The following is a 57,223-nucleotide window of genomic DNA, read 5'->3' as shown; positions in this document are numbered from 1 at the left end:
CGTGCTCCAGAGAACATATGAGCATAGGGGTAAGTTGGTTGGCCTTCTCATAAGTACTGAATGCGTTCAGTAGATCGATATTCGACGAGAAGTTAACGGCGTAAAGATTTTTTTGGCCGGGTCCATAAGAAGATAAAGTCAGGTTGGCGGGCGGAACATCAGCCGTCTTGGTGCAGGCAGTGCACAGCAGCGCTGCAAGAAATATGAAGTTGTGCTTTTTAGTCATTGGCCAAAAATACCGTTTATGGATTCAAAAACCAGGTCGCACGCCGATTTTTTCCCCTGAACGGGTTCGATGAACATCCTGTCTGCAGAGGCGTGATGAATATCAGCGGTTTTATTCAGCGTTGTTCCGCCGGATATAATCCAGCGCTCTCCAAATTCTGCAACGCCGTCGGAGGAGTCGGGAACACTGGCGTTTGCTAAAATATTGATCCAGGTTTCAGCAATGGGCTGGGGCTCGGATTTATAAATATCAGAGCCTAGCCACACCCAAAAACCTTCTCCTACGGGGTCGAGTGTTACCAAAAACTTTATTTTGTAACCGGCCTCCGACAATATGCGCGACACGTGCGCTCCGTTCCATCCTCCAAGACTGTGGCCAATGATGTAAATAGGGCAAGATTTGTCAGGGATTTTTTTAGTAAAATACGTTTGAATGTCCCCGGCGCCTTTTGCATCTTTGTAACTTCTGAGCCAGCTGGTGTACTTTGATGACAGCTTGCTGTTGGCGCTTATTCTCTGGTCCAGAATGTTTCTGGCGCCATCGATATTGTGGAACGCACCCTGAAAGTAATATTTTTCCTGATCTGCAGCTCCGCCGATAAAGAAAACAATCGCTTTCTTTGTCGCAATCGGAACAGTTTTTACCGTGCTGTCATTTGCGGCTGTCAAAGTGTGTGTTTTTGCCAGCGTTGCTGTTTTGCCGTTCGGAAGAATGACTTGTTCTGCCTCCATATCTCAGTCCTCCACAAAAAGCTTTATTTGTTCAGCGCAATGGGCGCTTATCATATGCGTAAAACCCATGGAGTCGCTTGCGCCATGTTCGAACCTGCCGTCCGCGCGCTGGATGGTGTAGCCATGATTAATCATCGGTTCACCGGTAGACTCGTTGATCAGTCTGATCTTGTCATTGAAGGGCACAGGCATTGTCGCTTGAGTGACACCCGTTTTTTTGCGGTATTGGCCGCGACGTAGTTTTGGTCGATCAGGAAGATTGTAATTAAGTATGAGTATCTTTTGGAATCTCACAGCGCTAGAGCCCAAGACAAATAGCCCCAGCCGCCACCAGCCCGCAAACGGCCCAGCGCTTCGTACTCATCTCTTCGCCCAGAAACATCTTCCCGATCAGCGCCGCGAACACCACGCTGGTCTCGCGCAAGGCCGACACGCCGCCCATGGCGCCTGACTGCATGGCCCAGATGACGATGCCGTAGGCGGCGATGGACACCAGTCCACCGAGCGCCGAAGAGCTGACAGCGGCGGGGTGCTTTTTCAAGGACGCGGCCAGTTCGTTGAGCCCACGGCTCGCTACAAACAGCAACGGCATGGCCCAGAACGACATGAACATCCAGGCGGTGTAGGCCAGCGCCTGCCCCTGCGATTGCCGCACGCCGATGCCGTCGATCACGGTGTAGAGCGCGATCAGCACGCCGGTGGCAAGTGCAGCCAGAACGCCGGAGCGGGAGACATGGCGGTCCAGGAAGGCGAGCGTGAGAATGCCGCCCGATATCATGACGATCCCCAAGACATGCACAGCGCTGAGGGTTTCGTTGGCGAACAACGCAGCGCCGAGGGTGACGAGCAGCGGCGAAGAACCTCGTGCTATCGGGTAGGCCACCGCCAGATCGCTGTTGCGATACGAGCGCACCAGGCTGATGTTGTAGACGATGTGCACCAGCCCGGAGGCCAGCAGATAGGGCCATGCCCCGGCGGCTGGCAAGGGCAGCATCACGACCGCCACGGTCGCCACCGACGCGATCATGATGCCCATCCAGGCCATGGACAGATGGCGGTCGCGGTTGCCGTGCAGCATGGCGTTCCAGCCTGCATGAAGCACGGCAGCGAGTAGAACCAGACCGCCTGCGTAACTGAGCATGGTGTTTTCCGAGTGGGCAGTGCGAAGGAGGCGCCAGAAGCAAAGGCAGTGTTTATCTGCTTGGCAAAATATCTATCTTGGTACCGCCTGACAAACCAGATAAATTGGCTGATCACGTTAGCGTAGCTATTGCGAATGAAACGAGAATTACCCCCGCTCAATGCCTTGCGCGCTTTCGAGGCGGCTGGCCGTCTGGGCAGCTTCAAGGAGGCTGCGGCCGAACTGCATGTCACGTCCGGGGCGATCAGTCAGAGCGTTCGTCTGCTTGAGGACTGGCTGGGCTCGATATTGTTCGAGCGACACAATCGTCGGGTCGTTCTAACCACGGCCGCTAGAGCGTATCTGGCTGAAATCGGGCCGTTGCTTGAACAGATTGCACTGGCGACTGCGCGGTTCGGCTTGCCTGATCCGGCCCCGCGCACGCTGTTGGTGAACGCGCTCGCGACCTTCACGTTGCGCTGGCTGGTGCCGCGGCTTGATGCGTTTCGCGCCACTCATCCCGGCATCGATGTGCAGGTGCACACCTCGAACAAGGCCGTGGAAAGCCTGAAGGAGCCCTACGACATCATCATTCGCGGTGGGCCGGACACGCTTTATGGCTATCGGACCCGCGTATTCCTGCGTGAAGACAGAATCCCTGTGTGTAGCCCGGCGCTTCTGAAGCAACTGCCGTTGAATACCCCAGAGGACCTGAAACACCACACGCTGTTACACACCTCAAGTCTGCCGAGGTTGTGGCCGGACTGGCTGGCGAGCGCCAATATTCCTGCGTTGCAGCCAGCCGCAGGCGTGGTGTTCGATCACTTCTATCTGACCTTGCAGGCTGCCATCGACGGATTGGGCATCGCGATGGGGCCTGCGGCGTTGGTTGCCAGTGACCTGCAGGCTGGAAGGCTGGTGACGCCCTTTGCCGGGCCGCGCCTCAAGTCGCGCAGTTACTGCGCCTATGTGCCTGACGAAAAACTGGACGATGAAACGGTGCAGTTGTTCTGTGCGTGGCTGGAGGGGCAGGGTGACGGTTGAGGAGGGTGCCATGTCAGCAGGTCTCGCCCCGGACGTTGCAGGGCAGTATCTCCAGCGCACGCCACTCTTTGATCATCTGGCGACGATTGCGCGTGTAGCGTTCGGTCAGGACCTGCGCTTCTGCAATGTCGTCCATGTCGATAATCCGGTATTTGCTGTCACCTTCGCACCACGTCGCCAGATGACGCCTGGACTCGATGAAGCCGAGCATGATCGGCCAGATGGTCTGCGGATCCTTGGGCGCATGTTCGATTGAAAGCGTGATGCTCAGCTTGCACTGATCACGCAACGCACGGCGGATCTCGCTCAGGTCGATGGTGGATGAAGCGCTGAACGGCCTGCTGATGTAGAACGTCTCGTCCTCCAGCGTCGGCCGCATCTCCACCGGCAGAACGGCACTTATCTTGGCCAGGGCGTTTTTCACGGCGAAGGCGAATTTGTCGTCGGTCTGGCGGCTGACCCACTGCGCGCCAATCATCAAGGCTTGAATTTCCTCCTCCGTGAACGACAGCGGAGGAAGCAGAAAACCGGGCTTGAGGATATAGCCCAGGCCCGGTTCTCCCTCGATGTCGGCTCCCATGCCTTGCAGGGTTGCGACATCACGGCGGATGGTGCGCAGCGAAACGCCCAGTTCCTGCGCCAGGGACGCGCCCGAGACGGTCCTGCGATGCCGGCGAAGCGCTTGCATCAATTCAAACAAACGATGACTTCTGGCCATGCCTACTCCATCGCGATAACGCCTTTGCCGCCGAGTTTGCGTCCTTGCTCAATGTCGGTGATCAGGTTGATCGCGCTGCTCAAGGGAACGACTTCACCCACCGGGATTTTGAATCTGCCCCGGCTGGCGGCTTCGGCCAGCTTATCCAGAATCTCGACGCGTGGCGAACCTATGATGGGCTTGAGCCTGCGGTCGAAGAGGGCACGTATGAATTTGCCGGGGCCGGGGTTCAGGTCAAGGAATACGCCGCCGGGCCGTAACATCGCAAGGCCTTGCGATACGCTCAGGGTGGCCGCGGTATCCAGCACCACATCAAATCGGGTGCTGATGGCTGAAACGGGTGTAGTCCGATAATCGTAAACCGTATCCACGCCCAGCGCCTTGGCCTTCTGGATATCCCTGGCGCTGCAACTGCCCGAGACCGTCGCACCAAAATAACGGGCGATCTGCACAGCCGCTTCGCCGACTGCGCCCGAGCAGCCGTTGATGAATACGTGCTGGCTGGCCTGCAGCTTTGCTTTGTCGACCAGGCTGTTCCAGGCGGTGATACCGGGCGTGCCAATGCAGGCGGCATCCTTGAACGAGAGCGACTCGGGCTTTTTGGCCAGAAAGGCTTCCTTGGTCACAACAGCCTGACCAAACGCGCCGCTTTCCTTGAAACGGGCCAGTCCCAGTACCGCGTCGCCCACCTTGAGCCGAGTGACTTCCGCGCCAACCTTGATGATCGTGCCCGAAAAATCCATGCCCATCGCCCGAGGAAAGGTCTTGCCGGTGACAATCTTCATGACCCCGCTGCGCAATTTCCAGTCAATCGGGTTGATGGCGGCGTACCTGACCTGCACCGCCACTTCGTCCTTTTCGGGGCTGGACAACTCGAAATCTTCGAGCCGCATCAACTCCGGACCGCCGTACTTGCTGTACTGAATGCGTTTCATGAGATGTCTTCCCTGTTGAGTGTGGGGATGACACTACACAGCGACAGGGACAGTTTTTGTCACCATGATGGGCGGGCTGTTGATGCGTTGATGATCGTTCCCATCGCTCGTGCGTGCTAACACCAAGGACACTTCGCGTCCGCGTTCGCATCACGGCTGCATGCTCACGCGGAGCACTCGTCGTTATACACAAGTCCGCCTCAACACTGATCGTGCCCATCGCTGCGCGTGGGCATGCCTCCCGTGACGCTCCGCGTCACAAATGGCACAGATTGCGGATTCGGTGAGCCGAGCGCATGACGTGGATACCGCTGGAGTTTGGGCGCGCATCTGCGCCACATTCAAGAGCGGAGCGTCCTGGGAGGCATTCCCACGCGAGCGTGGGGACGATCATCGTCGCATTCCTCCAGAAGGATTTGTGTATCGCCGCTCACTGCAAAGGCTGCTCATACCTCTGCTGAATACGCTCCAGTTCACCGGACTGACGCAGGGTTTCCAGAGCGCTGGCCCATGAGGCAACCAGTTCGTCTTCACAGTCACGGCTGAAGGCGATGTACAGCGAGGAGCGATACAGCTCGAGGGGTACCTGTCGCAGCGTGCCCGAGGCGATGTTCAACTGACGGCTCTGGTACGCCACGCCCGCAGCGGTGTCGCCGATGATGATGCCAGTGCGACCGTTCAGCAGCATGCGGTAGAGCTGTACGCTTTCGGTGGCGCTTTTATCGAGGTTTTTGAAACCCAGTGACTGCAGCATGTCGGGCAGCAGACCTGCGTGCCGGGTGGTGATCTGCGGCGCATGCAGCAGTTGTTCGAGCGAGGTGACCGGCGTTGCCGTTGCCAGTTGATAAGGGTGTATCGACTCTTCCAGGATGGGGCCGACCCACTTGTACAAATGCTCGCGCTCTGGAGTACGAAACATGGAGTACATGATGGTCCTGGGCCGCATCTTCAATATGTGACTTGCCCTCATGCTGGGCGCCAGCACGATAGTGAACTCGTGCCCGGTGACCTTCATGATTGCGCGGACTATCTCGGTAGTCATGCCGGTAAGCTGACCGTTCTCTGAATAATTGTAGGGTGCCCATTCTTCAGTCACGACCTGATAGTGATCGGCCCTGGCAGGCGCGCTGAGCAACAGACACAACAGTACTGAAATCAGTGTCGAATAATTCACATGGCCTGCCTGGTGGGCTGTTCGATCACTCAGGTCGGATCGACAGTCAAGACAAGCATAGACTCAAGCGAATGCCTTGGCAGCCCGGGTGGCAGGGAAAAGTATGCATTTGGATTCAGTGCCCACTGAGTTGCGGTTTATTGCGGTGGCTATCGAACCGCAACATCTGCCCCCGGCGCTTGCCAGCCACCCCCGAGTGCCTTGAAGGCAGCCACGGCGGCACGGGCGGTTTCGGTCTGGGCCAGGGCTCTGGCGTCCGATGTCTGAAGCATCGTTTCGTCAGCGCGCAGCACGTCGATCAGGCTGGCCGCCCCGTTCTGATAGCCCGCAAAGGACGACTGTCTTGCTGCAGTCAGTGCCTTTTCACCCCGGCTGAGAATGGTCGTCTGACTGGTGCGATTGATCAGCGACGAAAACGCATTCTCGACATCTTCGGTGGCTCGCAAAACGGACTGTCGATAAGCGGCCAGGGCTTCTGCTTCTGCGCCCTTGGCCTGATTGATCTGCGCGTTGACGCGGCCGAAATCGAACAGCCTCCAGCGCAGTCCCAGTACGCCTGCCGACTGGCTGGCACCGCTGCTGAACAGGTTGCCGCTCGACACCGCTGTCGCACTGCCCAGCAGGGCGCTCAGCGAAAGCTTGGGGTAGTACTCGCTGACTGCCACGCCGATCCGGGCGCTGGAAGCGGCAAGGCGGCGTTCAGCGACCATAAGGTCAGGTCTGCGGCGCAAAAGATCGGCAGGTGTGCCGGTTGCGATGAGTGGTGGGGCGCCCGGTATCGCTTTCGCTGCCGCCAGTTTCGTGCGGTGGGTGCCAGGAGGTACGCCCAGCATGACGTCGAGGGCATTCATGGCGGCATCCAGTCCTGACTGCAGAACAGGCACGGTCGCCTGAACCTGCGCGAGTTCGCCTTCGGTCTGGCGCAGTTCGTACTCGGGTGACAGACCTCTGTCGTAAAGCATCTGCACTTTCTCCAGCAGATCCTGCCGGGTCTTGACCTGCCGTTGCGCGATGTCCAGTCGCGTTTGCAACCCGCGAATCATGATGTAGGTATCAGCCGTCTGCGCCGCAACCGCCAATCGTGTTGCTGCAACGCCCGCCTCGGATGCCTGATAGTCAGCCAGTGCGGCTTCGCGGCCGCGCCTCAGTCCGCCAAATACGTCCAATTCCCAAGCGGCGTTGAGGTTGGCTTCGTATGCATTGCCGTAGCGATCAAAACCCGGGGTTGAGTCCAGTACCTGTCCGAGCGGCGTTTCCACTGACTGATAGGCGCGCGAAGCCTGACCGCTGACGTTACCCGATGGCAGCAGCGCAGCAGTGGCGGCGCTGAGCCCGGCGCGCGCTTGAGTCAGCTGCGCGCTGGCCTGAGCCAGTGTGAGGTTCTGCGCCAGCGCACTGGAAACGAACTCGTTCAACAGTGGGTCGGCAAAACTCTGCCACCAGACCGCATTATCGAGCTTGAGCGCTGTAGAATCCGGCCTTGCGTCAGGTCGAGCCAGATAATGAGCCGACACAGGAGCGTCCGGACGCTGGTAATCCGGACCTACGGCGCAGCCCGCCATCAGGCTGGCACTCATCAGTAGTGCGTACGTGGAGAGCGGGCGCATTGAGATTTCCTTGGGATGAACAATTGTGACCATATTACAATTTGGTCACTTGTTGTCAATCAGGGCTTGCGGAGCTAAGCTGGAAACATGACTAAGCATATCGATACGACCCCATCACGCGGACCGTCCGACCACAGCGTTCGCGATCAGGTCGTGGAAGCGGCCACTGAACACTTCGGCCACTACGGTTTCGAGAAAACCACAGTGTCCGATCTTGCCAAGGCCATCGGTTTTTCCAAGGCCTACATCTACAAGTTCTTCGACTCCAAGCAGGCTATCGGCGAGGTGATCTGTTCCAATCGCCTGGCCATGATCATGACCATCGTCGATGCGGCAATCGCAGATGCGCCAACCGCCTCGGAGAAGCTGCGACGCCTGTTCCGCGCGGTGGTCGAGGCCGGTAGCGATCTGTTCTTTCACGACCGCAAGCTGCACGACATTGCCGCCGTCGCCACCCGTGACAAGTGGCCGTCCGCGCTAGCGCACGATGCCCGTTTGCGCGAACTGATCCAGCAGATCGTTCTCGAAGGGCGTGAGTCCGGCGAGTTCGAGCGCAAGACGCCACTCGACGAAACCGTTCAGGCCATTCATCTGGTGATGCGTCCCTACATCAGCCCGGTCCAGTTGCAGTACAACCTGGATATCGTGCCCACAGCCCCCGTGCATCTGTCCGCGCTGATACTGAGAAGCCTCGCCCCATAAGTTTGTGACTATTGACTAAATTGGTCACTATCTAGAGAATCGGATTCCTGCTCACTTCAAAAGTTAGGGATCCCATGCTCCGGTTCATACCTGCAACCCTCGCCGTTTGCGTTCTGCCTTTGGTTCTTGCCGCGTGTGGCGATTCGTCGAGCGTGCGCGATCCTCGTACTCAACCGCCGTTGGTGAGAAGCGCCGCAGTTGCGAGCGCCAGTGACGGCGCTCGTTCCTTCACAGGCGTGGTGGTCGCTCGCGTGCAGAGTGACCTCGGGTTCCGAGTCTCCGGGAAAATTCTGGAACGTCTGGTGGACACGGGGCAGACCGTCAAGCGCGGCCAGCCGCTCATGCGTCTGGACCCGGTCGATCTTGGTCTTCAGGCGCAAGCCCAGCAGCAGGCTGTGGCAGCTGCCGTGGCGCGGGCAAAACAAACGGCAGACGACGAAGCCCGCAACCGGGATCTGGTCGCTGCCGGCGCCATTTCCGCATCCGCCTACGACCGGATCAAATCGCTGGCTGATACGGCCAAGGCCGATCTCAGTGCTGCGCAGGCGCAGGCTGCTGTCGCGCGTAATGCCACCGGCTATGCGGTGTTGCTGGCCGATGCCGACGGCGTCGTGGTCGACACCCTCGCAGAGCCCGGACAGGTCGTCAGCGCAGGGCAACCGGTGGTCAGGCTCGCCAAGTCGGGTCAGCGTGAGGCCATTGTCCATTTGCCGGAAACGTTGCGGCCTGCAGTCGGTTCTGCAGCGCAGGCGCGGATGTACGGAAACAACGCCGAGGTGGTCCCCGCGAAACTACGGCTGCTGTCCGACTCGGCCGATCCACTGACCCGAACCTTTGAAGCCCGTTACGTACTCGACGGTGCCAACGCCGTCGCTCCGTTGGGTTCGACTGTCACGCTCGACATCGATGATGGCAAGACCTCCATGCAAGCGCTCGCGGTGCCCATTGGCGCCCTTCATGACGCAGGCCAAGGGGCGGGCGTGTGGGTGATTGCCGGAACACCGACAAAAGTGTCATGGCGCGGCGTGCAGTTGCTGGGCCTGAGCGACGATTCAGCCCGAGTGACAGGTGGCTTGAAGCCCGGCGAACAGATCGTGGCGCTCGGTGCCCATCTGCTTCACGAGGGCGAAGAGGTGCTGGTGCTGCAACCGAGTACTGTCGTTGCCGGAGCGAAGCCATGAGCTCGGGCCGTTTCAACCTCTCGGCGCTGGCCGTTCGCGAACGGTCCATCACGTTGTTTCTGATCTTCCTGATCGGCGTCGCTGGTACGCTCTCATTCTTCAAACTGGGGCGCGCCGAAGACCCGCCGTTCACGGTCAAGCAACTGACGATCATTTCGGCATGGCCCGGCGCAACCGCACAGGAAATGCAGGATCAGGTCGCTGAGCCGCTTGAGAAGCGCATGCAGGAACTGAAATGGTACGACCGCAGCGAGACCTACACTCGCGCCGGTCTGGCGTTCACCATGGTCTCGCTGCAGGACAAGACTCCGCCGTCCCAGGTGCAGGAAGAGTTCTATCAGGCGCGAAAGAAAGTTGGCGATGCAGCGAAGACTCTGCCGGCAGGCGTGATCGGTCCGATGGTCAACGACGAGTTCTCGGACGTGACCTTTGCGCTCTTTGCCTTGAAGGCCAAGGGCGAACCGCAACGTCTGCTGGTGCGCGATGCCGAAGCCCTGCGTCAGCGGCTGCTGCACGTGCCTGGCGTGAAGAAGATCAACATCGTCGGAGAGCAGGCCGAACGCATTTTCGTGTCGTTTTCCCACGAGCTGCTGGCGACGCTGGGTGTTTCGCCGCAGGACATCTTTGCTGCGCTCAATACCCAGAACGTGTTGACGCCTGCGGGCTCCATCGAGACCGATGGGCCTCAGGTGTTTCTGCGTCTGGATGGCGCGTTCGACAAGCTAGAGAAAATACGCAATACACCGATTGCCGTGCAGGGCAGAACCCTCAAGCTGACGGACGTCGCGACCGTCGAGCGCGGTTATGAAGATCCTGCCACGTTTATGGTACGTAGCCAGGGCGAGCCCGCCTTGCTGCTGGGCGTCGTGATGCGCGATGGCTGGAACGGGCTTGACCTCGGCAAGGCGCTGGATGCCGAAACTGCGAGTATCAACGCGGCCATGCCGTTGGGCATGACGCTTTCCAAAGTCACCGACCAGTCCGTGAACATCGCTTCATCGGTCGATGAGTTCATGATCAAGTTCTTCGTCGCGCTGCTGGTGGTGATGCTGGTCTGTTTCCTCAGCATGGGCTGGCGAGTGGGCGTGGTGGTGGCGGCTGCCGTGCCGCTGACCCTGGCGATTGTGTTCGTGGTCATGGAAGCGACGGGCAAGAACTTCGACCGCATCACCCTGGGCTCGCTGATTCTGGCGCTGGGCCTGTTGGTGGATGACGCGATCATCGCCATCGAAATGATGGTGGTGAAAATGGAGGAGGGCTACGACCGCATCAAGGCCTCGGCCTACGCCTGGAGTCACACCGCAGCGCCCATGCTCGCCGGTACGCTGGTCACGGCGGTCGGTTTCATGCCCAACGGTTTTGCCCAGTCCACGGCGGGCGAATACACCAGCAACATGTTCTGGATCGTCGGCATCGCGCTGATTGCGTCCTGGGTCGTCGCCGTCGTGTTTACGCCTTACCTGGGCGTGAAGTTGCTGCCTGACATCAAGCCGGTCGAAGGCGGTCACGCCGCGATTTACGACACGCCACACTACAATCGTTTCCGCCGGATTCTGGCCCGGGTCATCGCTCGCAAATGGCTGGTCGCAATCGTGGTGATCGTGACCTTTGTCGTCGCGGTGCTGGGCATGGGACTGGTCAAGAAACAATTCTTCCCGACCTCGGATCGCCCGGAAGTGCTGATCGAAGTGCAAATGCCGTACGGCACCTCCATCGAGCAGACTAGCGCCACCACGGCCAAGGTCGAGGCGTGGCTGCAGAAGCAGGACGCGGCGAAGATCGTGACGGCCTATATCGGCCAGGGCTCGCCGCGTTTTTATCTGGCGATGGCACCTGAATTGCCCGATCCCTCGTTTGCCAAGATCGTCGTGCTGACGGACAGCCAGGAATCGCGTGAAGCACTCAAGCACAGCATCCGCGAAGCAGTCGCGCAGGGGCTGGCACCCGAAGCGCGGGTGCGGGTGACGCAACTGGTGTTCGGGCCGTATTCGCCGTTTCCGGTCGCGTACCGGGTTGCCGGTCCCGATCCTGACAAACTGCGCGAGATTGCGCAGCAGGTACAGACTGTCATGCAGAACAGCCCGATGATGCGCACCGTCAACACGGACTGGGGCTCGCGCGTACCGACGCTGCATTTCTCGCTGAATCAGGATCGCCTGCAGGCCGTCGGGCTGACGTCCAGCGCGGTCGCCCAACAATTGCAATTCCTGCTGTCCGGTGTGCCGATCACCTCGGTGCGCGAAGACATTCGCTCGGTCGAGGTCATGGGCAGGGCTGCCGGGGATATCCGTCTGGACCCGGCAAAAATCGCAGGCTTCACCCTCGTGGGTTCCGGTGGCCAGCGCATTCCGCTCTCGCAGATCGGCGAAGTCGGCGTGCGCATGGAAGACCCGATTCTGCGTCGTCGTGACCGTGTGCCCACCATCACCGTGCGCGGCGACATTGCCGAGCATCTGCAACCGCCGGACGTGTCATCGAAGATCATCAAGGAACTGCAGCCGATCATCGACAACCTGCCGGCCGGTTACCACATTGATCAGGCCGGTTCGATCGAGGAGTCGGCCAAGGCGACCGTGGCGTTGCTGCCGCTGTTCCCGATCATGATTGCGGTCACCTTGCTGATCATCATCCTGCAGGTGCGTTCGATGTCGGCGATGGTCATGGTGTTCATGACCGCGCCACTGGGGCTCATTGGTGTAGTACCGACCTTGCTGCTGTTCAATCAACCATTCGGCATCAACGCGCTGGTGGGGCTGATCGCGCTGTCCGGCATTCTGATGCGCAACACGCTGATTCTGATCGGGCAGATCGATCAGAACGAAAAGGATGGGCTTGATCCTTTCCATGCCGTGGTGGAAGCCACCGTGCAGCGAGCGCGTCCGGTGCTGCTCACGGCACTGGCTGCCATCCTGGCGTTTATCCCGCTAACGCATTCGGTGTTCTGGGGCACGCTGGCGTACACGCTGATCGGCGGCACGCTGGGCGGTACGGTCATGACCCTGGTGTTCCTGCCTGCCATGTATTCCATCTGGTACAAAATCCGCCCCGATCAAAAGCCGCAGGCTTCGCAACCCGTATCCACTGACGCATCCATGACGAGGACCTGAGCATGAACAATCACCAAGGACAAAAGCGCATTGTCGTCACCGGCTGCGGAGTGGTCGGGCCGTTGGGCTGCGGTGTCGAAGAGGTCTGGCGCAGGTTGCTGGAAGGGCAATCGGGCATTCGGCCGCTTGCCGAAATGATCAGTGACGGCACAGGTGTTTCGGTCGCAGGCCAGGTGCCGACGCTCGAGCAGGATCCGGTGGCAGGCTACGACCCGGATCGCGTGATCGCGCCGAAAGAACGCAAGAAAATGGACCGCTTCATCGAATTCGCGCTGGTGGCTGCGCACGAGGCGTTGGGGCAGGCAGGTTGGCATCCCGAAACCGAGGCAGAGCAGCAACGCACGGCCACCATCATCGCCTCCGGCGTCGGCGGGTTCGGGGTGATTGCCGATGCCGTACGCACGACAGACACGCGTGGACCACGTCGCTTGTCGCCGTTCACTGCGCCGTCGTTTCTGGCCAACATGGCAGCGGGGCATGTCTCGATCCGCTACGGTTTCAAGGGGCCGCTGGGCGCGCCGGTGACGGCCTGCGCAGCCGGTGTGCAGGCGATTGGCGACGCAGCGCGGCTGATCAGAAGCGGCGAGGCGGATATTGCGATTTGCGGCGGGACCGAAGCGGCAATCGATCGCGTCACGCTGGGTTGTTTTGCCGCTGCGCGGGCACTGTCCACCGGGGTTGCCGACCGGCCTCAGGAGGTCTCGCGCCCGTTCGACCGGGACCGCGACGGGTTCGTCATGGCTGAAGGCGCAGGGCTGCTGGTCATCGAGTCGCTGGAGCACGCGTTGGCACGAGGCGCGACGCCGATTGCAGAACTGGTGGGATACGGCACCAGCGCCGACGCCCACCACCTGACCGCAGGCCCCGAAGACGGCAATGGCGCGCGCCGGGCCATGGAGCAGGCGCTGCGTCAGGGCAGCGTGGATCCTTCAGAGGTGCAGCATATCAACGCCCACGCCACCTCGACACAGGTCGGCGACAAAGGTGAGCTTGCTGCGATTCAGGCGGTGTTCGGTGCAGGCGCCAAGGTCGCGATCACCTCGACCAAGTCCGCCACCGGGCATCTGCTCGGTGCCGCAGGCGGGATCGAGGCGGTATTCACTGTTCTGGCGCTGCGCGACCAGATCGTGCCGCCGACACTGAACCTCATCCACCCGGATGAAGCGGCCGATGGCCTGGATCTGGTGGCGCTGACTGCCCGCAAGATGTTGATCACCCATGCGCTGTCGAACGGGTTTGGTTTTGGTGGCGTGAATGCCAGCGCGTTGTTTCGGCGGTGGTCGTAGCTGCTGTATGGAACGTCGTGTTGATCCACAGCGAAACCTGACGGTGAGAAATGCCTTTGTGTCTGACACGGCTCGGTCTGGCAACAAACATCGGACTGTGCGAGGAGGGGCTTGCTCGCGATGAGCGGTAACGCGGCTTTCCTGATACACCGAGTCGACTGCATCGCCAGCAAGCCGCCTCTTATCAAAAAACCTGTAACTCATTGAAGAAAAACGATTTGTGGGAGCGGACTTGTCCGCGAATGCTGTAATTCAGCCGATGAATATTCATCGGATGTACAGGCCTTTTCGCGGACAAGTCCGCTCCCACCTAGTTTGCTGCGCGACAGCGCTACGTCGAAGAGGTCGTGGCGCCTCCCACACAGATCGCATTATTCAGCGTAGCAAGTCAGTTTTAACCAAGAGAGCCATCAATGAACAACGTGACGGATAACGATGTGAACGTGGCACCCACAGGCAAGGTGATTGCACTGCTGGCGGGCCTCTCGGCCCTCAGCATCCTGTCCACCAATATCATCCTGCCTGCCTTTCCCGAGATGGCAGCCCAACTGGGCGTGTCGTCACGCGAACTGGGGCTGACGTTTTCCAGCTTCTTCATCACCTTCGCTCTGGCCCAACTGGTCGTCGGCCCGTTGGCGGATCGCTACGGACGAAAGAAGCTGGTGCTGGGCGGTCTGTCGGTCTTCGTGATCGGCACGGCAGTGTGCGGCTTCGCCCAGTCGTTCGAGATACTGATCGTCGGACGCGTGATCCAGGCACTGGGGATATGCGCAGCCGCAGTACTGGCCCGAGCTATTGCGCGGGACCTGTTTCAAGGCGAAGCACTGGCGCGAGCGATGTCGCTGATCATGGTTGCGACCGCCGCAGCGCCTGGCTTCTCGCCATTGCTGGGTAGCGTGCTGACGACCGCGCTGGGATGGCGCGCGATCTTTGTCATCGTCGCAATTGCCGCGCTGTCGGTCGCGCTGATTTACAGCCGTACGCTGGGCGAAACGCTGCCAGCCTCCAGCCGCGTTTCGCGCTCGGTGCCTGAAGTGTTCGTCGCCTACGGCCAGCTGATGCGGGACCGTCGATTCATCTTGCCTGGTCTGTCGGTGAGCCTGTTGATGAGCGGGCTGTTTGCCTCTTTCGGCGCTGCACCAGCGATTTTGATGATCGGGATAGGGCTGACGTCTCTGGAGGCAGGGTTCTACTTCGCTGCCACCGTCTTCGTGGTCTTCACCGCAGGCATCGCAGCTCCCAGGCTGGCCCACCGATTCGGCATTCGGAACGTCACCGCGACAGGCTTCGCCATTGCACTGTTCGGCGGACTGTTGCTGTTGCTGGGGCCGGTGAACCCGAGCCTGGGCACCTACACCTTGTCGATGGTTATCTTTCTGTGGGGCATGGGCCTTGCCAATCCGCTGGGCACTGCCATCACCATGGGACCTTACGGCGCACAGGCAGGGCTCGCCTCAGCGCTGCTGGGCTTTCTGACCATGGGCTGCGCGGCGGTTACCACGTGGCTGGGATCGGCACTGACCTATCCGGCCGTGACCACACTGGGCGGGATTCAGGTGGTGGTGTGTGGTGTGGCGTTGGGGGTGTTTGTGGTGAGCGGCGCAAATACAAAGCAGACAACTTGAACGGCGGCTAATCGTAATAGTTGAAGACGCATGCAGTGGCTCTAGGTCATGGCCTTCCGTCAAGCCTGCCTAAAGTTTCCAGCGTTGAGTCGATAGCATGATGATGTGTCATTCATTCGACGGAAGACAGGAATCTAGCATGCGCTTAAGAAATCTCAACGTAGCTCCCCGAGCTGCCCTGTTTTTCGCACTGATCATCGCTCTGGTGTTCGTGCTGGGCGCATTCGCCGTGGTGCAAATGGGCAAGCTGAGGGACGCTGAAAAAGACGTCGAACTCAACTGGATGGCCAGTATCCGACAGACGGCCTTGATGAATGCTACGGTCCTTCGCCTGAGGCTTGAAACCCAGCGTGGTCTTGCTGATCCTCAATCCATTCAAAAGACCATCGAGAGCTTCCCTGGCTACCGCAAGGCGTTCAATGATGCGGTGACAAATTATGAGCCACTCATTGCAGACGAAAAGGAGCGGTCGGTTTATACACCGGTAAAAACCAGTGCCGATGCCTACTCCAAGCAATTGGAGCTTCTCGAACCTTTGATGAAACAGGGTGATATCCCGGCAGCGGTCAAGTTGGTCAGTACCGGCATTCGCCCGCTCACGAACGCGATGGAAGATCAGATCAAAGACCTCACCAACTACAACAACGAAGGCGCCGCTCAGGCCGGGCAAACCGCCACTGATCTTTATGAGAATGGGTTCTGGCTTGTTGTAGGACTCATCACAGCTGTCGTTATCCTGACGATTGGTTTTGCACTCCTGCTGACGAGAAGTATTACTTCACCCATCAACGATGCCTTGTCCGTCGCAGAGCGCATCGCAGCCAGTGACCTCTCCAAGGAAGTGCTGGTCAGCGGGACTGATGAGGCAGGGCGACTGTTGAAAGCGCTGTCGCAGATGCAGACAAACCTTCGCACCACGATCATGCAGATCTCCGATTCGTCCAACCAGTTGGCGTCCGCCTCGGAAGAGATGACAGCGGTTACCGAAGAATCCAGTCGTGGTCTTGTTGCCCAGAATGACGAGGTGAATCAGGCGGCAACGGCAGTCACCGAAATGAGCGCGGCGGTTGACGAGGTCGCTCGTAACGCCGAATCCGCTTCCGAAGAGTCGAAGCGCACCCAGGGTTATACCGAAGAAGGTTCGGCCCGAGTGGCCCAGACGTTGAAGTCGATTCAAAAACTGAACGGTAACGTTGAAAACACCAGCGAACAGATTCAAGGTCTGTCGAATCGCGCCCAGAGCATCTCCAAAGTGGTCGAGGTGATTCGAGCGATTGCCGAGCAGACCAACCTGTTGGCGTTGAACGCCGCCATCGAAGCCGCCCGTGCAGGCGAGCAGGGCCGCGGGTTTGCGGTGGTAGCGGATGAAGTGAGAGCGCTGGCCCATCGGACGCAGGTCTCGACACAGGAAATCGAGCAGATGATCGCGGCGATTCAGACCGATTCCGATCTGGCGGTGAAAGCAATGAACACAAGCAAGGACTTGGCGACCGAGTCGCTGGGCGTGGCTCAGGAAGCCAGTACTTCGCTGGACCAGATTGCCAAGGCCATTGTTCAGATTAACGAGCGCAACCTCATGATCGCAACAGCCTCCGAAGAGCAGTCCCATGTTGCCCGCGAGGTTGACCGCAATCTGGTCAGCATCCGCGAACTCGCCACCCAGAGCGCCGCAGGTGCCAGCCAGACGGCCAGTGCATGCGGTGAAATGTCGAAGTTGGCGGTTAATCTGAACCAGTTGGTGAACCGGTTCGTGGTGTGATCGCGGGGTTGGTTGTATGGACGCCCGGTCTGATTGAGTCTGAGAGATTTTCTGGAACAGGAGTGGGAATTTGCCATGAGGGTTTTTTGCCCTCCTGGCTGTCGAATGTGCGACGCGCCTTGCGGAAGTCCGCGACTTTTTCGACTACTCAGGTTCGGATAGGGGACATACGGAGCCGCGGCCGCATGCGTCACCCAGAAACAATCATGGGGTAGTATCGATGGAAGTGGCGTTGCTCAAAGCTCGGTAGCCCAAGCGTCATTTGCCTGGCAAGTGCCCCAGACGGTATCGAGGAACCACGGATGGATACGATATTGAGTGCCGAAGAACTGGTCAGAATAGCAATGACCAATTCTGTAAATTCGGAAATCATGTCCCGTTTGCCTTCACTTGGCTTGAGTCAGTGCATGCTCACTGCGGGCTGTCTGTTCCAGGCTGTCTGGAATCATCAGGCGCAGTTGCCGCCAGACTGGGGGGTAAAGGACTACGACGTTTTCTACTTCGATACCGAACTGTCCTGGGAGGCTGAAGACGAGGTCATCACCTCTGCCAGACGTCTTTTTCATGATCTGGGCGTCAATGTCGACATCAAGAATCAGGCACGCGTCCATCTTTGGTATCACCAGCGGTTTGGCAGGGATTGTCCTCAACTCCAGTCGACCCGGGACGGTATTGATCGCTACCTCATTGCAGGCACCTGTATCGGGCTGGATGTCGAAACGGGCGACGTTTACGCACCTTTTGGTCTGGACGATGTGGGGCAGGGGCTTCTCAGGATCAATCCCGGCAATGCCCATCCCGACCTGTTCGATCAGAAGGCGAAGAGTTACCAAACCCGCTGGCCTTTTCTTCGGATTATGGAAGCCGATTTGTCATGAGAGGTGTTGTATTTCAGTAGGCAAACACTCAGTCCCAATCGGATAGCACACGGTTGCGTAACCGTTCGGCCACGTCACCTATTCGTTCTCAAACAAACTGGCGTTCAGGTCGTTGCACCTCGCTATCTTAGCGACAGAAGCGATGTTATCCATGAGTGTTCAAGTGAACACCACCGTCTTTAATGCTTGGTTCGAGAGCATGACTTCTCCGGACACTAACGTTAATACCCGCACTGCAATCGTGTTGCGAGCGTATGCAAGAACACGCCTGCCACGTACTGATTCTCTTACGCTTGCATAAGCTCTCTCTCGTTGAATACCTCGTACTTTCTAATATCACCGTGCATCCGCCCCTGCCATTTTCTGATGAACTGAGCAGTATCGACGGAACCAAGGTGTGCGCTGAGTGCGCGTTGGTCAGTCCAACGTTCCAATAAGATCAAACGTCCGGCCCGCTGATCATCTATCCCCGCGTCATAAGAGATATTTCCCTCACGCTGCCGCGTGGCGAGGGAAAGAACATGAAAATCAGCCAGAAATTGGGACAGATCAGTTGGAGCGACGTAGAGGTTACCCGTAATTATTAGCATGTGGTTCCTTCAGCGACGGCCCCAACCCTGCAGAGAGTATTTGGTCGGGGCATCGGTTACTCAGATGACAAGCACGACCTTACCCTGAATGCTGCCCAGTGACGCTCGCAGGTGGGCAGCCGAGGCTTCGGCCAATGGGAATGTGCTGTCAATCACGACACGAATGCTACCGTCGTCGAGCAAGCGCCCGGCCTCTGCTAATTGGGCACCATTGGAGTGCACCTGTGTCGAGGAAACAGTGACCCCTGAATTAGCTGCTTGATCATGTCCCGAGAAGCCTAGAGGGTTGACCAGGAAGAGCGAGCCTCCCTGTTTGATAACGCTCAGAAAGCGTTCCATATTCCGGCCGCCGACAGCGTCAATGACGACATCAACATCACTTGCGACTGTTTCGGCCGCGACGTTGGTGTAGTCGATGAACTCATCGGCTCCCAGGTCGCGAACAAGTCTTTCATGCTTCCCTGAGGCGACTGCTATTACGCGCGCGCCTTTCCATTTGGCAATTTGCACTGCCAAGTGCCCAACCCCACCTCCAGCGCCATTAACCAAAACCGTTTTGCCTTCCAGTGAGACAGGTGTATGTCGGAACGATTGGAATGGGTTCGGCGAGTCATGACCAGGGTTAATCAAAAACTGCCAGGCAGTGAGCAGAGACATTGGCGCACCGGCTGCCTGTACATGATCTATACCATCGGGTTTCAAGGCCAGTTCGGATACGGCGACGCGGACGTATTCAGCATAGGCGCCACTGCCCTTCATCAGGTCTGCCGGGAAACGCACCATTGCGTAGACTTCATCACCCACGCTTAGCCCGGACACCTCGTTGCCAATCGCTGCAACAACGCCCGATATATCAGTGCCGAGGATCAGCGGGAAGGTTGGATCCGGCCGCCATTCAGGCGGCAGCGACCGAAAGCCATCTCGCAGGTAGAGATCTGGCGGGTTGAGACTTGCTGCGTTTATGCGAACCAAGACTTCACCGGGCCCCGCTGAGGGCCGAATAACATCTTCATAGCGCAAGACTTCGGGGCCGCCGAATTCGTGTAATTGCACCGCTTTCATCATGTCGATCATCATAATCTCGTTCAGAGAATCACTTGGATGACAGAGGTTATGATGATCCGGCGAGGTTGATAATAGGGCTCTGATTCGCTTTAATGTTGCCATGAAGGCACAAATTGGTCTCGAAAGCCTGACAGGCTTAATCGCGTTCGCCCGCGCTGGTTCTCTAGGTAGCTACACCGCCGCAGCTCGCTCGTTAGCGGTCTCTCCGTCCGCGATAAGCAAAAGCGTGCAGCGGTTGGAGCGTCATTTCGGCGTATCTCTCTTCACGCGTACGACACGTTCCTTGACGCTAACAGCGGAAGGCCGAGACCTGCATGAGCGTGCGCTACAGCTGCTGCGTCATGCAGAGGAGATCGAACAGGTCGCAAAGTCGGCACGTTCCGAACCATCAGGAACACTATGTATCGCGACATCACTCCCTATCGGTTTGCACATGATCGTCCCGGCTATTACACAGTTTCGCGAACGTCACCCTAAGGTGATAGTTGACTTGCGGCTGAGCGATCACTTCGTGGGCCTGGTTGAGGAGGGGGTTGATCTTGCGATCCGTATCGGTGACCTTGCGGATTCATCCCTCCTTTCCCGCCGACTCTCGCCATACAAGCTCTCCTGCTACGCCTCGCCAGATTATTTAGCGAGGTGCGGAACCCCTGGGCATCCGGATGAACTGGTGGCGCACGAAACGGTAAGTTTGCGTTATCAAAGCACGGGGCAAGTGTTTCGCTGGCCGATTCGAATCGGGGATAAGGAGATTGAGATATTGCCCTCATCGTCATTGATCGTTGATGCCAGTGAAGCAGTTATAGTGGCAATTGCAGCCGGCGCAGGCATTGGAATGGCAGCCAGCTTTATGGCTGCTCCTTGGGTGAAACGCAAAGAGTTAATCCCGATTCTGTCCGACTTTGCGATAGACCGGCACAACATCACGGCCTTATGGCCAGCGAGTCGCCGCACTAATCCGGCTGTGCGTGCTTTCCTGGATGTGCTGATCGAAACGCAATGAGCTACCGCACGTCGTTAGTCTTCGAGTGCGACGCTGGCACTTGCGGGGTTGGACAAATGACTTGGCCGGCCGTACACCACGGCTTTGCATCAAAGACGATCAATACTTCCCCCTGATATTCAAGGCCCAACCATTGGGTAGTGCTTGATGCGGCATGAATGGCTTTGACCGTCGCCTTTGCACACACCATCCAGATACCGGTAGTCGACGCGCACAGACTGCCCTTTTTTGGGCCACGTTCGACGCGGCAGATCGTTCTGGTAGTCCTTCGTTTCTGGCGTAAACGTGAGGCTGGTTCCTTCCTTCGGACACTCTACGGTGGGCGATGTCGGGCGCGCTTTTAAAACCTGTGCCTGTAATGCGGGATAGGGCTTTTTCAATACGTCGGTGATGCGCAGTTCCATCCTGCAAATTTGCCACGTTGATGCCTGTACGGGTTCGCACAGCAAGAAGAGGGGCAAGAAAAACAACACGCTGCGTGTCGCATGACGATTCATCATTTACGTTGCCTTGAGCATCGATGTTCGGGGCATTATCAGGCTCGTGTCGCTCGAATCATGGAATGGTTCTGACGCTGTGATTGAGTGCCAGCCGCTCGTTGGTACAGGATATACGCAGGCTGGCGGATCAATGAAGCACCCTGCGGCTTTCCCCGATCCTGATTCTATCGAGCGCTCGGTTCAAAGCATCCAGGGCGTCGAGCAGGGCTTTTGCCTCAGCCTCCCGGCCATCGCCCCACAGGCGTTCAGCCATCGTGTTCAGCGCCTGGATGGAGTGCTCGATATCAGCAGCGGTCGCTGCTTTAGTTTGAGATTTCTTTGGCATAGATTGACCTTACTCCGGCGCGTTGCTTCATCCGTCTCGGCGCGATTACATCACACACCAGAACATGAAGTTGAGGACAGACCAAAAGGTTGAGTTCGAGGGCATCAGTGCGCTTCATAAGCGCGGCCTGCTCTTGGGCGTGAGGTCAGCCTTTACTGCGGGGCTTGTGGACAGGTAACATCCTCTCGAGTCTGCCGCTTGATCCATAGAGTATGACCTCTGATTGCTTCTGTTTCCCTGGACCATGACTCGGTGGCCCGGTAGCAACTGCCTTTGTAGTGCACAACGAACGTCCTTGGATAACCTTCAGGCTCATCTCCATCCAGACGCATGTCTGGATCTGGCGAGGTCACTGAGCTGTACGGCATGCAGGCTGCCAGCATGATCGATGAAAGTGCCAATGCTGCTTTTTTCATTTAGGTCCCAATCGATTCGTCGCTCAGCCTCTTCCCGCACATTCATCACCTTCAACTTCTACACACCGGAAGACAACCCTGGAACGGGATTTAGCACACTTACGGCCAGCGCTTGTTGATCATTGGTCATGGGCATTGGCGCTCAGGCTATCCCACAGCCCCATTATTTGAGTGACTGCAGCATCCAGCGTGTCATGCGAAACACCGTCGCGCGCCAGTGTCGACAAGCCCAGCATGAAACTGTCGAACACGGCAGCAAGTGTCTCCGGCATCACTGTTCTCGGCAATTCCCCCGCTTGGATAGCGCGTTCGACACAGGCAACCAAGGCTGCACGGTTCATGTCTCTCGCCCGTGCGAGGGGGGCGGAGATGGTCTTGCTCTCTTCCGAGCAAGCGCTCATCAAGCCGAGCGACACCAGACACCCCTTTGGATGATCGGGCTCGCATTGCATTTTTGCGGAGCGGCGAAGGGTGAATTCGATTGCTTCTCTGGGTGGCAAAGTCTGATCAAACAGGCTGTCGGTAACCCGACCGTGGGTGGTGAGGTATCGCTCCATCACCTCGGTGAACAAGGCCTGTTTCGAGCCGAACGCGGCGTAAAAGCTGGGCGCGGTGATGCCGCCACCGATGCTCGCCTTGAGCTGGCTTAGGGAGGTAGCGTCGTAGCCGTGTTCCCAGAATAAATGCATTGCCTGAGTGATTGCCGCGTCTCGGTCGAACGTACGCGGGCGGCCCATTTGTGCCATGTCGGATCTCCACCAAAGGGACTTAGATACTAATTGATACATAAGTCGTTGACCACCTGGATGCTTCTCCCTATATTTATACCGATCAGTATATTACTCGGAGGATGACATGGCGACAGATGAGCAGCAGGGCGGAAAACTTCCGTTGGGAGCATTACTGGCCTTGGCGATGACAGGTTTCATCTGCATCGTGACCGAGACTTTGCCTGCCGGATTACTGCCTGAGATCGGCAGTGGGTTGGGCGTCTCGCCGTCGTTTGCGGGGCAGATGGTGACGGTTTACGCACTCGGATCGTTGCTGGCGGCGATACCGCTGACCATCGCCACGCAAAGCTGGCGTCGCAGAACGGTGTTGCTGCTGCCGATTCTCGGCTTTCTGATATTCAATTCCGTCACGGCGCTGTCCTCGAACTACTGGCTGACGCTGGTCGCAAGGTTTTTCGCGGGCGCCTCTGCGGGCCTGGCCTGGAGCCTTATTGCGGGCTATGCACGACGCATGGTGGTGCCTCAATTGCAGGGCCGGGCCATGGCGATAGCGATGGTGGGAACACCCATCGCGTTGTCGCTCGGGGTGCCGTTGGGAACCTGGCTGGGTGGCTTCATGGGCTGGCGCATGGCGTTCGGGTTGATGTCAGGCATGACGCTGGTCTTGATCGCTTGGGTGCTGATCAAGGTGCCGGACTATCCGGGTCAGTCTTCCTCTGAGCGAATGGCATTGCGTCAGGTCTTTTTCACACCGGGCGTGCGCTCTGTGCTGGGCGTCGTTTTCACCTGGATGCTGGCGCACAACATTCTTTACACCTACGTCGCTCCTTTTGTTTCCGAGGCCGGATTGGCAAAAGACGTCGATGTGGTGCTGTTAGTATTTGGTATTGCTGCGCTGCTGGGCATCTGGGTGACGGGGCGTCTGGTTGATCGTCACCTGCGAACGACCGTATTGGCCAGTCTCGCGACCTTCGCTGCAGTGTCGATTTTCTTCGGTTTGTTTCCGGGCTCTGCCTTGGCTATTTACGTAGGGGTTTTCATCTGGGGCCTGACGTTTGGCGGCGCGGCGACGCTGCTGCAAACAGCTCTGGCCGACTCGGCAGCGGAGGGCGCTGACGTTGCGCTGTCGATGAATGTGGTCGTCTGGAACAGCGCTATTGCAGGCGGGGGAATAGTGGGTGGCGTGTTGCTCGACCAATGGGGCGCAGGATCATTTCCCTGGGTCCTGTTGGTGTTGCTGCTGGGTGGTCTGGTCATAACCTCGCGAGCGCGAGTGCATGGCTTCACCCAAGGTGTCAGGCAGTCCGGTCAAGTGGTGGCTGGCCACTGATGTGCAGGCAGCATTGCGCTGCCTGCCATAGCTTCCCTATTACCGAACGTTCTTGTCCAGAAACTCCCGAATCACAGGAATGATTTCCTTGCCGTGGGTTTCAAGGGCGAAGTGTCCGGTGTCATAGAAGCGAATGTCTGCCTTGGGAATATCACGCTTCCAGGCCTCCGCTCCGGCGGGAAGGAAGAACGGATCGTTCTTTCCCCAGACCGCCAGCAAAGGCGGCTGATACTTGCGGAAGTAATCCTGAAAGGTCGGGTACATCGCAACGTTCGAGGCGTAATCCAGTACCAGGTCGAGCTGAATATCGGCATTACCCGGCTTCGATATCTGGAGTCCTTCCAGCGTGTAGCCGTCCGGCGATACTAAACTCTTGTCAGCGACCCCTTCGAGGTATTGCCACTTGATCGATGCTGGTGTCGGGAAGTCATGCAAGGCTTCCCGGTTCTTTTGCGTTGGTTCGTGCCAGTACTTCTGGATCGGCGCCCAACTATCGCCCAGTCCTTCCTCATAGGCGTTGCCGTTTTGGGAAATGATGGCGGTCACTCGCTCAGGGTGAGCAACAGCCAGACGCCAGCCGACCGGGGCGCCATAGTCATGCACCATCAATGCGTATTTATCGAGCTTCAGCTGTTCAGTGAACTGGCCGATGGTCTTCGCCAGTTGGCTGAAAGTGTAGCTGTACTCGTTTTTCGCTGGCGCTTCGGTGAAGCCAAACGCTGGCAGATCCGGCGCAATCACGTGGTAATGATCGGCCAGTTCTGGAATCAGGTCGCGGAACATGAACGATGAACCCGCGAAGCCGTGGAGCAACAGAACCGTGGGCGCGCTGGGGTTGCCTGCTTCACGGTAGAACACCTTCACATTACCAACCTGTTCGTAGCGGTAATGAACCGAGTGGCTCGATTCGGCGGAATGGGCACCGCCAGCAAGCAGGGACGCGGCGAGTCCGGCTGCTGCGATCGATTTGGGAGAGGTCATGACGGCTTCCTGTGTAACCATTAAAGTTGAGTTTTTAGGTTACGACTAGGCATGTAACCTGTCAAATACAATTTATTGGTTACTGATCGTCATGGATTCCATCAGGGCTAGCTCAAGAGGGCGGAGATGCCCCCGAGCGTGCTCTACGCAAAGAGTCCTGGCTTTTCGAAAGCCACAGCAAGGCCTTACACTGAAAAAGTCCACTGAATAGGCAAGGAAGAACTGATGCTGGAGCAGACGTTTGAACATCTGCTGGAGACAGCCATGGCAGACCTGATGGCCAAGCAGGAGCAGCTCAGTCATGATTATGGGCTGGGTAACATGGCTCGCTGGTGGCTGGATCAGGAGGCTGCTACGGTCCAGTTTTTCGATGAAAACGACCGGCTGGCCGTTGAAGGGCAGATCATCAACATCGGCTCTTTTTCACCCAGGCACGGCAGTTGGCTGTGGGCCTGGAGTAATCCAACGGTGCTCACCGCACTTCGTGAAAAAGCCCTGCCGCTGAAGCAACTGCAAGCCATCTCTGGCGCTGAGTGTTTTGGTGCAGAACAGGCCATCCAGTTGGAAGATGAGTCCATGGCCTGGGAGCTGGCTGCCGTCGCGGTTCACCATTTGAACGCACTGGGTTGCTATCGAGCGCCAACGTCATCTGACGGCCCCGTTATCTTTCTGGCCATCACTCACTTGAGGCATATCAGCCACTGACCGATTGCGGCAAGGCATGCAGTGCCGCTTCGCTACGGCCCCTGTCCATCAGTCCTTACTGTCGACCTTGTAGCGGTCAAAATTCTGGATATGCTCGTCAAGATTGTCCTCAAGCATCATTCGATACTGCTCACAGAAGTACTTGACGATTTCCTCCCGCGCTTCGGCCATTTCAGTTCCGGATTTAAAGCTGCGTGAAGTCACCCATGCATTGAATCGCGTAGCGCCGAAGGTCATCGAAGCGCTTACCTTGCCGAGGTCTTCGGGCTTGTCGATCTGCTGGTTTGCCAGACTGATATGAGCATCAGCCCGGTCATAAAATACTTGGTCGGTTTTCTGCGTCATGGATAGTTGCCTGTCTGCGATGTTCGATCATTCAGTGGTGTGATGCAGCGTTTGATGCGTGCCCGAAACGGGGTACACAGTGCCATAAGTTGGTTTGTCAGGCGCGGTAGCCGACACTGCTGTATCGCCCGCCGCCGACACTTATAGGTCATGTAATTTCATCTGAATGCCTATGAGGGTCGTGCCGTGCTGCGTCGGCGGATCCATGCAGCCGAGTGATAGCCGCCGCCTGCGGTGAATACAATAGCGAACAACCCTGTTAACAGGGTCGCGCCCCATAACGCGCCGCGATCTTCAATGATTGCAGTACCGGACGGATTTTCGGGGCGGTAGCGTACGGTCACTGAATCTCCCGCCTCATAGCCGAATATAAGCCCGCTTTCGGGATAGCTGATCACCCTTCCAGTGGCGTCGGTGAACTCGATTTGCGGGTGGCTGCCGCCCGAGTTCAGAGCGCTGACATGACCTTCGGCGCGTTGCGCTTGGGCCAGAAAGCCAAGCCGGTCCTGGCCCAGCCATAGGGCGATGAAAAGCAGGCAAAGACCCAGCGGTATGAAAATCAGCGCCCTGAGCAGAGTGCTTTGGTTGGAAGGGGGTGTGGAGGTCATGGCAGGTCCCTTGCTTCATCCTTAACGGTGGGTATTACAATGAGGTCTCCGAAACCTGTCAACGAGATCCAGGGCGGAGGCCCCATCAATGAAGCCGCTCGAGATTCAACAGATCACGCAACTCCCGTCGCAAATCCACATGTTGGAGATGCAGGCAGCCGAGGAGGGCTTCAGATTTCTGACACGCTTGATTGTCGAGTGGGGCAGTGGCGCCAATCGTTTTGACGCGCCAGGCGAATGCCTCATGGCCGCCTCGCTGGACGGTTGCCTTATCGGCATTGGAGGCGTTTCAGTTGATCCTTACATGCAGAACGGCGTGGGCAGGCTCCGAAGGCTCTATGTTTCACCCGTAGCAAGGAGGCAAAACGTCGGACGAGTGTTGGTTGAAAGGCTTGTTAAGCATGCCGCTGGACACTTTCGTATCGTGCGGCTTTCCACCGACACAACTGACGGGGATGCCTTTTATTTGCAATGTGGTTTCAGGAGAGCGAATGAGGAGGGTGCCACCCATATCATGGAGCTTGGTCGTTAAGTTCTTCGATACAGTTCGTTGCGATCGGATGGGGCAAGCTTTCGGAGAACCTCTGGCTCGACCCCCACTCTTGAGGGTTGAATCGAGCATTCATTCAACAAGCTGGCCCTCCGTCAAACCTTCGATTTCGCGTCGCCCCACATGTGAAATACCGTTGCATGACTGAGTCTGCCCACCTGTCTCGAGGTTTACCAGAGTATCCATGATCCCAATCAACCCTCTGGCCATGATGGTCGGTTTCCTGATTTTCATCTTCTCTCAAGTCTTGCTCGGGTTATTGATTGCCTGCCTGCTGGCCTTTTTCATTCCGCGTTGCAGGCGCTACATGCTGGCGCGGCGTTGGCGTTTTGGTTTGATGATTTTGTTCCTGACGCTTGCCAGCGTGCCCTACGTCTGGAGCGAGGTTACTGAGTGGCGTGACTGGCGTGCACATAATCCGCGGCTTGAACATGAGGCGGTGTTGGGCGACCTCGTGCTGCCAGCGGGTACGCGGGTCCGGCTGGAGTATCTGGAGCCGTTCAACGACTTGAGTGGCAATCCTGTGCCCTATGGTTTGCGGAGCCTCAAACAGGCGGACTTCGACCGTACGCCAGGCAACGTCATGGGGCTAGGTGTACGTCGCCTGGAACTGTGGCAAGACCAAGGTTCGGCGACGGTCGAGACAATAGCGGCCAACGACCTGCAAGGCTGGAAGTGTGCGCCGGGCGAAGTTGAATTCCGCTTCCCGTTCGGAGCCCCTTTCAACTTTTCCGAGTGGCGCTTGTACGGTTGCACGCTGGCGCCAGGCAGCACGCTGGGCGGCATTGTCTGGACGGGACCCGTGAAGGTGTTTTCCACGGAGAACGATGGCTGGGAGGCAAGAGCCGAGGATACCTCTACCTCCATGCTGGGGATGGAACTGCGCTGGCTGAGCATGCGGCTGAACAGGCCTTATGGTGATGTGCTCGGATGGGACGGCGTATTGAATCGCGAGGCTGACTTCGGCCCTGTTCACTATCCCGTCGGCACTGAGGTTCGTCGCTATCGCCAGGCTTTACTCTTCAGTCCGCCACTGGAAACGTCAGCCCTGGATCGTCGTACGGGAACGTCCATCGAGGCCGACCATTCAGTCTTGCAGCGCGTTTCAGGTGAAGTGCTGGGTATACGCCCGAACACACAGGAGGGTTTACAGTCCTTCGAGAATATCGCGATTCCGTGAGGCACAACGTCGCTTTTCATGGCCTTTGCAGTGATTTCAAGCGCGGTGTATCAGGGGGCAGCATGGTAATTGGATACCGGTTCGAGCGTACCGGGCAGGGTGATCTACACATCCACACACGCAACAGACTGATGGATGGAATAGCGTCCGGGGCTGGATCAAGTCCAGTCCCTGAAAGGCGGGCGGCAAGAAGAGAGCAACCGCGCATGCAAACCTATTTCTTCAGCGCCCTGGCCTCTGCAGCGAGGCACTCCAGGGCAAACTGCTCTGTGTACGTCATCTGAATCGGAGTGGTTTCACCCTTGACGGTTCTTTCGCCTTCCAGGATGTACTTGATGCGCTTGTCAGTGACCCCGATACGTTTGGCGATCCACGACGGTGTCTGGCCGATGCGTGAAATCAGCTTGTCGGCGTATTCGGTGGAGGGGTTGTAGTGTTCTGCGTTGGGTGTCATGTGAAGTCCAGACAGGAAGGTTGGGCGATGTGCGTTGGAGTTGTGTGCAACACGGTGCGCTATTTGTTGGATTGTGTCTGCAACGCTGAACCAACTTCGTTATTCAAAAGCGTCCTGAGCGTTGGCGCTTTAGCCGCAATCGCTCTGGAATAGGATGGTTCACCCTAAACCCCGCCCGCCATCACCCCCAACGCCACCGACGTCGCGGCCGTCCGCGTCTCGACCCCCAGCTTGATGTAAATATGCTCCAGATGCTTGTTCACCGTCCGTGGACTCAGTTGCAGGATGTCGGCGATGTCCTTGTTGGTCTTGCCGCACGATACCCAGCGCAGGACTTCGATTTCGCGGTCGGTCAGTTGGAAGCGGCTTGAAAGTTTTCCGTAGGCGGGTTTGTCGTCGAAGCTGGCGGGTTGCGAGGCGTTGCGGGCCGATTGCAGGATGCGTGCGGTGCGCAGGTGAGAGGCGACGCGTGCCAGGACTTCAGTGCACTGTATGGGTTTGGTCACGTAGTCGATGGCGCCTGCTTCGAAGCCTTGCACCACATGTTCGCTGTCGGTGAGGGCGGTCATGAACAGCACCGGGATGTTGGCCGTGTCAGGTTGGGCCTTGATCTGGCGGCAGGTCTCGAACCCGTTCATGCCGGGCATCATGGCGTCGAGCAGGATCAGATCGGGTCGGCGGCGCTGGATGCGGGTCAGCGCGCTGTGGCCGTCCAGCGCGACCAGCACCATGTAGCCCGCTTCGTCCAGCGCATCGGAGAGCAGTGCCAGGTTGTCGGGCACGTCGTCGACGATGAGGATGATGCCGTTTTCAGCGGCTCGGGTCATTGCGTCCATGGAGCGCCTCTTTCAATTGGTGGCTGAGTTCATCCAGGCGAAAGCCTGAAGCCAGGGTGCGCAACTCGGCGACGAAGCCGCTACTGCCTGCGCCATCACGCTCGATTGCATCGAGTTTTTGCTGAATGCCCCGGACGTAGCCCAGGCCACACAATTCATAAAGTTCTTCGAGGTCCATCCGCGATGGCAGTACGCGGGGAGAGGGCGCAGGTGTCGGAGCGTTGTGCGCGCGACGCAGCCAGGTCAGTTGCAGATGATGTTGCAAGCGGTCCAGCAGTCGTTGCAGGTGCACAGGTTTGGGCAGGTAGTCGTTGCACACCTGCAGGTTGCGCTCCTTGTCGTCGGCGAACCCGCTGGCGTTGGCCGACAGCACAATGATCGGCGCCTGGGACAGGGCGTTGCGACGGATCAGACGGCTGGCGGCCCAGCCGTCCATGTCGGGCATGGAGAGGTCCATCAGGATCAGGTCAGGGTGCAGCAGCGAAACCTGTCTGATCGCCTCCTGCCCGTTGGCCGCCTGCGCGACGTCAAAACCGAGAGGCGCGAGCATGCCGCTGATGACCTTTCGGTGTTCGATGTGATCGTCCACCACCAGAATCAGCCGCCGTGGCCCTTCGTAGCCAATGAGGTCATGGTCCACGGCGACGACTGCCTTGGGCACGCGGACTTCAGAGAGGAACAGCCGCACCTGAAAGCGTGTGCCCTCATCCGGCTGGCTGGTGACCGACAGCGCGCCGCCCATCAAGGCGGTGAGCATGCGGGTGATGGTGAGGCCCAGGCCGACGCCGTTGTCCTGACGCACCAGTCCGCCGCGCTCGAAAGGCTGAAAGATCCGTTCCAGCTGTTCCGGGGCAATGCCGATGCCGGTGTCGATGATGTCGAAAATCGCGGTCTCCAGACGATAGCTGACCCGCAGGCAGACCTCGCCGCTGTCGGTGAAGTTGATTGCGTTGCCCAGCAGGTTGATCAGGATCTGGCGCACGCGCTTTTCATCGCCGCGCACCACATCCGGCATGCGTCCGACCAGCTCCATGCGCAGGGTCAGGCCTTTGTCCCGTGCCGGGCCGGTGAACATTTTCTGCAGGTCATCAAGGAATTCCCGAAAGAGGATTTCCGAAGGCTCCAGACGCAGTTTGCCAGCCTCGATCTTGGCCACGTCGAGCAGGCCGTCGATCAACGACAGCAGGTGCGAACTGCTGCGCATGATGGTCGCCAGTGAGTCCTGATGCTTGCTTGGCGTGGCGGCATCGCGTTGCAGAATCTGGGTGAAGCCGAGAATGCTGTTCAGCGGCGTGCGCAGCTCGTGGGACAGGCCGGTGACGTAGCGGCTCTTCGCCGCGTTGGCCGCTTCCGACGCCTCCTTGGCTTCCTGCAAGGCCTGATCGGTCTTGTGGTGGGCTTCGATTTCCTGCATCAGCAACGCGGTCTGGCGTTCGGACTCTTCCAGCGCCACGCGACGGCTCTCCCGGGTCAGCACCACCCACCAGGCCAATACACCGGCGAAGACGCAGCAGGTCAGAAAGGCTTTGAGGAACGCCAGCATCAGCGTGTGATGCGCCTGTGGCGATTGGTCGGTGAGGCCGTGTGACACCTGGCTGTAGATCAACGCCAGCGCACCGGAGAGACCCAGCACCAGCACGCTCAGCAAACCCAGGTATTGCATGAGGCGGGTGTGCAGGTAGCGGCGGGGCAGGCGAGGCAGCAGGCGGCCGATCAGGTCTTCGAACTGCATGGACAGTCGCGAACGGGTCTTGCACTGATCTCCGCAGCGGGCGTCCAACGAGCAGCACAACGAGCAGATCGGCGAGCCGTAGGCCGGGCACCAGGCCATGTCCGGAGATTCGAAAGCGTTGTTGCAGACGCCACACTGCAGGCTCGCTTGCCGACCCGTCGGGAAGAGCAGCAGCGGGTCGCTGTCACGCGCCAGGTAGTAGCGGCCCTTGGTCAGCCAGGCGATCAGCGGCGCGGCGATCATCGCGGTGGTCAGTGAAATCAGTGGCGGCGCGGCTCTCGCCAGTTCACCCAGCGCGCCGAAGTGAGCGCAGATGGACAGCAGCGACGCGATAAACATCGCACCGACGCCCACCGGATTGATGTCGTACAGGTGCGCACGCTTGAACTCGATGTGCCTGGGTGACAGGCCCAGTGGTTTGTTGATCACCAGATCGGCCACCAGCGCACCGATCCAGGCGATGGCGACGTTGGCGTACAGGCCCAGCACTTCTTCAATGGCGTCGAACACGCCCAGTTCCATGAGGATGAGCGCGATGGCGACGTTGAACACCAGCCAGATCACCCGGCCGGGGTGGCTGTGGGTGACGCGTGCGAAGAAGTTCGACCAGGCCAGCGACCCGGCGTAAGCGTTGGTCATGTTGATCTTGATCTGGGAAATGATCACGAACAGCACCATGGCCGCCAGCGCCCATTCCGGTGACAGAAACACGTAGTTGAAGGCCACCAGGTACATCTGCGTCGGCTCTGCCGCGCGTTCGATGGGCACCTGATGTTGCAGGGCGAGAAAGGCCAGAAAGGCACCGGCCATGATCTTAAGGCCTCCCGGGATCACCCAGCCGGGGCCGGCCATCAACAGCGCGGCCCACCAGCGCTTGCGGTTGCGACGGGTTTTCTCCGGCAGGAAACGCAGGTAGTCGACCTGCTCCCCGATCTGCGTCACCAGCGAAAGGGCGACGCTGAAGGCTGCGCCAAACAGCAGCAGGTTGAAGGTGCCGCCTTCACCTTCGCGACCGGCGAACGAGGTGAGGTCCGCGAGCGCGTCCGGGTTTTTCCAGATCACGAACACATAAGGCACGATCAGCAGGGTCAGCCACAAGGGTTGCGACCACATCTGCAAGCGGCTGATCAGGGTGATGCCGTAGGCCACCAGCGGGATGACGATGATCGAGCAGATCACGTACGCCAGCGCCAGCGGAATGTGGAAATACAACTCCAGCGCCAGCGCCATGATCGCCGCTTCCAGGGCGAAGAACAGAAATGTGAAGCTGGCGTAGATCAGTGACGTGATGGTAGAGCCGATGTAGCCGAACCCTGCGCCGCGGGTCAGCAGGTCCATGTCCACGCCATAGCGCGCGGCGTAATAGCTGATGGGCAGACCGGTCAGGAAAATCACCACCGCCATGGCAATGATCGCCCACAGGGTGTTGGTGAAGCCGTAGCTCATCACCAGCGCGCCACCGATGGCCTCCAGTGCCAGAAACGACACGGCGCCGACAGCGGTGTTGGCGATACGGAATTCCGACCATTTGCGAAACGATTTCGGCGTAAAACGCAGGGCGTAGTCTTCCATGGTCTCGTCGGCGACCAGCCGGTTGTAATCGCGGCGCACTTTGATGATGCGTTGAGAGCCAGAGGGGCGCACTGAGTGGATTCCTGAGGGTTAATGACTCACGCAAATCCCTGTACGTTGCCGACGTGGGTGGGAGGCAGCAACTTCTGTGCCTGTCTGGCAGCAAAATTCGTGTGAGGCCGCACCATGTCTTCGACGCAGCGCGGTCTCGCAGCAGACACTGGACCGTGGGAGGCGGCTTGCCGGCGATGAACGATGACGTGATTTTCCTGATACACCGCGTCGACTGCATCGCCGGCAAGCCGCCTCTTATTCAAACAACCTGTAACCCGCTGAAGAAACTGGATTTCGTGGGAGCGGACCGGGCGGCGTTCCGTTTGTCCGCGAAAAGGCCGGTACATCCGACGCAGATGCAGTGGCTGAAATACTGCATTCGCGGACAAGTCCGCTCCCACGGTCCGGTGTTCGCTGCGCGACAGCGGTACGTCGAAGACATGGTGGTGCCTCCCACAGAAAAATAGCGTTTCTTCAGTGGGTTACAGGATGTTTGCCATTAGGCGGCGTTTCGGCGATCTGCCAGGCATCGGCAGCAGAACCTGCACATGCGCTGTGTCAGCGGTAATCAGTGGCCGCTGCGCAGCCCATCGCTGCCGTCGTAACCTCCGAGAGCTCCTACGCCCTTCGGGCAGAAGCAGAACCCAGCGCTCCGTCAGCAGATGACGTTCCGCACAGGCGCAATCATGCCCTTGATCCTGCCGATGCGCCCTACGTCAAATGACGTATGCCGATACGTCATGCTGCGTATACCCCGTTTTCGGCGTCACGCTCATTCTTGCTCCTACTCGCGACGGCTCTGACCGGTCTCGCCGCGACTCACCAGCACAGGAGCGGGAACATGGATTCACGACAGACAGGCCCCATACGCTTTTTTCCCCGACGCCTGGCGTTGGGTGCGGCAGCGCTCTCGCTGATTGCCGCCAGTGTGTTCAGCCAGGCGACCCTGGCCGATGAAGCCAATACCACCGGACTTGCCGTGACGGCCACCGAAGTGACCGTCGGCCAGTTGCACTCGGCCACTGGCACTATGGCGATCTCCGAGACCGGCTCGATCCAGGCCGAGCGGCTGGCCATCGACCAGATCAACGCGTCGGGCGGCATTCTCGGGCGGCAGATCAAGATCGTTCAGGAAGACGGTGCGTCGGACTGGCCGACCTTCGCCGAAAAAGCCAAGAAGCTCCTGGTCGGCGACAAGGTGGCGGCCGTGTTCGGCTGCTGGACCTCGGCCTCACGCAAGGCCGTGTTGCCGGTGTTCGAGAAGGAAAACGGCCTGTTGTACTACCCGACCTTCTACGAAGGGCTGGAACAGTCGAAAAACGTGATTTACACCGGCCAGGAAGCCACCCAGCAGATCCTCGCCAGCCTCGACTGGATCGCCAAGGAGAAGGGCGCCAAGACCTTCTACCTGATCGGCTCGGATTACATCTGGCCGCGCACCTCCATGAAGATCGCCCGCAAGCACATCGAGAATGTCCTGCACGGCACGGTGGTCGGCGAAGACTATTACCCGCTGGGCAACACCCAGTTCGGTTCGCTGATCAACAAGGTCAAGTTGAAGAAGCCCGACGTGGTGTTCGCCGCTGTCGTGGGCGGCTCCAACGTGGCGTTCTACAAACAGCTCAAGGCCGCAGGCGTGACCTCGGCCAAACAGAACCTGCTGACCCTGTCGGTGACCGAGGATGAACTGCTGGGCATCGGCGGTGAAAACATGCAGGGCTTCTATGCCTCTATGAAGTACTTCCAGAGCCTCGACAACCCGAACAACAAAGCCTTCGTGGAAGCGTTCAAGGCCAAGTACGGCAAGGACTCGGTGATGGGTGACGTGACCCAGGCTGCCTATCTCGGACCCTGGTTGTGGAAGGCCGCCGTCGAGAAAGCCGGCAGTTTCGACGTCGACAAGGTGGTTGCAGCTTCGCCAGGCATCGAGCTGAAAACCGCACCGGAAGGTTACGTCAAGGTTCACGAGAACCATCACCTGTGGAGCAAGACCCGCATCGGCGAAGTCCAGGCTGACGGCCAGTTCAAGGTGATCTACGAGTCGGACCTGATCGAGCCCAATCCTTTCCCCAAGGGTTACCAATAACAGCGGCTGCCTGAGCGCTGTGTACCGGAGCGGGGCTGTCTGCAGCGTCAAGCCGACAGCCTCGTGACCCCCGTCATTCACCCTTGGAGACCACCATCATGGAATGGCTATCGGAATTTGGTGCCATCGCGGCCATGCAGGGGTTCAACGGTCTGTCCGTGTTTTGCGTACTGCTGTTGATGGCCTTGGGGCTGGCGATCATTTTTGGCCAGATGGGCGTGATCAACATGGCCCACGGTGAGTTTCTCACCATCGGCGCCTACACCACGTACGTGCTGTCGACGCTGGTGCAGACCTATCTGCCGTGGATGCAGCCGTACTACTTTTTTTTCGCCATCGCGCTGTCGTTCGTGGTGGCCGGATCGATTGGCTGGGTGGTGGAGCGGGTGATGATCAGCCGTCTCTACCATCGGCCACTCGACACCCTGCTGGCGACCTGGGGTCTGTCGCTGGTCATGCAGCAGGCGTTTCGCTCGATCTTCGGTGCGCGTGAAGTCAGCGCCACGCCGCCGGAATGGCTGATGGGCGCCGTGAACCTGACCGATGCCATCGAAATTCCGCGCAACGGCCTGTTCGTCATGGGCCTCAGCATCCTGATGACCGGTGGCATTTTCCTGATGCTCTACCGCACCCGCTGGGGCCTGCACGTTCGCGCCACGGTGCAGAACCGCATCATGAGCCGCGCCGTCGGCATCAACACCCGTCAGGTCGACCGCATGACTTTCGCGCTGGGCTGTGGGGTGGCCGGTGTTGCCGGTGCGGCGTTCACCACCATCGGCTCCACAGGGCCCACAGCCGGTTCGCTGTACATCGTCGACACCTTTCTGGTGGTGGTCTTTGGCGGCGCACAGAGCCTGTTCGGCACCATCGCTTCGGCGTTCGCGATTGCCCAGGCGCAGTCGATTTCCGAGTTCTTCATGAGTGGCTCGATGGCCAAAGTGCTGACGTTGTCGGCCGTGATCCTGATCCTGCTGATGCGCCCGCAAGGCTTGTTTTCCAGCAAAGTCCGCAAATAGAGGCCGAACGATGAACGCGCTCAACAAAATGCTCGGTGGCCGTCAGGGTGTGATCGGCCTGCTGATCCTCGCTGCCCTGATTCTGGTGGTGTTTCCGCTGACCCTGGATGCCTTTCGCCTGAACATGGTCGGCAAGTACCTGACCTACGCCTTCGTCGCGGTCGGACTGGTCCTGTGCTGGGGCTACGGCGGCATTCTCAGCCTGGGGCAGGGGGTGTTTTTCGGGCTGGGCGGCTACTGCATGGCCATGTTTCTGAAGCTGGAAGCGTCGGACCCCGAGAGCACCAAAATCCAGTCCACTCCCGGCATTCCGGATTTCATGGACTGGAACCAGATCACCGAACTGCCGTGGCTGTGGGTGCCGTTTCACAGCTTCACCTTCACCGTGATCGCGGTGGTGCTGGTGCCGGTCATCCTCGCGCTGATCATCGGCGCCGCGTTGTTTCGGCGGCGGGTGGGCGATGTGTATTTCTCCATCGTGACCCAGGCCATCGCGCTGATCCTGACCGTGCTGATCATCGGTCAGCAGGGCCTGACCGGCGGGGTGAACGGCATTACCGACCTCAAGACGCTGTTGGGTTGGGACATCCGTGGTGACGGCGCGAAGCTGGCGCTGTACTTCATCAATGCCGCGCTGCTGCTCGGCTGCATTCTGATTGGCAAATTCATCCTCTATTCCAAGCTCGGTCGACTGCTGATGGCCATGCGCGACAAGGAAGAACGGGTGCGCTTCTCGGGCTACGACGTGGCGGCGTTCAAGGTCTTCGTCTACTGCGTGGCGGCCGGGTTCTCCGCAATCGGCGGGGCGATGTTCGCGTTGCAGGTGGGCTTCATGTCGCCTTCGTTCGTCGGCATCGTGCCGTCCATCGAGATGGTCATCTTTGCCGCCGTCGGCGGGCGCATGTCGCTGCTGGGCGCGGTGTACGGCTCGTTGCTGGTGAATTACGGCAAGACCTACTTCTCCGAATCCTTTCCTGAGCTGTGGCTGTACCTCATGGGCGGCCTGTTCATCGCGGTGGTCATGTACTTCCCCAATGGCCTGACGGGTCTTTGGGAAAGCCACGGTCGCAAATGGCTGGGCAGATTCGGGTCCAGACCTGCGCCAGTCAGCAAGGCGTCCACACCTTCGACCACTGAAAAACAACCCGCCCGCCCGTTGGAGACCCAGCCATGAGCAGCCCGACAGGCTTCCAGATGAACAAGCCGGTGCTGGCCATCGAAGGTCTGACCGTGTCATTCGACGGCTTCAAGGCGGTCGATGATCTCAACCTGTACATCGACCGCAACGAGGTGCGCGTGGTGATCGGCCCCAACGGTGCGGGCAAGACCACGGTCCTCGACCTGATCTGCGGCAAGACCCGCGCAACGGGCGGCAGCATCCAGTTCAAGGACCGTGAACTGACCCGGATGAACGAGTACGACATCGTCCGTGCAGGCGTGGGGCGCAAATTCCAGACCCCGTCGATCTACGACAACCTCAGCGTGTTCGAGAACCTGGAAATGTCCTTTCCGGCCGGCCGCAGTGTGTTCGGCGCGCTGTTCTTCAGGCGCTCAAGTGAAGTGCTGGAGCGGGTCCGACAGGTGGCCGCCGACATTTTTCTCGGCGACCTGCTGCAACAGCAGGCCGGGCTTCTGTCCCACGGCCAGAAGCAGTGGCTGGAAATCGGCATGTTGCTGATGCAGGACCCGGAACTGCTGATGCTCGACGAGCCCGTCGCCGGCATGAGCGTCAGTGAACGTGCGCAGACCGCCGATCTGTTGAATCGCATCAGCCAGGGCCGCTCGGTGCTGGTGATCGAGCACGACATGGAATTCGTCAAGAGCATCGCCCACAAGGTCACGGTGCTGCATCAGGGCAAGGTGCTGGCCGAAGGCAGCATGGAGTCGGTGCAGAAGAACCCGAAAGTCATCGAAGTCTACCTGGGCCATTGAGGAGCACCGCATGTTCACGATTCAACAACTGAGCTGTGGCTATGGCCAGAGCCAGATTCTTCATGACCTGAACCTCAACGTCGAGAAACAGGAAATCGTCGCGGTCATGGGCCGCAACGGCATGGGCAAGACCACGCTGTTCAAGAGCCTGATGGGCATCTTGCCGCAATGGGGCGGGCAGGTGCAGGTGGATGGCGTAGACGTGTCGGCGATGGAAACCCATTCGCGGGTCGGACACGGCATGGCCTATGTGCCGCAGGGTCGCATGATCTTTCCGTCGATGAGCGTGCTGGAAAACATCCAGACCGGATTGCCCGCGTCAGCCAACGGCAAGGTGCCGGAGGACCTGTACGCACTGTTCCCGGTGCTGTTCGATATGCGCGGACGTCGTGGCGGCAACCTGTCCGGCGGGCAGCAACAGCAACTGGCAATCGCCCGTGCGTTGGCGACCAACCCCAAGGTGCTATTGCTCGACGAGCCGACTGAAGGCATCCAGCCGTCGATCATCAAGGACATCGCCCGCACCCTCAAGGAAATCCGCAGCCTGCGCAACCTGACCATCGTGGTCTCCGAGCAGGTGCTGTCGTTCACCCTGGAAATCGCCGACCGGTTCCTGGTGATCGAGAAGGGCCGCTTCGTGGTCGAGGAAGCCCGCGCCAATATCGACGAAGCGACGATCAGTCGCTACCTGTCGGTGTAGCCCTTGAACCGTGTGCCCTCTTTTTAACTGCAGTGACTTTACCTAACGATCGAATTGAACCGAGACCGCAGGAGAACCGCCATGACCGAAACCCTGATCAAAGTCGACCTGAACCAGCCTGTCACCGAGAACGAGCAGATTCACAACCGCTGGCACCCGGACATTCCGATGGCCTGCTGGGTCAAGCCGGGTGACGACTTCATTCTCGAAACCTACGACTGGACCGCTGGTGCGATCAAGAACGATGACGATGCCAGCGACGTGCGCGACGTGGACCTGACCACCGTGCACTACCTGTCCGGCCCCGTAGGCGTGCATGGCGCCGAACCCGGCGACCTGCTGGTGGTGGACCTGCTGGATATTGGTGCCCGCGCGGATTCGCAGTGGGGTTTCAACGGCTTTTTTTCCAAACAGAACGGTGGCGGCTTTCTGACCGAACACTTCCCGTTGGCGCAGAAATCCATCTGGGATTTCAAGGGCATGATGGCCAGCTCGCGGCACATCCCCGGTGTCGAGTTTGCCGGGTTGATCCACCCCGGTCTGATTGGCTGTCTGCCTGACCACAAGATGCTTGCCGAGTGGAATCGCCGCGAGCAGGAACTGATCGACACCGACCCTGATCGCATTCCGGTGCTGGCCTGCCCGCCGTTTGCCGCGACTGCTCATCTGGGCAAGCTGAAGGGGCCGGCCCGTGACATGGCTGCCGCGACCGGCGCACGCACCGTGCCGCCTCGTGAGCATGGCGGCAACTGCGATATCAAGGACCTGTCCCGGGGTTCGAAAGTGTTCTTCCCGGTCTATGTCGACGGCGCGGGTCTGTCGGTGGGTGACTTGCACTTCAGCCAGGGCGACGGCGAAATCACCTTCTGCGGCGCCATCGAAATGGCCGGTTGGGTGCACATGCGGGTCGAACTGATCAAGGGCGGCATGGCCAAGTACGGGATCAAGAACCCGGTCTTCAAACCCAGCCCCATCGTGCCCAATTACAACAATTACCTGATCTTCGAAGGCATCTCGGTCGACGAAGCGGGGCAGCAGCATTACCTGGACGTGAACGTCGCCTACCGGCAGGCGTGCCTGAACGCGATCAATTACATGACCAAGTTCGGCTATTCACCTGCGCAAGGTTATTCGCTGTTGGGTTCGGCGCCGGTTCAGGGCCATATCAGTGGCGTGGTGGACGTGCCAAACGCCTGCGCGACGCTGTGGCTGCCGACCGAGATTTTCAAGTTCGATATCAACCCGAACGCCAACGGCCCGACCAAGTTCATCGATGGCACTGTCGATTTGCCGATTGCTCAGGACAAGTAGGTTCCACGGTGCGCACCGCTCGTGAAAGACGAGCGGTGTCCGTCCGCACTGTGTCGATCTCAATTTCGAGGAATGCAGCATGCCCATGTACGAATACGACTGCCCCCACTGCGGCGACTTCACGTCACTGCGACCCATGGCCGAAAGCGCGCTGCCCTGTGAGTGTCCCGAGTGTGGCGCGTCCAGCATGCGCGTGATCCTTTCGGCGCCGGGCCTGAGCACCATGGCAGGCAACACCCGCAACGCCATCGCCCGCAACGAGCGCAGCGCCCATGAACCGAAAACGCTCGATCAATACAAGGAAAGCCGTGGCCACCCGAGCGGTTGCAGTTGCTGCGGCCCTACGACCCGACCGGTCCCGACCAAGGCGAATCCACATGCGCTGAAAGGCAAACCAGCGGGGCGGCCTTGGATGATCAGTCATTGAGTGCCAGTTTCGAGTCGCGGGTTATCGCCTGGTGCATGAATTTTTGATTGGAAAACTATTGTGGGAGATGCCCCTGTGTCTCTGACACAGCGCTGTCTTGCAGCAAACACTGGGCCGCCTCTTATCAAATAACCCATAAGTCACTGAAGAAACTGGATTTTGTGGGAGCGGACCGGGCGGCGTTCCGTTTGTCCGCGAAAAGGCCGGTACATCCGACGCATGTGCGGTGGCTGAAACACTGCATTCGCGGACAAGTCCGCTCCCACGACGCCCGGTGTTTGCTGCGCGACAGCGCTAAGTCGAAGACGTAGTGGCGCCTCCCACGGTCAGATCTCTGTTGCGTGAAACAACCTCACCGACATATTGAATTTCTGACACCGCTAGCGAGTCATTGAAGGGGTAAGCGCCAGACCACTTTCCCTCTCAAGGACCGACGATGACCTTCTTCATTTTTCTTCTCGCCTGCGCGGCGGCCGCGAGCACCGGCATCATCTTCAAGCCCGGGCAATGGTACGAGTCGCTGACCAAGCCGAGTTTCACGCCGCCGAACTGGCTGTTCCCGGTGGCCTGGACAACCATCTACCTGCTGCTGGCCTGGGCCGGTTATCGCCTGAGCCTGATCCCTGGAAGCCAGGAAGTGTTGGCACTGTGGGCTGCGCAGATCGCGTTGAACACGCTCTGGACGCCGGTGTTCTTCGGCGCGCACAAGTTGTTGGCCGGGATGGTGATCATTACGCTGCTTTGGCTCGTTGTAGCGGCCATGTTGGTGATGGCGTTGCGTCTTGATGTGATCACCGGACTGATGCTGTTTCCCTATCTGGTCTGGCTCTGCGTGGCGGCTGCGCTGAATTTTTCCATCCTGCGCAACAACCGCTGAGACCTGCTGAACAGTCACCAGGCGTCACAGGACGCCTGGCTGGCTCGCCCCCTTATTTTGCGAACGAATACTCGCCGCCTTTTTCCAGCGCCGCGCGATAGGCCGGTCTGGCTTGGAATTTCTCGACCCATGCCGCTAGGTTCGGATAAGGCTGCAGCTTGCCACGCGCCTTGGCGAGTTCGCCGATGAAGCTCATCTGAATGTCGGCACCGGTCAGCGCTTCGCCCACCAGATAAGGCGTCAGGCCCAGCGTGTCGTTCAGATAACCGAGGTAGTTGGCGACTTCCGATTCGATACGCGGATGCAGCGGTGCGCCTGCATCGCCCAGGCGTCCGACGTACAGATCAAGCATGAGCGGCAGCATCGCCGAGCCTTCGGCGAAGTGCAGCCACTGCACGTACTCGTCATAAGTCGCACCGGCAGGGTCCGGTTGCAGACGGCCTTCGCCGTGACGACGGATCAGGTAGTCGATGATGGCGGCGGACTCGATCACCACATGAGGGCCGTCCTGAATCACCGGCGACTTGCCCAGCGGATGAATTTCCTTGAGCTCGGGTGGCGCCAGGTTGGTCTTGGCATCGCGCTCGTAACGCTTGATCTCGTAGGGCAGGCCCAGCTCTTCCAGCAGCCAGAGAATGCGTTGCGAGCGCGAGTTATTGAGGTGGTGAACAGTGATCATGAGGGCTCCGCTGTGCAATAGGGTGTAAGGAGCAGACTGCTGGGTTATCGCAGAGTGCCCTGAATGATGCTTGTTCGGCGACCCGGTCTCCCAGGCGTCCGGCACAGGGCGGAACGAGCCAGTCCACGATGCCGAATATCCTGAATGCGTTTTACGTGTCGATCAGTTCGCGCACTCTGGCTGCCAGCGTATCGATGGAAAAAGGCTTGGTGAGCACTTCCATTCCTGGCCCCAGACGGCCTCCGCCAATGACTGCGTTTTCGGCATAGCCCGTGATGAACAGGGTTTTCAGGTCCGGCCTTACTTCACGTCCCGCGTCGGCCATCTGCCGCCCGTTCATGCCGCCGGGCAGACCGACATCGGTAATGAGCAGGTCGATGTGCACATCGGACCGCAGTACTTTCAAGCCAGCGATACTGTCTCCCGCCTCGATCAGGCTGTAGTCGAGACCGCCCAGCACATCCATCAGCAACATGCGCACGCTCGGCTCATCGTCCACGATCAGAATGGTTTCGCCGGACTGTGTCGGCGCTGCGGACGTGTTGTCGATCTCATGAGCCTGCTTGTCCGCGCTACCGTGGTAGCGGGGCAGGTAGATGCATATCGACGTTCCCAGCCCGACGGCCGAGCATATGCGCGCCTGACCACCGGACTGTCTGGCGAACCCGTAAATCATGGACAGTCCCAGGCCGGTGCCTTGACCGATGGGTTTGGTGGTGAAGAAGGGGTCGAATGCCTTGGCGATGATGTCCGGCGGCATGCCGGTGCCGGTGTCTGTCACGGTCAGCGACAGGTAGTCTCCTTCCGGCATCTCATGAGTCCGGGCCGTGTCAGGATCCATCCACACATTGGCGGTCTCGATGGTGATGCGTCCGCCGTTCGGCATGGCATCGCGGGCATTGATACAGAGGTTCAGGAGAGCGTTTTCAAGCTGGCTGGCATCGACCAGCGTCGGCCAGACATCGACTGCACCCACTGTCTCGACGGTAATGCTGGGCCCCACCGTACGCTGGATCAGCTCGCCCATGCCTTCCATCAGCATATTCACATCGGTGGGGCGCGGGTCCAGGGTCTGCCTGCGGGAAAATGCGAGCAGGCGGTGAGTCAGCGAGGCGGCACGCCGGGCGGCGCCTTGCGCCGTCAGGATGTACTTTTCGGTTTCCTGCCACCGGCCTTGCGATGTTCTCAGTGCGATCAGCTCAAGAGCGCCCGAAATACCCGCCAGCAAATTGTTGAAGTCGTGGGCCAGGCCGCCGGTCAATTGCCCGACGGCTTCCATTTTCTGTGACTGGCGCAGTTTCTCTTCGGCCTGCATCAGCTCGACCGTTCGTTCTGCTACACGCTGCTCCAGGGTTTCATTGAGTGCGCGCAAGGCGGCGGTCGCGCGATCGCGTTCGGCTTCCACGGAGCGTCGTCCCTCGACGTCAATGACGACCCCGGGCAGGCTTAGCGCAGTGCCGTCTTCGGCGAGATCCACGCGTCCGTTCGCTTCGATCCAGTAATACTTTCCGTCGGCGCGGCGTACACGGTACTGGTGAGCGTAGGCGCCGCCTGTCTTGATGGCCTCGTCGATGGCGGCCTTCAGCCTGGCTCGGTCTTCGGGGTGCACCGAGCCGATCACCTGCTCCATTGTGAGACCTTCATGCCCAAGCGCGGGGTCAAGGCCGAACGCACGCGAGAAGGCTTCATCAATGGTCAGGCTGTCTCCTGGCACGTCCCAGTGCCAGGTGCCTATGATCGCGCCTGCCGCCAGGGCAAGCTGCACACGCTCGACGTTCTGTCGCGCGACGGCTTCGCTGATGCGCAGACGGTCCTGAGCATTTCGCCGCTCGGTGACATCGCTGAAGATGATCGCGATCTGTCTGTCGGCGGGATCTCCGACGCTGACCGCACGCACATCGAACCAGCGCTTGAACGCTTCGGCGTAGTTCTCGAAGGTCGCGGGCTCTCCGGTCTTGGCAACGTGTCCATACGTCTCGAACCAGAAGCGCTCCAGGTCCGGCGCAAACTCGGTGACCCATTTCCCGCGCAGGTTGACGCCTGCCTGGCGCTCGAATGCCGGGTTGGCTTCCACGAAACGGTAATCGATCGGTCGGTCATCGTCATCGAACTTCACTTCCACAATGGCGAACGCGGATTCGATGGTCTCAAGAATGGTTCTGAAGCGTTGTTCGCTCTGACGCAGTGCGGTCTCGGCCTTGCGCATTCCCGACATATCCAGCATCGCGCCGATCATGCGAACCGCTTGGCCTTCGGTATTGCGCAGGACATGGCCCCGATCAAGGACATCGGCGTAAGTGCCGTCGTTGCGGCGGAAGCGGTACTCGTGCGACCACGCGGTATCGGTGCCGTCGATGACTTGATGAATCGACGCGTAGACGTGTGCACGTTCATCCGGATGGATCTGGGAAAGCCACCATTCTCCCGTCACGTCCACCGAGGCGAGCGGGTGCCCGTACGCGTCTTCAAGCGCGTCATTCCATAGCACCTGATTGGCTTGCAGATCCCAGTCCCAGATGGCATCGCTGGTCGCTTTGGCGGCCAGTCGATAACGTTCCTGAGTATGTTCGGCGGTCTTGCCTGCAAGGTTCTTGAGCATGCCTTCGGGCGTCGACTCAAGACCTGCGTCCTCAATGACCCTGCGCAAGCGCGCGACTTCAGTCTCCAGCTCTTCATGAGTCAGATCTTTCAAACTTTACACTCTCGTTTCGTAATAACGGCCTTTGCTCAAAAACACCGGCGCTTTGAAAGGCCGTCGGCATTATCCGTACTTTATGTCATTAATCATATAATCGTGCGGGAGAGATTTGCAGGGCTACCGGTCATCTGAAAAAGGTTCGTCCTGATAAGTTAAATAAAACTTAATACTTGCTCGGGGCCTGTAAACAAAGGCGTGCACGTCATACCTATCAATTGATCAGTTATATCGATCACGTTAGCCATCAAGTTAGCGAGTTGCGCGCCGATTCCTGTGCATTACGAAAAATCGAGGCACACAGGCTATGAGCGCTAAATGGTTGGACAATCTTAACGTCAGTAAAAAGCTCGCTTTGGGCTTTGCGGCGATTCTGCTGGGGGTGCTGACCGTTACGGCCATTGGTTACTCAAGCACCAATCTGCTGATCGAGCGCCTGGGCAAGAGCAGCAAGATCGCCGAAATCAAGGATGACGTCCTGAATGCACGTATTGCCGCGCAAGCCTATGCAACCGGACCCACCGCTGCCGGTGTGCAGGTCTATGGCACTGCGCTGGACACCCTGAGTCGCAGCGTCGAGCAGGGACTGAATGTGTTCGTCGTATCGAGCAACCTGCAGAAACTGAAAAGCATCAAGGAACAGGTCGGCGGTTTGAAGCAGACTTTCGATCAACTGGTCAGCATCAACCAGAAAGTCGATGACGCGCTCAAACCGCTGATCAAGGTGTCGGACGAGGTCAGTGCGACTTTCGAAAACCTGTTGCAGAAAACCATCGACGACACGTTGCGTGCGCCGAGTGAGACCGGTATCCAGCAGGTCAAGATCGCCGGTGATCTGCGCAACGGCATGACCAATTTCCGTCTGATCTTTCGCCGTTACCTGAGCATTCCGACTGCCGACAACCGTCAGGCAACCTACAACGCCGCCGATGCGTTGATCGCCCAAGTGGCCGCTGCACGCAGCCAGCTGCCGGTGGAAGCCAATGGCGCGGTAGACACCGCATTGAACGCCCTGAAGCAATACAAAGTGCTGATGGCATCCATTTCCGAGATGCTGCAGCAGACCGATCAGATCCGCAGCACCCTGCAACAACAGTCCATCGCGACAGCGGCCAGTGCCGATGAGCTGGCCGCCGCGCAGGTGGTCAGTGCCAAGCGTGAGCAGAACACCGCTGTGATGCAGCTTTTGAGCGTGGCGCTGGTAGTGTTGCTGATAGGCATCTTCGCGGCCTTCGTCATTACCCGTCAGATCACCGTGCCGTTGAACGACACCGTAATTGCCGCTCGACGCATCGCTGAAGGCGACCTGACCCAAGACACAGCTACCACGCGTCAGGACGAGTTGGGTCTGTTGCAGAACACCATGCAGCACATGACCGTCTCGCTGCGCGGGCTGATCGGAGGAATCGGCAACGGCATCACGCAGATCGCGACCGCTGCTGAAGAGCTTTCGGCAGGCAGCGAACAGACCAGTGCTGGCGTGGCCCAGCAGAAGAACGAAGTCGATCAGGTCGCTACGGCGATGAACGAAATGGCGTCGACTGTCCAGGAAGTCGCCCGCAACACTGAAGACGCTTCGAAGGCTGCGAAACAGGCGAGCGAACGTGCGGCCCACGGCAGCAGCGTGGTGCAGCACGCCACAAGGGAAATCGGTCAACTGGCGGGAGAGGTCAAGGAACTGGGCCAGGCCATGCAGCGCCTGACCGAAGACAGCGGCAAGATCGGCAGCGTGATCGACGTGATCAAGGCGGTCGCCGAACAGACCAACCTGCTCGCGCTCAACGCCGCCATCGAAGCGGCGCGTGCAGGCGAACAGGGTCGCGGCTTTGCCGTCGTGGCCGATGAAGTACGTTCGCTGGCCCAGCGCACTCAGAACTCCACCACCGAAATCGAAGCGCTGATCCAGGCGCTGCAGCAGGGCACCGGCGCAGCCTCAGGTCTGATGGACGCCAGCCTGCAACGCACCGAAGGCACCGTGGTGCTGGCGCGTCAGGCCGAGCAGGCGCTGGTGGAAATCAACCAGTCGATCAGCACCATCGAGCAGATGAGCCAGCAGATTTCGGCATCTGCCGAACAGCAGAGCGCTGTGACCGAAGAGATCAACCGCAGCGTGCTCAGTGTCCGCGACATCGCCGATCAGTCGGCAGCGGCCACCGAGCAAAGTGCAGCCTCGACCGTGGAGCTGGCCCGTCTGGGCAGTGATCTGCAGAACATGGTGGCAAGGTTTCGTATCTGAGGTCTGAAGAGGGGGCTTGCGGCGATGTCGCAAGCCCCCTCCCACAGTCCTGTGTTCGCTTTGATGCAGCACTGTGTCAGGGATAAAGGGCGGGACATCTACCCGGCCGCTTCAGCCTTACGCCTCTCCGCCCTGACCACCACCCATATACCCAGCCCCGACACCAGCATGCCTGACGCCATCTGCCAGGACAGTGGCTCGTCGAACATCATCCAGGCCAGCAGCATGGTCACTGGCGGGCTGAGGTACAGGACGCTCGCGACCCGGGTTTCGGAAGCCCGGCGCAGGCAAACCCAGTAAAGCCCGTAACCACCCAGAGTGGACAAACCTGCAGTCCACGCCACGCTCAAAGCAAACCCTGTGCTGGGTACTGGTGCCAGTCCGCCTTGTGCGCCTTCGATAACGGCGAAGACGATGCCGGACACGCAACATTGCAACCACAGATTCGACAGCAGCCCCATGGTTTGCGAAGCGGTCAACCGTTTGCGCCAGAGTGTCGCCACCGCAAGCGACAGCATGCCCAGCAGTGGCAGACCATAAGCCCATAACGGCGCTTTACCCCAGGCCAGTGCACCTTGTGTTGCGATCACCACACCCAGCAGACCGATGGCCAGTCCGACCCATACGCGCCAGGCCAGTCGCTGACCCAGAAACAGCGCTGCCAGCAGCGCCATCCCGATGGGCAGCAGGTCGGCGAACAGCGCCGCGAGCCCGGCCGGAACGCCTAGCGCGATGCCCTGGGTGATGCCCGCCAGATAGCCCGTCATGGCCAGCAGACCGATGCCTGCATTTTTCAGCAACACGGCAGGCGAGGTCTGCCGCAACTGCCGGAACACAAAGGGCAAAAGAATCAGGCAGACCAGCACGCAGCGCCAGAACACCACCAACAACGGCGGGGCGTAATCGATCGAGAAGCGGGCACCGATGAATCCGGAACTCCACGTCAGGATCAGTCCCGCTTCGAGCAGCGGCAACGGTAGGGATCGCCGACCATCAGGTCGCAGGGTTTCACTGTGTTTTATCGATAGGTGCTGGTTCATGCCCACAGACTACGAAACAGGCGTAATCTAATAAATCAAAATAAACGACATCAGTTATTCACGAAGATTGAATCATGACGCCGACGCTCGATATCGAACTGATCAGAACCTTTCATGCCGTTGCCCGGATCGGCAAATTCTCGGCTGCAGCTGATCAACTGCATAAAAGCCCGGCTGCTGTGAGCGTGCATGTCCAGCGTCTTGAGGCCGTCGCAGGCGGTCGCTTGCTCAATCGCGACAACCAGTCGGTTTCTCTCACTGCGCTGGGCAAACGGCTGTTGTTGTCCACGACCGAGCTTCTGGCGACTCACGACCGGGTGCTCGCCGACCTTCACGGCACCCGTCTGGCCGGACGCATCACCCTGGGCGTACCGGATGAATACGCCACTCATGTCATCCGCGACATCCTGCCGACGTTCATCGCAGCCTGGCCCAATGTGGTGCTGGAACTGAAAACCGCACCCAGCTACGCCCTCCGCGAGCAGGTACAGCGCGGCAAGCTTCAGGCGGCGGTGTTGGCGTTGCCCAAGGGCGAGGCGAGCGACGATGCGCAGATGCTGGTATCGACTCGCCCGGTGTGGGTCGGACCACAAGGGCAGTCTCTGCAGACGTCTGAAGTGCTTCCGCTGGCCGTACATGCCGCGCAATGTCCGTATCGGCAAGCGATGCTCGAGTCACTCGGTGAATGTGGCCGCAAGGTGCGTATCGTGCTGGAAAGTCCTTCGAATCAGGCCGTCAAGGCCTGCGTGGAAGCAGGATTGGGGATCAGTCTGATCGACCGTTCCCGAGTCACCGAGGGTATGCAGATACTGGAAGGGCTGCCCGAGATCGCCGAGCATGACGTGGTGTTTCTGAGGTCGCCGGGCTCGCGGATGGATGAAGCGGTAGACCTTCTGGGCAATGCCATGCGTCAGTCTTTCCGGCTTTAGCGAGGCATGCCCTCAAGCACTGCCCTGGACAAGATTCGCCAGACGTGACGCAATGTCCTGACGGCGGAAGGGCTTGGCCAGAACCTCGAAATCATCCGTCGGCACCGGCTTGGCATTGGTGTAGCCGGTGATGATGAGTATCGGCAGGTCATTGATGCGCTGGCGTATCTGCCGGGCCAGTTGAACGCCGGTGATGTCGGCCATGACGTAATCGGTGACCAGCACATCGGGCCTCAGGCCTGCGTCAAACAGGTCCAGCGCCACTGCGGCGGAGGGTGCTTCGGTGACCTGATAACCCAGATCCTGCAAAAGGTGCGCGGTGCTGTCCCTGACCAGATCTTCGTCATCGACCAGCAGCACATGGACGGAACCCTTGAGCAGCGGAGTCTCCGGCGCCCTGGATTCTGCCTGCATGACCGGACTGCTGGCCACTGGGAGCCAGAGCGTCACTTCGGTGCCCTGACCGGGTTTGGAGCGAATGTCGAACTCGCCTCCCGATTGCAATGCCAGCCCCTGGACCATCGACAGGCCCAACCCGGTGCCTTTGCCAACGCCCTTGGTGGAATAGAAAGGCTCCACGCAGTGCTTGAGGGTGTCTTCGCTCATGCCGCAGCCGTTGTCGCTGACAGTCAGTCGCACATGATCGCCGGTCCTGGTTTTCAGCGAATCGGCCCGCGCGCTGATCGTCACACGGCCACCGTCTTCCAGTGCGTCACGCGCGTTGACTGTCAGGTTGAGGATCGCCAGTTCCAATTGGTGTGGGTCGACAAACACTGCCGGCAGACTGTCTGGAATATCGACTTCGACGACGATCATCGGCCCCAGCGAGCGCTCGATCAGGTCTTTCAGTTCTGCGACCAGGCCTTCAAGCCTGATCGCCTCCGGCACGAGCGTCTGGCGCCGCGCAAACGTCAGCAGCCTGCCGACCAGGGTCCGGGCGCGGTCGGCCGCCAGCATGGCGCTGTCGAGCAGCTTCGTGGAGCGTGGGTCTTCCACGCGGCGGCGAACCAGTTCCAGCGACGCCATGATCGGTGTCAGCAAATTGTTGAAGTCGTGCGCCACGCCGCCGCTGAGCTGACCGACCATTTCCATCTTGCGAGACTCATGCAATTGGGCGAGGGCTTTCTCGCGCTGGGCGAGCATGGTCACGACGCGCTGTTCCAGGCTTTCATTCAGGTCGCGCAGTGCACGTTCAGCCCGTGCCTGATTGATCCACAGCCAAGCCTGCTTCGCGGCTTCCTGGGCGAGGTCCAGTTCGTGATCGCCGAAGGTACTCTTGATCGACGGCTGGATGTTCAGCACCGCTTCGAGTTTTCCGTGCAGCACCACTGGCACGTAGATTGTGCAGGAAGGTCGACTGACGGTGTAGCGAGCCATCCTTGTATTGGCAGGAATGATCGGGCTGGCCGCTATTTCATGCAGCACAGCGCGGTCAGCGCGCAGGTCCGCTGACATGCTGTCCGTCCATTCGGGCAGGTGCCGGATCTCGGACGATGAATCATTCGGGTCCGCCGGCAGTGTCTTCAGGTGAGAGCCGTCATCGTCAATCCCGATGAGTGCGATGTGCTGAACCGCCAGTTCACCCCTGAGGCGGCTCAGCACATGGCGCTCGATGGCGCAGGGATCGGAAGTTGAGGGCAATGTTCGGCCCAGCTCGATCAGGAACGCCTGACGCCGTTCGAATTGCACGCGCTCGGTGGTTTCCGTAACGATGCACAGCACGCCACCAATCGAACCGTCAGCCTCGCGAACAGCGGAGTAGGACACATTGAAGTAAACGGTTTCTCCGGCACCGAAGCGCTTTATATAGAACGGACGGTCCTTGGCCGAGAATGTTTTTCCCGTGTCACGAACACCCTGCAGCAGCGGTTCAAGGTCATCCCAGAGCTCGCCCCAGTTCTCGATGGCAGGACGGCCCAGCGCGCCGGGGTGTTTATCGCCAATGCTTGGCGCATACGCATCGTTGTACAGCGCGATGAACTGCGGCCCCCAGAACACCACAATCTGTGCGTGCACCGGCAGGGCGGTGGCGATCAGATTCTTGAGGCAGTCGGACCATTGCGAGGGGTGCCCCAGAGGCGACTGATTCATCACCGCCGTTTGCAGAAGCGCACCGATCTCTGCGCCCTCTTCGGGAAAGCACAGTGCTTCAGCGTTGTTTGACTGGGGTGAGTTGAGGTTATCCATCGACCTTGACGCTCTGGTAAATAGGCTGAGCTTGCGCGGTTAGAGCGTACAAGTGCGCCGAGCGTTCACTGGTTAGTTGAATTTTAGCGGTCGATGTTGCGGATCGGGTCGGAACTGATAGTTACTGCAAGCAAAGAATAGGTGCGTTCAGTCCTGGACACTTCCATATGAATGTATCGAATGAAAAACCCGCGATATTCGCGGGCTTTCGATAACGTCACAAACGCTCGCAGGCAGCCTTCAACCGTCCTTGAACAGAAAGCTGTAGGCGTTCAGCGCCGGGACGCCGCCCAGGTGGGCGTAAAGGACCTTCGAGCCTTCGGGGAATTCGCCGTTGCGGACCATGTCGATCATGCCGTGCATGGATTTGCCTTCGTAGACCGGATCGGTCAGCACGCCCTCAAGGCGCGCGCACAGGCGGATGGCTTCCAGCGTGCCGTCGTTGGGCAGGCCGTATTCGGGGTAGGCGTATCGGGTGTCGAGCACAACGTCGTCGGCGGTGATCTCACGGCCCAGCTCGACCAGCTTCGCAGTGTTCTGGGCGATGCGCAGCACCTGTTCGCGGGTCTTTTCCGGCTTGGCCGAGGCGTCGATACCGATGACCCGCTGCGAGCGTCCGTCGGCGGCAAAGCCCACCAGCATGCCCGCGTGGGTGCTGCCAGTCACTGAGCAGACCACGATGTAATCGAACTTGAAGCCCAGTTCTTCTTCCTGCTGACGCACTTCATCGGCAAAGCGTACGAACCCCAGACCGCCAAATGGGTGCTCCGAACAACCCGCTGGAATCGGGAAGGGCTTGCCGCCGCTCTCGACCACATCGGCCATGGCCTTTTCCCAGCTTGGACGGATACCGATGTCGAAACCTGCCGAATCCAGACGCACATCGGCGCCCATGATGCGGGACATCTCGATGTTGCCGACCCGGTCGTACAGCGCATCGGAATAATTGACCCAGTTTTCCTGAACCAACACGCACTTCATGCCCAGATGCGCTGCCACGGCCGCGACCTGACGGGTCTGGTTGGACTGGATGCCGCCAATCGATACCAGCGTGTCGTAGCCGCCCTCGATGGCTTCAGGCACCAGATATTCCAGCTTGCGCGTCTTGTTGCCGCCAAAGGCCAGCCCGCTGTTGCAGTCCTCTCGCTTGGCATACAGCTCGACCTTGCCACCCAGGTGTTCGCTCAGGCGTTTGAGTGGTGTGATGGGCGAGGGGCCGAATGTCAGAGGGTAGCGCTTGAACTTGCTCAGGTTCATATCGAGTCTCCGTTGAGAGGTGAGGCCAGGCATGAGGGGTTAACGCTGTGCCTGAAACAGGTCCTATCATAGGAAATAGCTGGATAACCGTGGTTGCAAAGAATTGTTCATTGACCGAATTAGCGTTAGTGTCAGTCCAGCAAAACTTTTATTTATTTCGTGGAAAGACACATGAAAGCAATAAATGAAACCGGCAAAACGCTCACGCCAGAGAAGACGCCGCCGCTGGACCGGATTGACCGCACCATTCTCAAGACCCTGCAGGTCGATGCCTCCATCTCCAACGTGGCGCTGGCGGAAAAGGTCAGGCTCAGCCCGCCGGCCTGTCTGCGGCGCGTGGAGCGGCTCAAGGAAAGTGGTGTTATCAAAGGTGTGGTGGCGCTGCTGAACGGTGAAGTGCTGGATGCCGGGATGGTGGTGCTGATCGGCGTGGTGCTGGACCGCTCGACGCCGGACTCGTTTGCGCAGTTCGAAGCGGCGGCGCAGAAGGTGTCCGGGTGCATGGAATTTCACGTCGTCACCGGCGAGTTCGACTACTTCATGCTGCTGCGCACCAGGGACAGCCAGAGCTTCAACCGCCTGCATGCCGAGCAGCTGCTGTATTTGCCGGGCGTGCGGCAGATCCGTTCGTTCATGGGCTTGCGTCAGGTATTGTCGACGACCCACATTCCGCTCTGAGGCCCGGCATGGCACGCATTGCCTGTTCAGGGGGGCGCTGATAATCTCGCCACTTGCGCAGGGACTGGACATCGCGTGCCGTTCAAGGAATGACAAACATGACGCCGATCATCGAAGCCTTATCGAAACAACCCTTTGCAGAATGCTCGCTGGTGTCGGCTCACGACGCCGAGTTTCCCCGCCATACCCATGAAGAATATGTGATCAGCGCCAACCTCTCCGGCAGCGAACGGATCTGGTATGACGGTCGATCACAGGATGTACAGCCGGGGCAGGTCACGCTCTACAACCCCATGACGGTCCAGTCTTCCCTGTTCGATTCGACAGGCGCACGCTTCATCAGCGTCCATCTCGACGCGGTACACGTTGCGTCGGTGTTCGGCGAGGTGCAGGGGCCGCTGTTCGATGAAGGCGCGCTGAAGGACGATGCGCTGTTCAAGGCCATTGTCACGCTGCACGCGGCCAATGATCCTTCGCGGCGCGAAGAAGCGCCCTACGAACTGTTGGCCGAGCTTTCCAGATTTCGCGGCGAGGCCCCGGTGATCGTGGAGCCCGATATGGCCGCCAGGGTCGTGGAATACATGCAGGACAACCTGTACGAAGACATTGATCTGCAGGACATCAGTGCCATGGCGGGCATCTCGAAGTTCCACCTGGTGCGCAGCTTCAAGATGACCAGGTCCCTGGCGCCGATGCAGTTCCTGAAACAGCTCAGACTAATCGAAGTGCGCAAACGGCTGCGTCGGGGCGATGCAGCGGCCCGGGTCGCAACCGAGTTGTACTTCTACGACCAGGGACACATGTGCAATTCGTTTCGCAAGGTGATGGGCATTTCGCCGATGCGTTACGCCTCAATGCTCAAAGACGGGCTGCGGGCTGACAAACTCCATGTAGCCGGAAACCACAACGTATAACGTGAAATAGGCGAAAATCAGCGCCGATGCGATGTAGGTCCATCTCAGCATCTTCTCGCCCAGCAGTTGCCCGCCATGGTAGGCCAGGCCGCACAGCACCAGCGTCCAGAAGACCCCGGCGCTGAAAAAGCCCGAGAGGAACAGGATCGAACTGTTCATGTCGACGCCCTGTTTGGCGATGATCGCGCCACCGACTGCGGCGAACCACAGGATTGCGCTGGGTGACGACATGGCCAGCACGATTCCCTTGGAGAACAGCGCGAAGTTGGTGCGACCCCACTGCGTTTGCGAACCACTGACGCCGGCCTTTACCCGTATGGCGCTGGCGACCATCTTGAAGCACAGGTAGGCCAGTACCGCCGAACCGCCCAGCCACAGTGCCCAGCGCACTGCCTCGTACTGCAGCAACACCGCCATGCCTGCCAAGGCAAGAATCGCATAGACCATGTCGCCGATGCAGGTCCCGAAACCGAGCCACACACCTTGTCTGAAGCCGCGCTGCATCGACAGGGTGATCATGGCCATGTTGGCCAGGCCGATCTCCAGGCACAGCGACAGACTCAGTAAAAAACCGTTGTAAAACTCCACTTACTTGCTCTCCAGCAGGGACTGTTCATAAAAAAGGGATGTTTCGCACAGCGACAGTCCGAACAAGACATCCGTGTTTCTGGCGTGATGTACGCCATAGGTTCTCAGGAAACGCTCGAAGGTTTCCAGATTGTCGGACATGACGGCATCAAGCAATGTTTTGGCGATGCGCATCATGGCGGCCGGAAAGGCTGTGCAATCAATGTGGATCCTGCCTGGCGTAATCACCGACAGCACGCCTGCATCTTCAAGCATTTTCAGCTGCGCGTAGGCGGCGCCTGCATCTGGAAACTGTTCCGGGCCGCGCCGCAGGTAGCGGAACAACTCCAGAACATAGAACCGCACCATTTTGTCAGATTCCAGTTCAAGACAGTCGGCGACATCGGGCGTGAGGGCGAGCAGGAAACCGAACACGTCAGCCACCGTTTCCTGAGCGACCATCGAGCCCCAGCGATCATGACGGCTAAGGCGACGGTAATCGGTGGCGGGCAAGACGATGGAATGCCCCAGATCGTGGCCCCGGAACCAGCTCATCATGTAGCGCTCGATGTCCTGAGCTGCAGGGAGGTCATCATCGGTCCAGCCAAAGATGCCTTTTTGCTCCAGCGAAATCTGCTGGTAGAGACTCAGGTAGGTGTTGGCGAAGACTATGGTTCGTTTGACGGGCGAGTACTTGATGCCCTGATCTTCGGGCATGAAATAGGCGAAATGTTTGGGAAACGTGTCGGCCTCGCCGCCGATGGCGATCAGATCGATGATCTTGTACGAGCAGGCAGGTAGCTGTTGGAGCTCGGCGCCGAGCTGCCGGGAAAGCCTTGCGACGCTGCTGTCGAGGTAATGATCGACGATGTTGGAGACCGCCTGAAGCCTCAGGTTCGGCGTGCCGAAGAACGCCGAAAAACCGGTCTCCCGGGATTTTCCCAGCCAGGTCGACAAAGGGCCGACGTAGCTCACCAGTTCCTGCTCATCGAGCCCCGCCAGTTGGGCGCCGGTGTCCTTTATCCAGACCGAGCCCATCAAGCCCTCGGCGATCAGGCCCATCGCTTCACGGGACGCTTCGTCTGCCAGTTGCCCTGACGCCGTCGCCAGATGGTTGGCAATCGTCACCAGAATGGTCTGCACCAGCATCGAATCCTTCTCGCCTGCGCGCTCCAGTTCGCGAATCAGGTTGGCCTGCCGCACCAGTTGGCTCAATGCGCTGGTCAGCGTGGGGGAAAAGTTTTCAGGCTTCTCGAGCCGAACGGCCCGGATGATGTGTTGTTGTCGTTTGGGCCAGAAAATGCTGTTCATGATCGCTCCCTGTCAAGAACGGCAATCAGAACAGTCGGGACATGGCTGGGTATTGGAAATAATTGCTGTAAGGCACCAGACTTGAGCGTGTGCGACCAAACGTTCCCGCGCGCTGCGAGTCAGAGTGATGTGACTGACTGTAGCCTGTGATTCAATACGCGCCGTTTTGTTTTTCTACTTGCTCAAGGACTTTGATTTTGGCTGCTGGAAGCTTGCTTACCCTGCTTGACGATATTGCCACCCTGTTGGATGACGTGGCGCTGGCCACCAAGAAAACCGCAGGTGTGCTGGGTGATGATCTGGCGCTCAATGCGCAACAGGTGACTGGCGTGTCGGCCGACCGCGAATTGCCGGTGGTTTGGGCGGTTGCCAAGGGTTCATTGCTCAACAAGGCGATTCTGGTGCCTGCTGCGCTATTGATCAGCGCCTTCGCCCCTTGGGCGATCCTGCCGCTGTTGATGATCGGCGGTGCGTTTCTGTGCTTCGAAGGCTTTGAGAAAATCGCGCACAAATGGCTGCACAAGGAGGGCACCGACGAACACGAACAGCGCAAACAGGCCACGACCGATGCGTCGGTGGACATGGTGGCGTTCGAGAAAGAGCGTATCAAAGGCGCGATTCGTACTGACTTCATCCTTTCGGCGGAAATCATCGTGCTGGCACTGGGTGTGGTGGCGGCGCGGCCGTTCATGGATCAGGTCGGCGTGCTGGTTATCGTGGCGGTGCTGATCACCGTCGGCGTCTACGGTCTGGTGGCCGGCATCGTGAAGCTGGATGACCTGGGTCTGTATCTGAAGAAGAGCGCCAGTTCGTTCGCACAGAAACTCGGCGCTGGCCTGCTGTGGCTGGCACCGGTGTTGATGAAACTGCTGTCGATTCTCGGCACGGCGGCCATGTTCATGGTCGGTGGCGGGATCCTGGTCCACGGCCTGCCATTCGCCCACCACTGGGTGGAAGGCGTGACGGCAAGCGCTGCGGGTGCAGTCGGTGGATTGTCAGTGATCATCCCAACGCTGATCGACGCCGTTGCAGGCATCATTGCCGGTGCTGTACTGGTAGTGATCGTCACGTTCGCGGGCAAGGCGTGGAAGGCTGCGCGGGCGTAGCATTGATCAGGGATGGAGTGCCAATGGGACGCGGAGCGTCCCGGCTGCATACCCACGCAGAGCGTAGGCACGATCGGCGCGTTGATCGTTCCCATGCTCCGCGCTCATCGTTATACACAAGTCATCTGGCCATCCAGTGAGGCAGCAGCACTGATGCGCTTTTGTAGCGCGATGGCATGAACACCGCAGATCGCGACGTGGGTGA

The 57,223-nt window shown here is 59.1% G+C and carries 52 protein-coding genes and 1 pseudogene (1 of these 53 cut by a window edge); 28 read left to right on the top strand and 25 right to left on the bottom strand.

From position 1 onward, the window contains the following. The 3 genes from QRN20_RS02265 to QRN20_RS02255 form a co-directional block, all read right to left on the bottom strand. Window positions 1-226, bottom strand: the 5' portion of a protein-coding gene (locus tag QRN20_RS02265) for a hypothetical protein (protein ID WP_029243957.1). The gene continues 290 nt to the left of window position 1, outside the view; the window shows 226 of its 516 coding nt (coding positions 1-226); the start codon lies at window positions 224-226; its stop codon lies off the left edge, out of view. Further along, the gene (locus tag QRN20_RS02260) at window positions 223-957 is read right to left on the bottom strand and encodes an alpha/beta hydrolase family protein (RefSeq protein WP_029243958.1); all 735 of its coding nucleotides are present in this window, start codon (window positions 955-957) and stop codon (window positions 223-225) included. Before QRN20_RS02260 ends, QRN20_RS02265 begins: the two co-directional genes overlap by 4 nt. 298 nt (window positions 958-1,255) lie before the next feature. Beyond that, complete coding sequence (locus tag QRN20_RS02255; protein ID WP_122435228.1) at window positions 1,256-2,098, bottom strand: EamA family transporter; 843 nt, start codon at window positions 2,096-2,098, stop codon at window positions 1,256-1,258. A 135-nt stretch (window positions 2,099-2,233) separates the two neighbouring features. On the opposite strand from QRN20_RS02255, the gene gcvA reads away from it, so the two are divergent. Next, complete coding sequence (gene gcvA, locus QRN20_RS02250; protein WP_122606405.1) at window positions 2,234-3,121, top strand: transcriptional regulator GcvA; 888 nt, start codon at window positions 2,234-2,236, stop codon at window positions 3,119-3,121. A 13-nt stretch (window positions 3,122-3,134) separates the two neighbouring features. Here gcvA and QRN20_RS02245 read toward each other — a convergent pair whose 3' ends face one another. From QRN20_RS02245 to QRN20_RS02230, 4 genes are all read right to left on the bottom strand, one after another. Beyond that, on the bottom strand, window positions 3,135-3,839 hold the full coding sequence (locus QRN20_RS02245; RefSeq protein WP_122606407.1) for a helix-turn-helix transcriptional regulator: 705 nt from the start codon (window positions 3,837-3,839) through the stop codon (window positions 3,135-3,137). 2 nt (window positions 3,840-3,841) lie between these two features. Then, on the bottom strand, window positions 3,842-4,774 hold the full coding sequence (locus tag QRN20_RS02240) for an NAD(P)-dependent alcohol dehydrogenase (protein WP_285359972.1): 933 nt from the start codon (window positions 4,772-4,774) through the stop codon (window positions 3,842-3,844). A 430-nt stretch (window positions 4,775-5,204) separates the two neighbouring features. After that, window positions 5,205-5,948 carry a substrate-binding periplasmic protein gene (locus tag QRN20_RS02235; protein ID WP_122415147.1) on the bottom strand — a complete coding sequence of 248 codons (744 nt, stop codon included), beginning with the start codon at window positions 5,946-5,948 and terminating at the stop codon, window positions 5,205-5,207. A gap of 149 nt (window positions 5,949-6,097) precedes the next feature. Further along, window positions 6,098-7,555: an efflux transporter outer membrane subunit gene (locus QRN20_RS02230; protein ID WP_122509511.1), complete on the bottom strand. Its 1,458-nt coding sequence runs from the start codon at window positions 7,553-7,555 to the stop codon at window positions 6,098-6,100. 87 nt (window positions 7,556-7,642) lie between these two features. Between QRN20_RS02230 and QRN20_RS02225 the strand changes: the two genes are divergently transcribed. The 7 genes from QRN20_RS02225 (at window position 7,643) to QRN20_RS02190 (ending at window position 18,093) form a co-directional block, all read left to right on the top strand. Beyond that, window positions 7,643-8,257 (top strand): TetR/AcrR family transcriptional regulator, encoded by a 615-nt coding sequence (locus QRN20_RS02225; RefSeq protein ID WP_004886761.1) that lies wholly within the window; start codon window positions 7,643-7,645, stop codon window positions 8,255-8,257. A 74-nt stretch (window positions 8,258-8,331) separates the two neighbouring features. Then, window positions 8,332-9,438: an efflux RND transporter periplasmic adaptor subunit gene (locus tag QRN20_RS02220; RefSeq protein ID WP_122509512.1), complete on the top strand. Its 1,107-nt coding sequence runs from the start codon at window positions 8,332-8,334 to the stop codon at window positions 9,436-9,438. After that, window positions 9,435-12,545: an efflux RND transporter permease subunit gene (locus QRN20_RS02215; RefSeq protein ID WP_285359971.1), complete on the top strand. Its 3,111-nt coding sequence runs from the start codon at window positions 9,435-9,437 to the stop codon at window positions 12,543-12,545. Before QRN20_RS02220 ends, QRN20_RS02215 begins: the two co-directional genes overlap by 4 nt. A 2-nt stretch (window positions 12,546-12,547) precedes the next feature. Then, the gene (gene fabF / locus QRN20_RS02210) at window positions 12,548-13,831 is read left to right on the top strand and encodes a beta-ketoacyl-ACP synthase II (protein WP_217385934.1); all 1,284 of its coding nucleotides are present in this window, start codon (window positions 12,548-12,550) and stop codon (window positions 13,829-13,831) included. A 413-nt stretch (window positions 13,832-14,244) separates the two neighbouring features. Continuing rightward, window positions 14,245-15,456: a multidrug effflux MFS transporter gene (locus QRN20_RS02205; protein ID WP_088235644.1), complete on the top strand. Its 1,212-nt coding sequence runs from the start codon at window positions 14,245-14,247 to the stop codon at window positions 15,454-15,456. 97 nt (window positions 15,457-15,553) lie between these two features. Beyond that, window positions 15,554-17,215: a methyl-accepting chemotaxis protein gene (locus tag QRN20_RS02200; protein ID WP_422762715.1), complete on the top strand. Its 1,662-nt coding sequence runs from the start codon at window positions 15,554-15,556 to the stop codon at window positions 17,213-17,215. A gap of 302 nt (window positions 17,216-17,517) precedes the next feature. Then, the gene (locus QRN20_RS02190) at window positions 17,518-18,093 is read left to right on the top strand and encodes a nucleotidyltransferase family protein (RefSeq protein WP_240348738.1); all 576 of its coding nucleotides are present in this window, start codon (window positions 17,518-17,520) and stop codon (window positions 18,091-18,093) included. Window positions 18,094-18,380: 287 nt separating this feature from the next. Here the strand turns inward: QRN20_RS02190 and QRN20_RS02185 are convergent, their stop codons facing one another. Then, entirely contained in the window at window positions 18,381-18,683 is a 303-nt protein-coding gene (locus QRN20_RS02185) for a putative quinol monooxygenase (RefSeq protein WP_029241614.1), read from the bottom strand. 60 nt (window positions 18,684-18,743) lie between these two features. Next, window positions 18,744-19,757: an NADP-dependent oxidoreductase gene (locus tag QRN20_RS02180; protein ID WP_122509516.1), complete on the bottom strand. Its 1,014-nt coding sequence runs from the start codon at window positions 19,755-19,757 to the stop codon at window positions 18,744-18,746. 91 nt (window positions 19,758-19,848) lie between these two features. Between QRN20_RS02180 and QRN20_RS02175 the strand changes: the two genes are divergently transcribed. Continuing rightward, window positions 19,849-20,751, top strand: a complete 903-nt coding sequence (locus QRN20_RS02175) for a LysR family transcriptional regulator (RefSeq protein ID WP_029241612.1) — start codon at window positions 19,849-19,851, stop codon at window positions 20,749-20,751. A gap of 119 nt (window positions 20,752-20,870) precedes the next feature. On the opposite strand, the gene QRN20_RS02170 is transcribed toward QRN20_RS02175, so the two are convergent. From QRN20_RS02170 to QRN20_RS02160, 3 genes are all read right to left on the bottom strand, one after another. Continuing rightward, window positions 20,871-21,248: a hypothetical protein gene (locus tag QRN20_RS02170; protein WP_074454595.1), complete on the bottom strand. Its 378-nt coding sequence runs from the start codon at window positions 21,246-21,248 to the stop codon at window positions 20,871-20,873. 130 nt (window positions 21,249-21,378) lie between these two features. Then, the gene (locus tag QRN20_RS02165; RefSeq protein ID WP_029241610.1) at window positions 21,379-21,576 is read right to left on the bottom strand and encodes a hypothetical protein; all 198 of its coding nucleotides are present in this window, start codon (window positions 21,574-21,576) and stop codon (window positions 21,379-21,381) included. 535 nt (window positions 21,577-22,111) lie between these two features. Beyond that, window positions 22,112-22,738, bottom strand: coding sequence for a TetR/AcrR family transcriptional regulator (locus QRN20_RS02160; RefSeq protein WP_029241609.1), 627 nt, complete (start codon window positions 22,736-22,738; stop codon window positions 22,112-22,114). 109 nt (window positions 22,739-22,847) lie between these two features. Here QRN20_RS02160 and QRN20_RS02155 point away from each other — a divergent pair, with 109 nt between their 5' ends. Continuing rightward, window positions 22,848-24,053, top strand: a complete 1,206-nt coding sequence (locus QRN20_RS02155; RefSeq protein ID WP_058431797.1) for an MFS transporter — start codon at window positions 22,848-22,850, stop codon at window positions 24,051-24,053. Between the two features lie 39 nt (window positions 24,054-24,092). On the opposite strand, the gene QRN20_RS02150 is transcribed toward QRN20_RS02155, so the two are convergent. Continuing rightward, on the bottom strand, window positions 24,093-25,034 hold the full coding sequence (locus QRN20_RS02150; RefSeq protein WP_029241607.1) for an alpha/beta fold hydrolase: 942 nt from the start codon (window positions 25,032-25,034) through the stop codon (window positions 24,093-24,095). 225 nt (window positions 25,035-25,259) lie between these two features. On the opposite strand from QRN20_RS02150, the gene QRN20_RS02145 reads away from it, so the two are divergent. Continuing rightward, on the top strand, window positions 25,260-25,739 hold the full coding sequence (locus QRN20_RS02145) for a DUF6882 domain-containing protein (protein ID WP_058431796.1): 480 nt from the start codon (window positions 25,260-25,262) through the stop codon (window positions 25,737-25,739). Window positions 25,740-25,787: 48 nt separating this feature from the next. Here the strand turns inward: QRN20_RS02145 and QRN20_RS02140 are convergent, their stop codons facing one another. After that, window positions 25,788-26,084, bottom strand: a complete 297-nt coding sequence (locus QRN20_RS02140) for a DUF3144 domain-containing protein (protein WP_088235640.1) — start codon at window positions 26,082-26,084, stop codon at window positions 25,788-25,790. Window positions 26,085-26,254: 170 nt separating this feature from the next. Next, complete coding sequence (locus QRN20_RS02135; RefSeq protein WP_058431795.1) at window positions 26,255-26,692, bottom strand: DUF3592 domain-containing protein; 438 nt, start codon at window positions 26,690-26,692, stop codon at window positions 26,255-26,257. Window positions 26,693-26,780: 88 nt separating this feature from the next. Here QRN20_RS02135 and QRN20_RS02130 point away from each other — a divergent pair, with 88 nt between their 5' ends. Both QRN20_RS02130 and QRN20_RS02125 read left to right on the top strand, forming a co-directional pair. Further along, window positions 26,781-27,224: a GNAT family N-acetyltransferase gene (locus QRN20_RS02130; RefSeq protein ID WP_058431794.1), complete on the top strand. Its 444-nt coding sequence runs from the start codon at window positions 26,781-26,783 to the stop codon at window positions 27,222-27,224. Window positions 27,225-27,450: 226 nt separating this feature from the next. Continuing rightward, on the top strand, window positions 27,451-28,422 hold the full coding sequence (locus QRN20_RS02125) for a hypothetical protein (RefSeq protein WP_240994285.1): 972 nt from the start codon (window positions 27,451-27,453) through the stop codon (window positions 28,420-28,422). Between the two features lie 214 nt (window positions 28,423-28,636). Here QRN20_RS02125 and QRN20_RS02120 read toward each other — a convergent pair whose 3' ends face one another. The 3 genes from QRN20_RS02120 to QRN20_RS02110 all read right to left on the bottom strand — a co-directional run bounded on the left by QRN20_RS02120 (window position 28,637) and on the right by QRN20_RS02110 (window position 33,088). Next, entirely contained in the window at window positions 28,637-28,876 is a 240-nt protein-coding gene (locus tag QRN20_RS02120) for a hypothetical protein (RefSeq protein ID WP_025993374.1), read from the bottom strand. A 164-nt stretch (window positions 28,877-29,040) separates the two neighbouring features. Then, window positions 29,041-29,712 (bottom strand): response regulator, encoded by a 672-nt coding sequence (locus tag QRN20_RS02115; RefSeq protein WP_004886706.1) that lies wholly within the window; start codon window positions 29,710-29,712, stop codon window positions 29,041-29,043. Further along, window positions 29,687-33,088 (bottom strand): ATP-binding protein, encoded by a 3,402-nt coding sequence (locus QRN20_RS02110; RefSeq protein ID WP_043304770.1) that lies wholly within the window; start codon window positions 33,086-33,088, stop codon window positions 29,687-29,689. The genes QRN20_RS02115 and QRN20_RS02110 overlap by 26 nt, the downstream gene beginning before the upstream one ends. A gap of 176 nt (window positions 33,089-33,264) precedes the next feature. Between QRN20_RS02110 and QRN20_RS02105 the strand changes: the two genes are divergently transcribed. The 9 genes from QRN20_RS02105 (at window position 33,265) to tspO (ending at window position 41,419) form a co-directional block, all read left to right on the top strand. Further along, a complete protein-coding gene (locus QRN20_RS02105; RefSeq protein WP_285359970.1) occupies window positions 33,265-33,537 on the top strand; it encodes a hypothetical protein in 273 nt (90 codons plus the stop codon). Window positions 33,538-33,911: 374 nt separating this feature from the next. Next, window positions 33,912-35,156 (top strand): urea ABC transporter substrate-binding protein, encoded by a 1,245-nt coding sequence (urtA, locus tag QRN20_RS02100; protein WP_029244024.1) that lies wholly within the window; start codon window positions 33,912-33,914, stop codon window positions 35,154-35,156. A gap of 98 nt (window positions 35,157-35,254) precedes the next feature. Then, window positions 35,255-36,172, top strand: coding sequence for an urea ABC transporter permease subunit UrtB (gene urtB / locus QRN20_RS02095; RefSeq protein WP_004886699.1), 918 nt, complete (start codon window positions 35,255-35,257; stop codon window positions 36,170-36,172). Window positions 36,173-36,182: 10 nt separating this feature from the next. Beyond that, the gene (gene urtC, locus QRN20_RS02090) at window positions 36,183-37,346 is read left to right on the top strand and encodes an urea ABC transporter permease subunit UrtC (protein ID WP_029244025.1); all 1,164 of its coding nucleotides are present in this window, start codon (window positions 36,183-36,185) and stop codon (window positions 37,344-37,346) included. Further along, window positions 37,343-38,104 (top strand): urea ABC transporter ATP-binding protein UrtD, encoded by a 762-nt coding sequence (gene urtD / locus QRN20_RS02085; RefSeq protein ID WP_004886694.1) that lies wholly within the window; start codon window positions 37,343-37,345, stop codon window positions 38,102-38,104. The genes urtC and urtD overlap by 4 nt, the downstream gene beginning before the upstream one ends. A gap of 10 nt (window positions 38,105-38,114) precedes the next feature. Then, window positions 38,115-38,804 (top strand): urea ABC transporter ATP-binding subunit UrtE, encoded by a 690-nt coding sequence (gene urtE / locus QRN20_RS02080; protein WP_029244026.1) that lies wholly within the window; start codon window positions 38,115-38,117, stop codon window positions 38,802-38,804. 81 nt (window positions 38,805-38,885) lie between these two features. Further along, window positions 38,886-40,115, top strand: a complete 1,230-nt coding sequence (gene fmdA / locus QRN20_RS02075; protein ID WP_285359969.1) for a formamidase — start codon at window positions 38,886-38,888, stop codon at window positions 40,113-40,115. A gap of 79 nt (window positions 40,116-40,194) precedes the next feature. After that, on the top strand, window positions 40,195-40,542 hold the full coding sequence (locus tag QRN20_RS02070) for an FmdB family zinc ribbon protein (protein WP_029244028.1): 348 nt from the start codon (window positions 40,195-40,197) through the stop codon (window positions 40,540-40,542). Between the two features lie 436 nt (window positions 40,543-40,978). Next, the gene (gene tspO, locus QRN20_RS02065; protein WP_029244029.1) at window positions 40,979-41,419 is read left to right on the top strand and encodes a tryptophan-rich sensory protein TspO; all 441 of its coding nucleotides are present in this window, start codon (window positions 40,979-40,981) and stop codon (window positions 41,417-41,419) included. Window positions 41,420-41,471: 52 nt separating this feature from the next. Here tspO and QRN20_RS02060 read toward each other — a convergent pair whose 3' ends face one another. Continuing rightward, window positions 41,472-42,098 (bottom strand): glutathione S-transferase family protein, encoded by a 627-nt coding sequence (locus QRN20_RS02060; RefSeq protein ID WP_029244030.1) that lies wholly within the window; start codon window positions 42,096-42,098, stop codon window positions 41,472-41,474. 151 nt (window positions 42,099-42,249) lie between these two features. After that, entirely contained in the window at window positions 42,250-44,697 is a 2,448-nt protein-coding gene (locus QRN20_RS02055) for a PAS domain-containing protein (RefSeq protein ID WP_122434075.1), read from the bottom strand. 403 nt (window positions 44,698-45,100) lie between these two features. Here QRN20_RS02055 and QRN20_RS26740 point away from each other — a divergent pair. Together QRN20_RS26740 and QRN20_RS26735 are read left to right on the top strand one after the other, a co-directional pair. Next, window positions 45,101-46,282 (top strand): annotated as a pseudogene (locus tag QRN20_RS26740) (methyl-accepting chemotaxis protein); the annotation flags it as partial. A 33-nt stretch (window positions 46,283-46,315) separates the two neighbouring features. After that, window positions 46,316-47,029, top strand: a complete 714-nt coding sequence (locus tag QRN20_RS26735; RefSeq protein WP_406656070.1) for a methyl-accepting chemotaxis protein — start codon at window positions 46,316-46,318, stop codon at window positions 47,027-47,029. A gap of 98 nt (window positions 47,030-47,127) precedes the next feature. Here QRN20_RS26735 and QRN20_RS02045 read toward each other — a convergent pair whose 3' ends face one another. Beyond that, entirely contained in the window at window positions 47,128-48,069 is a 942-nt protein-coding gene (locus QRN20_RS02045) for a DMT family transporter (protein ID WP_122500841.1), read from the bottom strand. Between the two features lie 74 nt (window positions 48,070-48,143). On the opposite strand from QRN20_RS02045, the gene QRN20_RS02040 reads away from it, so the two are divergent. Next, on the top strand, window positions 48,144-48,998 hold the full coding sequence (locus QRN20_RS02040; RefSeq protein WP_088235630.1) for a LysR family transcriptional regulator: 855 nt from the start codon (window positions 48,144-48,146) through the stop codon (window positions 48,996-48,998). A 12-nt stretch (window positions 48,999-49,010) separates the two neighbouring features. Here the strand turns inward: QRN20_RS02040 and QRN20_RS02035 are convergent, their stop codons facing one another. After that, complete coding sequence (locus QRN20_RS02035; RefSeq protein ID WP_122500843.1) at window positions 49,011-51,185, bottom strand: hybrid sensor histidine kinase/response regulator; 2,175 nt, start codon at window positions 51,183-51,185, stop codon at window positions 49,011-49,013. Between the two features lie 240 nt (window positions 51,186-51,425). Continuing rightward, entirely contained in the window at window positions 51,426-52,442 is a 1,017-nt protein-coding gene (locus QRN20_RS02030) for a 1-aminocyclopropane-1-carboxylate deaminase (protein ID WP_058432814.1), read from the bottom strand. A gap of 171 nt (window positions 52,443-52,613) precedes the next feature. Here QRN20_RS02030 and QRN20_RS02025 point away from each other — a divergent pair, with 171 nt between their 5' ends. Together QRN20_RS02025 and QRN20_RS02020 are read left to right on the top strand one after the other, a co-directional pair. After that, on the top strand, window positions 52,614-53,120 hold the full coding sequence (locus tag QRN20_RS02025) for an Lrp/AsnC family transcriptional regulator (RefSeq protein ID WP_025994293.1): 507 nt from the start codon (window positions 52,614-52,616) through the stop codon (window positions 53,118-53,120). Between the two features lie 98 nt (window positions 53,121-53,218). Next, window positions 53,219-54,034 (top strand): AraC family transcriptional regulator, encoded by an 816-nt coding sequence (locus tag QRN20_RS02020; protein WP_285359968.1) that lies wholly within the window; start codon window positions 53,219-53,221, stop codon window positions 54,032-54,034. Here QRN20_RS02020 and QRN20_RS02015 read toward each other — a convergent pair. Both QRN20_RS02015 and QRN20_RS02010 read right to left on the bottom strand, forming a co-directional pair. Next, window positions 53,972-54,622: a LysE family translocator gene (locus QRN20_RS02015; RefSeq protein ID WP_025994294.1), complete on the bottom strand. Its 651-nt coding sequence runs from the start codon at window positions 54,620-54,622 to the stop codon at window positions 53,972-53,974. The genes QRN20_RS02020 and QRN20_RS02015 overlap by 63 nt on opposite strands. Further along, window positions 54,623-55,912 carry a DUF8614 domain-containing protein gene (locus tag QRN20_RS02010; protein ID WP_122575345.1) on the bottom strand — a complete coding sequence of 430 codons (1,290 nt, stop codon included), beginning with the start codon at window positions 55,910-55,912 and terminating at the stop codon, window positions 54,623-54,625. It lies immediately after the preceding gene. Window positions 55,913-56,109: 197 nt separating this feature from the next. On the opposite strand from QRN20_RS02010, the gene QRN20_RS02005 reads away from it, so the two are divergent. Then, complete coding sequence (locus tag QRN20_RS02005) at window positions 56,110-57,018, top strand: DUF808 domain-containing protein (RefSeq protein ID WP_285359967.1); 909 nt, start codon at window positions 56,110-56,112, stop codon at window positions 57,016-57,018. Window positions 57,019-57,223 lie beyond the last annotated feature (205 nt).

This window comes from Pseudomonas sp. fls2-241-TYG-175 (genome assembly GCF_030209155.1).
Lineage (GTDB): Bacteria > Pseudomonadota > Gammaproteobacteria > Pseudomonadales > Pseudomonadaceae > Aquipseudomonas > Aquipseudomonas viridiflava.
The sequence above is the reverse complement of the archived record's forward strand: the minus strand, read 5'-3'. Positions and strand labels throughout refer to the sequence as shown.

Coding starts and splice junctions, on each gene's coding strand:
- QRN20_RS02030 (WP_058432814.1), bottom strand. CDS start 52,442: ATGAACCTGAGCAAGTTCAAGCGCTACCCTCTGACATTCGGCCCCTCG.
- QRN20_RS02045 (WP_122500841.1), bottom strand. CDS start 48,069: ATGAACCAGCACCTATCGATAAAACACAGTGAAACCCTGCGACCTGAT.
- QRN20_RS02040 (WP_088235630.1), top strand. CDS start 48,144: ATGACGCCGACGCTCGATATCGAACTGATCAGAACCTTTCATGCCGTT.
- QRN20_RS02185 (WP_029241614.1), bottom strand. CDS start 18,683: ATGCTAATAATTACGGGTAACCTCTACGTCGCTCCAACTGATCTGTCC.
- QRN20_RS02230 (WP_122509511.1), bottom strand. CDS start 7,555: ATGCGCCCGCTCTCCACGTACGCACTACTGATGAGTGCCAGCCTGATG.
- QRN20_RS02245 (WP_122606407.1), bottom strand. CDS start 3,839: ATGGCCAGAAGTCATCGTTTGTTTGAATTGATGCAAGCGCTTCGCCGG.
- QRN20_RS02155 (WP_058431797.1), top strand. CDS start 22,848: ATGGCGACAGATGAGCAGCAGGGCGGAAAACTTCCGTTGGGAGCATTA.
- urtB (WP_004886699.1), top strand. CDS start 35,255: ATGGAATGGCTATCGGAATTTGGTGCCATCGCGGCCATGCAGGGGTTC.
- urtA (WP_029244024.1), top strand. CDS start 33,912: ATGGATTCACGACAGACAGGCCCCATACGCTTTTTTCCCCGACGCCTG.
- QRN20_RS02105 (WP_285359970.1), top strand. CDS start 33,265: ATGAACGATGACGTGATTTTCCTGATACACCGCGTCGACTGCATCGCC.
- QRN20_RS02035 (WP_122500843.1), bottom strand. CDS start 51,185: ATGGATAACCTCAACTCACCCCAGTCAAACAACGCTGAAGCACTGTGC.
- QRN20_RS02140 (WP_088235640.1), bottom strand. CDS start 26,084: ATGACGCAGAAAACCGACCAAGTATTTTATGACCGGGCTGATGCTCAT.
- QRN20_RS02160 (WP_029241609.1), bottom strand. CDS start 22,738: ATGGCACAAATGGGCCGCCCGCGTACGTTCGACCGAGACGCGGCAATC.
- QRN20_RS02175 (WP_029241612.1), top strand. CDS start 19,849: ATGAAGGCACAAATTGGTCTCGAAAGCCTGACAGGCTTAATCGCGTTC.
- QRN20_RS02200 (WP_422762715.1), top strand. CDS start 15,554: ATGATGATGTGTCATTCATTCGACGGAAGACAGGAATCTAGCATGCGC.
- QRN20_RS02165 (WP_029241610.1), bottom strand. CDS start 21,576: ATGCCAAAGAAATCTCAAACTAAAGCAGCGACCGCTGCTGATATCGAG.
- QRN20_RS02150 (WP_029241607.1), bottom strand. CDS start 25,034: ATGACCTCTCCCAAATCGATCGCAGCAGCCGGACTCGCCGCGTCCCTG.
- QRN20_RS02215 (WP_285359971.1), top strand. CDS start 9,435: ATGAGCTCGGGCCGTTTCAACCTCTCGGCGCTGGCCGTTCGCGAACGG.
- gcvA (WP_122606405.1), top strand. CDS start 2,234: ATGAAACGAGAATTACCCCCGCTCAATGCCTTGCGCGCTTTCGAGGCG.
- QRN20_RS02070 (WP_029244028.1), top strand. CDS start 40,195: ATGCCCATGTACGAATACGACTGCCCCCACTGCGGCGACTTCACGTCA.
- QRN20_RS02115 (WP_004886706.1), bottom strand. CDS start 29,712: ATGGACGCAATGACCCGAGCCGCTGAAAACGGCATCATCCTCATCGTC.
- QRN20_RS02010 (WP_122575345.1), bottom strand. CDS start 55,912: ATGAACAGCATTTTCTGGCCCAAACGACAACAACACATCATCCGGGCC.
- QRN20_RS02180 (WP_122509516.1), bottom strand. CDS start 19,757: ATGATCGACATGATGAAAGCGGTGCAATTACACGAATTCGGCGGCCCC.
- QRN20_RS02260 (WP_029243958.1), bottom strand. CDS start 957: ATGGAGGCAGAACAAGTCATTCTTCCGAACGGCAAAACAGCAACGCTG.
- QRN20_RS02170 (WP_074454595.1), bottom strand. CDS start 21,248: ATGAATCGTCATGCGACACGCAGCGTGTTGTTTTTCTTGCCCCTCTTC.
- QRN20_RS02190 (WP_240348738.1), top strand. CDS start 17,518: ATGGATACGATATTGAGTGCCGAAGAACTGGTCAGAATAGCAATGACC.
- QRN20_RS02255 (WP_122435228.1), bottom strand. CDS start 2,098: ATGCTCAGTTACGCAGGCGGTCTGGTTCTACTCGCTGCCGTGCTTCAT.
- fabF (WP_217385934.1), top strand. CDS start 12,548: ATGAACAATCACCAAGGACAAAAGCGCATTGTCGTCACCGGCTGCGGA.
- fmdA (WP_285359969.1), top strand. CDS start 38,886: ATGACCGAAACCCTGATCAAAGTCGACCTGAACCAGCCTGTCACCGAG.
- QRN20_RS02205 (WP_088235644.1), top strand. CDS start 14,245: ATGAACAACGTGACGGATAACGATGTGAACGTGGCACCCACAGGCAAG.
- QRN20_RS02130 (WP_058431794.1), top strand. CDS start 26,781: ATGAAGCCGCTCGAGATTCAACAGATCACGCAACTCCCGTCGCAAATC.
- QRN20_RS02055 (WP_122434075.1), bottom strand. CDS start 44,697: ATGCTCAAGAACCTTGCAGGCAAGACCGCCGAACATACTCAGGAACGT.
- QRN20_RS02225 (WP_004886761.1), top strand. CDS start 7,643: ATGACTAAGCATATCGATACGACCCCATCACGCGGACCGTCCGACCAC.
- QRN20_RS02220 (WP_122509512.1), top strand. CDS start 8,332: ATGCTCCGGTTCATACCTGCAACCCTCGCCGTTTGCGTTCTGCCTTTG.
- QRN20_RS02025 (WP_025994293.1), top strand. CDS start 52,614: ATGAAAGCAATAAATGAAACCGGCAAAACGCTCACGCCAGAGAAGACG.
- QRN20_RS02240 (WP_285359972.1), bottom strand. CDS start 4,774: ATGAAACGCATTCAGTACAGCAAGTACGGCGGTCCGGAGTTGATGCGG.
- urtE (WP_029244026.1), top strand. CDS start 38,115: ATGTTCACGATTCAACAACTGAGCTGTGGCTATGGCCAGAGCCAGATT.
- QRN20_RS02060 (WP_029244030.1), bottom strand. CDS start 42,098: ATGATCACTGTTCACCACCTCAATAACTCGCGCTCGCAACGCATTCTC.
- urtD (WP_004886694.1), top strand. CDS start 37,343: ATGAGCAGCCCGACAGGCTTCCAGATGAACAAGCCGGTGCTGGCCATC.
- QRN20_RS02145 (WP_058431796.1), top strand. CDS start 25,260: ATGCTGGAGCAGACGTTTGAACATCTGCTGGAGACAGCCATGGCAGAC.
- QRN20_RS02120 (WP_025993374.1), bottom strand. CDS start 28,876: ATGACACCCAACGCAGAACACTACAACCCCTCCACCGAATACGCCGAC.
- QRN20_RS02135 (WP_058431795.1), bottom strand. CDS start 26,692: ATGACCTCCACACCCCCTTCCAACCAAAGCACTCTGCTCAGGGCGCTG.
- tspO (WP_029244029.1), top strand. CDS start 40,979: ATGACCTTCTTCATTTTTCTTCTCGCCTGCGCGGCGGCCGCGAGCACC.
- QRN20_RS02020 (WP_285359968.1), top strand. CDS start 53,219: ATGACGCCGATCATCGAAGCCTTATCGAAACAACCCTTTGCAGAATGC.
- QRN20_RS26735 (WP_406656070.1), top strand. CDS start 46,316: ATGAACGAAATGGCGTCGACTGTCCAGGAAGTCGCCCGCAACACTGAA.
- urtC (WP_029244025.1), top strand. CDS start 36,183: ATGAACGCGCTCAACAAAATGCTCGGTGGCCGTCAGGGTGTGATCGGC.
- QRN20_RS02125 (WP_240994285.1), top strand. CDS start 27,451: ATGATGGTCGGTTTCCTGATTTTCATCTTCTCTCAAGTCTTGCTCGGG.